The organism is Enterobacter sp. MGH 33, assembly GCF_000534535.1.
GTDB lineage: Bacteria > Pseudomonadota > Gammaproteobacteria > Enterobacterales > Enterobacteriaceae > Enterobacter > Enterobacter hormaechei_C.
Genome location: NZ_KI973212.1, coordinates 2,863,871 through 2,911,457, shown reverse-complemented (window position 1 = coordinate 2,911,457; position 47,587 = coordinate 2,863,871). Strand labels below are relative to the sequence as shown.

The 47,587-nt window shown below is 55.3% G+C and carries 41 protein-coding genes and 3 pseudogenes (1 of these 44 only partly in view); 31 read left to right on the top strand and 13 right to left on the bottom strand.

The window, feature by feature from the left end; all coding sequences use genetic code 11:
- The 9 genes and pseudogenes from L379_RS26320 to L379_RS25085 form a co-directional block, all read left to right on the top strand.
- On the top strand, positions 1-919 hold a 919-nt coding region (locus L379_RS26320), incomplete at its 5' end, for an RHS repeat-associated core domain-containing protein (protein ID WP_255360353.1).
- Positions 916-1,347 (top strand): immunity 26/phosphotriesterase HocA family protein, encoded by a 432-nt coding sequence (locus L379_RS10410; RefSeq protein WP_032653891.1) that lies wholly within the window; start codon positions 916-918, stop codon positions 1,345-1,347. The genes L379_RS26320 and L379_RS10410, both read left to right, overlap by 4 nt.
- Positions 1,348-1,632: 285 nt before the next feature.
- Positions 1,633-1,746 (top strand): annotated as a pseudogene (locus tag L379_RS26450) (RHS repeat-associated core domain-containing protein); the annotation flags it as partial.
- A 143-nt stretch (positions 1,747-1,889) separates the two neighbouring features.
- Positions 1,890-2,129: an HNH/ENDO VII family nuclease gene (locus L379_RS26445; protein WP_308192773.1), complete on the top strand. Its 240-nt coding sequence runs from the start codon at positions 1,890-1,892 to the stop codon at positions 2,127-2,129.
- A 12-nt stretch (positions 2,130-2,141) separates the two neighbouring features.
- Positions 2,142-2,591: an SMI1/KNR4 family protein gene (locus L379_RS0124110; RefSeq protein WP_032653888.1), complete on the top strand. Its 450-nt coding sequence runs from the start codon at positions 2,142-2,144 to the stop codon at positions 2,589-2,591.
- A gap of 144 nt (positions 2,592-2,735) precedes the next feature.
- Complete coding sequence (locus L379_RS0124105) at positions 2,736-3,179, top strand: DUF6386 family protein (RefSeq protein WP_026080683.1); 444 nt, start codon at positions 2,736-2,738, stop codon at positions 3,177-3,179.
- A 203-nt stretch (positions 3,180-3,382) separates the two neighbouring features.
- Positions 3,383-4,843 (top strand): annotated as a pseudogene (locus L379_RS10415) (glycohydrolase toxin TNT-related protein); the annotation flags it as partial.
- The gene (locus L379_RS10420) at positions 4,840-5,211 is read left to right on the top strand and encodes a hypothetical protein (RefSeq protein ID WP_006810924.1); all 372 of its coding nucleotides are present in this window, start codon (positions 4,840-4,842) and stop codon (positions 5,209-5,211) included. The pseudogene L379_RS10415 and the gene L379_RS10420, both read left to right, overlap by 4 nt.
- Positions 5,212-5,423: 212 nt before the next feature.
- Entirely contained in the window at positions 5,424-5,789 is a 366-nt protein-coding gene (locus tag L379_RS25085) for a hypothetical protein (RefSeq protein WP_071992880.1), read from the top strand.
- A 302-nt stretch (positions 5,790-6,091) separates the two neighbouring features.
- On the opposite strand, the pseudogene L379_RS0124095 reads toward L379_RS25085, so the two are convergent.
- Positions 6,092-6,483, bottom strand: a pseudogene (locus L379_RS0124095) (DUF933 domain-containing protein); the annotation flags it as partial.
- Positions 6,484-6,587: 104 nt separating this feature from the next.
- On the opposite strand from L379_RS0124095, the gene L379_RS10425 reads away from it, so the two are divergent.
- From L379_RS10425 to L379_RS26315, 3 genes are all read left to right on the top strand, one after another.
- Positions 6,588-6,791, top strand: coding sequence for a hypothetical protein (locus L379_RS10425; protein ID WP_032653883.1), 204 nt, complete (start codon positions 6,588-6,590; stop codon positions 6,789-6,791).
- 94 nt (positions 6,792-6,885) lie between these two features.
- A complete protein-coding gene (locus L379_RS10430) occupies positions 6,886-7,113 on the top strand; it encodes a hypothetical protein (protein WP_006812592.1) in 228 nt (75 codons plus the stop codon).
- A 696-nt stretch (positions 7,114-7,809) separates the two neighbouring features.
- Complete coding sequence (locus L379_RS26315) at positions 7,810-7,959, top strand: hypothetical protein (RefSeq protein ID WP_226877271.1); 150 nt, start codon at positions 7,810-7,812, stop codon at positions 7,957-7,959.
- Between the two features lie 335 nt (positions 7,960-8,294).
- Here L379_RS26315 and ychF read toward each other — a convergent pair whose 3' ends face one another.
- Together ychF and pth are read right to left on the bottom strand one after the other, a co-directional pair.
- The gene (ychF, locus tag L379_RS10435; RefSeq protein ID WP_003856650.1) at positions 8,295-9,389 is read right to left on the bottom strand and encodes a redox-regulated ATPase YchF; all 1,095 of its coding nucleotides are present in this window, start codon (positions 9,387-9,389) and stop codon (positions 8,295-8,297) included.
- 126 nt (positions 9,390-9,515) lie between these two features.
- Entirely contained in the window at positions 9,516-10,100 is a 585-nt protein-coding gene (pth, locus tag L379_RS10440) for an aminoacyl-tRNA hydrolase (RefSeq protein ID WP_006810922.1), read from the bottom strand.
- A 274-nt stretch (positions 10,101-10,374) separates the two neighbouring features.
- Between pth and ychH the strand changes: the two genes are divergently transcribed.
- Entirely contained in the window at positions 10,375-10,650 is a 276-nt protein-coding gene (gene ychH / locus L379_RS10445) for a stress-induced protein YchH (RefSeq protein ID WP_003856655.1), read from the top strand.
- 119 nt (positions 10,651-10,769) lie between these two features.
- A complete protein-coding gene (locus tag L379_RS10450; RefSeq protein ID WP_032653877.1) occupies positions 10,770-11,828 on the top strand; it encodes a MerR family transcriptional regulator in 1,059 nt (352 codons plus the stop codon).
- Here the strand turns inward: L379_RS10450 and dauA are convergent.
- The 4 genes from dauA to lolB all read right to left on the bottom strand — a co-directional run bounded on the left by dauA (position 11,814) and on the right by lolB (position 16,168).
- Positions 11,814-13,493 carry a C4-dicarboxylic acid transporter DauA gene (gene dauA, locus L379_RS10455; RefSeq protein ID WP_032653874.1) on the bottom strand — a complete coding sequence of 560 codons (1,680 nt, stop codon included), beginning with the start codon at positions 13,491-13,493 and terminating at the stop codon, positions 11,814-11,816. The genes L379_RS10450 and dauA overlap by 15 nt on opposite strands.
- A gap of 124 nt (positions 13,494-13,617) precedes the next feature.
- Positions 13,618-14,565 (bottom strand): ribose-phosphate diphosphokinase, encoded by a 948-nt coding sequence (gene prs / locus L379_RS10460; protein WP_003856663.1) that lies wholly within the window; start codon positions 14,563-14,565, stop codon positions 13,618-13,620.
- Between the two features lie 125 nt (positions 14,566-14,690).
- The gene (ispE, locus tag L379_RS10465; protein ID WP_032653871.1) at positions 14,691-15,560 is read right to left on the bottom strand and encodes a 4-(cytidine 5'-diphospho)-2-C-methyl-D-erythritol kinase; all 870 of its coding nucleotides are present in this window, start codon (positions 15,558-15,560) and stop codon (positions 14,691-14,693) included.
- Positions 15,557-16,168: a lipoprotein insertase outer membrane protein LolB gene (lolB, locus tag L379_RS10470; protein WP_003856665.1), complete on the bottom strand. Its 612-nt coding sequence runs from the start codon at positions 16,166-16,168 to the stop codon at positions 15,557-15,559. The genes ispE and lolB overlap by 4 nt, the downstream gene beginning before the upstream one ends.
- 201 nt (positions 16,169-16,369) lie before the next feature.
- On the opposite strand from lolB, the gene hemA reads away from it, so the two are divergent.
- The 6 genes from hemA to kdsA are packed head-to-tail and all read left to right on the top strand — an operon-like array spanning position 16,370 to position 21,673.
- Entirely contained in the window at positions 16,370-17,626 is a 1,257-nt protein-coding gene (gene hemA / locus L379_RS10475) for a glutamyl-tRNA reductase (RefSeq protein ID WP_003856666.1), read from the top strand.
- A 41-nt stretch (positions 17,627-17,667) separates the two neighbouring features.
- Entirely contained in the window at positions 17,668-18,750 is a 1,083-nt protein-coding gene (gene prfA / locus L379_RS10480; protein ID WP_003856667.1) for a peptide chain release factor 1, read from the top strand.
- Positions 18,750-19,580, top strand: a complete 831-nt coding sequence (prmC, locus tag L379_RS10485) for a peptide chain release factor N(5)-glutamine methyltransferase (RefSeq protein WP_032653868.1) — start codon at positions 18,750-18,752, stop codon at positions 19,578-19,580. Before prfA ends, prmC begins: the two co-directional genes overlap by 1 nt.
- Positions 19,577-19,969 (top strand): invasion regulator SirB2, encoded by a 393-nt coding sequence (sirB2, locus tag L379_RS10490; protein WP_017384257.1) that lies wholly within the window; start codon positions 19,577-19,579, stop codon positions 19,967-19,969. Before prmC ends, sirB2 begins: the two co-directional genes overlap by 4 nt.
- Positions 19,970-19,972: 3 nt before the next feature.
- Positions 19,973-20,782 (top strand): invasion regulator SirB1, encoded by an 810-nt coding sequence (sirB1, locus tag L379_RS10495; RefSeq protein WP_006810913.1) that lies wholly within the window; start codon positions 19,973-19,975, stop codon positions 20,780-20,782.
- A 36-nt stretch (positions 20,783-20,818) separates the two neighbouring features.
- Positions 20,819-21,673, top strand: coding sequence for a 3-deoxy-8-phosphooctulonate synthase (kdsA, locus tag L379_RS10500; RefSeq protein ID WP_032653866.1), 855 nt, complete (start codon positions 20,819-20,821; stop codon positions 21,671-21,673).
- A 115-nt stretch (positions 21,674-21,788) separates the two neighbouring features.
- Here the strand turns inward: kdsA and chaA are convergent, their stop codons facing one another.
- Positions 21,789-22,889, bottom strand: a complete 1,101-nt coding sequence (chaA, locus tag L379_RS10505; protein WP_003856672.1) for a sodium-potassium/proton antiporter ChaA — start codon at positions 22,887-22,889, stop codon at positions 21,789-21,791.
- A gap of 268 nt (positions 22,890-23,157) precedes the next feature.
- Here chaA and chaB point away from each other — a divergent pair, with 268 nt between their 5' ends.
- A complete protein-coding gene (gene chaB / locus L379_RS10510; RefSeq protein ID WP_003856674.1) occupies positions 23,158-23,388 on the top strand; it encodes a putative cation transport regulator ChaB in 231 nt (76 codons plus the stop codon).
- 177 nt (positions 23,389-23,565) lie between these two features.
- A complete protein-coding gene (locus tag L379_RS10515) occupies positions 23,566-24,261 on the top strand; it encodes a gamma-glutamylcyclotransferase (protein ID WP_017384255.1) in 696 nt (231 codons plus the stop codon).
- A gap of 30 nt (positions 24,262-24,291) precedes the next feature.
- On the opposite strand, the gene L379_RS10520 is transcribed toward L379_RS10515, so the two are convergent.
- The 3 genes from L379_RS10520 to L379_RS10530 all read right to left on the bottom strand — a co-directional run bounded on the left by L379_RS10520 (position 24,292) and on the right by L379_RS10530 (position 26,970).
- Positions 24,292-24,531 carry a hypothetical protein gene (locus L379_RS10520; RefSeq protein ID WP_015570352.1) on the bottom strand — a complete coding sequence of 80 codons (240 nt, stop codon included), beginning with the start codon at positions 24,529-24,531 and terminating at the stop codon, positions 24,292-24,294.
- 194 nt (positions 24,532-24,725) lie between these two features.
- Complete coding sequence (locus tag L379_RS10525; protein ID WP_032653863.1) at positions 24,726-26,510, bottom strand: methyl-accepting chemotaxis protein; 1,785 nt, start codon at positions 26,508-26,510, stop codon at positions 24,726-24,728.
- Between the two features lie 106 nt (positions 26,511-26,616).
- Complete coding sequence (locus L379_RS10530; RefSeq protein WP_032653861.1) at positions 26,617-26,970, bottom strand: DsrE/DsrF/TusD sulfur relay family protein; 354 nt, start codon at positions 26,968-26,970, stop codon at positions 26,617-26,619.
- A 73-nt stretch (positions 26,971-27,043) separates the two neighbouring features.
- Here L379_RS10530 and nasR point away from each other — a divergent pair, with 73 nt between their 5' ends.
- The 7 genes from nasR (at position 27,044) to L379_RS10560 (ending at position 39,436) form a co-directional block, all read left to right on the top strand.
- The gene (gene nasR, locus L379_RS10535; protein ID WP_032653858.1) at positions 27,044-28,216 is read left to right on the top strand and encodes a nitrate regulatory protein NasR; all 1,173 of its coding nucleotides are present in this window, start codon (positions 27,044-27,046) and stop codon (positions 28,214-28,216) included.
- A 227-nt stretch (positions 28,217-28,443) separates the two neighbouring features.
- Complete coding sequence (locus tag L379_RS10540; RefSeq protein WP_023296759.1) at positions 28,444-29,691, top strand: CmpA/NrtA family ABC transporter substrate-binding protein; 1,248 nt, start codon at positions 28,444-28,446, stop codon at positions 29,689-29,691.
- A gap of 2 nt (positions 29,692-29,693) precedes the next feature.
- Complete coding sequence (gene ntrB, locus L379_RS10545; RefSeq protein ID WP_032653855.1) at positions 29,694-30,572, top strand: nitrate ABC transporter permease; 879 nt, start codon at positions 29,694-29,696, stop codon at positions 30,570-30,572.
- A 9-nt stretch (positions 30,573-30,581) separates the two neighbouring features.
- Positions 30,582-31,370, top strand: coding sequence for an ABC transporter ATP-binding protein (locus L379_RS10550; RefSeq protein WP_032653852.1), 789 nt, complete (start codon positions 30,582-30,584; stop codon positions 31,368-31,370).
- 12 nt (positions 31,371-31,382) lie between these two features.
- Complete coding sequence (nirB, locus tag L379_RS0124085) at positions 31,383-35,369, top strand: nitrite reductase large subunit NirB (RefSeq protein ID WP_074174269.1); 3,987 nt, start codon at positions 31,383-31,385, stop codon at positions 35,367-35,369.
- Positions 35,366-37,843, top strand: a complete 2,478-nt coding sequence (locus L379_RS10555; RefSeq protein ID WP_032653850.1) for a nitrate reductase — start codon at positions 35,366-35,368, stop codon at positions 37,841-37,843. Before nirB ends, L379_RS10555 begins: the two co-directional genes overlap by 4 nt.
- Positions 37,844-38,017: 174 nt before the next feature.
- Entirely contained in the window at positions 38,018-39,436 is a 1,419-nt protein-coding gene (locus L379_RS10560) for a YchO/YchP family invasin (RefSeq protein WP_032653847.1), read from the top strand.
- A 1-nt stretch (position 39,437) separates the two neighbouring features.
- Here the strand turns inward: L379_RS10560 and narL are convergent, their stop codons facing one another.
- On the bottom strand, positions 39,438-40,088 hold the full coding sequence (narL, locus tag L379_RS10565; protein ID WP_003856701.1) for a two-component system response regulator NarL: 651 nt from the start codon (positions 40,086-40,088) through the stop codon (positions 39,438-39,440).
- A complete protein-coding gene (narX, locus tag L379_RS10570; RefSeq protein ID WP_032653844.1) occupies positions 40,081-41,877 on the bottom strand; it encodes a nitrate/nitrite two-component system sensor histidine kinase NarX in 1,797 nt (598 codons plus the stop codon). The genes narL and narX overlap by 8 nt, the downstream gene beginning before the upstream one ends.
- 308 nt (positions 41,878-42,185) lie before the next feature.
- Here narX and L379_RS10575 point away from each other — a divergent pair, with 308 nt between their 5' ends.
- Both L379_RS10575 and L379_RS10580 read left to right on the top strand, forming a co-directional pair.
- A complete protein-coding gene (locus L379_RS10575) occupies positions 42,186-43,583 on the top strand; it encodes a NarK family nitrate/nitrite MFS transporter (protein WP_032653841.1) in 1,398 nt (465 codons plus the stop codon).
- 381 nt (positions 43,584-43,964) lie between these two features.
- Positions 43,965-47,587: the 5' portion of a nitrate reductase subunit alpha gene (locus L379_RS10580; RefSeq protein WP_032653838.1), read on the top strand. The gene runs 121 nt beyond the window's last position; only the first 3,623 of its 3,744 coding nucleotides appear in the window; it begins with the start codon at positions 43,965-43,967; its stop codon lies beyond the right edge, outside the window.

Here is a 47,587-nt window from a genome sequence, read left to right as displayed (position 1 = left end):
CCGCCAGATGCTGTTTGGGCAGCCAACCGGTAAGCCAGTCACCACCCGGTTTGTCTGGGAAGGGTTCCGGCTGTTGCAGGAGGTGCACGGGGATGTGCCGCTGACCTACGTCTACAGCGATCAGGACAGCTACGATCCGCTGGCGCGTATTGACGGCGTTGATGCCCCGGAAATCTTCTGGTTCCACTGTCAGCCCAACGGCACGCCGGAGCGGATGACGGATAGCGAAGGTCAGGTACGCTGGGAAGGGGTGAGCAGCGCCTGGGGCAAGCTGCTACGGGAAAGCGAGACGCAGGTATCAGGATATTCCCAGAACCTGCGTATGCAGGGGCAATACCTGGATCGTGAGACAGGGCTGCACTACAATCTGTTCCGGTATTACGACCCGGACTGCGGACGGTTTACGCAGCAGGACCCGATAGGGTTAAATGGCGGGTTAAATCTTTACAGCTATGCTCCTAATCCTATAGTTTGGACAGATCCTTTAGGTCTTACACCTTGTAAGGGGTTACCATCCACTCGAAGGGCTGGAGGTACAGGCAAACATTATGATCCCGTAAATGGTCAAGGGTTGTATGTGCTACACGATGGAAAGAATATTATCTATGTAGGACGTGGTGATGCTCCAGCACGTTTGAATAGCCATGCGAATACACCGGGTAAATCACATTTGGAACAGTTGACGATATTTGATAATAATTTGACCAAAGCGGAAGCTAAATTCCTGGAACAAAGGATTATGGATCTTAATGGTGGAGCTAAGTCAACAAATTCTTTAACCAATCTCCTCAATAAAATCAGGTCATATAGCCCTAATAACCCAAACGCTAGCAAATATGATATTGCAGGTCATAGTAGTGATTGGGGTGGGGAAGTATTGAAAGATGCGTTATCAATTCTGAAAGGGAATGGCTTATGAAAGTAAAATATAAAGAGGGTGACATCTTTGTCATTCCGATGAGTAATGGGAAGTATGCGCTTTGCCAGGTTGTTTTTGCTCCAAAGCAAAAGTTTAAGCAAGCAATAGGTTTCTGCATTTTATCAATACAGGATACGGAGGAGTTTGAAGAGAACAGTTCACTGACACCTCTATCTTTTGAAAAATTTGGCAAGAAGATGAAGATTATTTTCACTGGCAACCAAAATATTAGCAAAGGTATTTGGAAAATTATTGGTTATGCTAATCTCACAGAAGAAAAAAAACAGTTAAAAATATTTAATTATGCTGGTGGCTTATATGATGGGGAGGAGGAAATCAGGCGTTTGTCTGTTGCTGAATATCCTAATTACACAACTATGGGGGTTTCAGGCTTTGAGCTTGTCGACAATGTTCTGATAAATATTTGATCATCAGGGGAAGGGCGCTTCCCCAGCTAGTTTTCATACAGCAGCAGCTCATTAACACCTTTAATAAATTCACAAGTTTTTATGATCGTCTGGCCAAATAGTATTGCACCAATGCATGCAGGAGAAGAATAGCCACAAGTTTGTCGCCGTTGATCTAGATATCAATACTAATACCTTCGCCCGGAACGAGAGAGGACAGTCGGTCGTCTGCACTACGGTAGAAGGGCTGACCCGCTACCACTAAATCCAGTCAGGTCTGCACTACAATTTGTTCTAGTAGTATGACCCTACAGCGGGCGGTTTACGCAGCAGGACCCGATAGGGCTGGTGGGGGGGATTAACCTTTACTTGTATGCGCCGAATGCGCTGGGGTGGGTGGATCCTTGGGGATTGAGTAGGTATTCATCCTCAGGTAAATATAAGCCTGGAACAATTCTGGGACGTACAATTTATAAAATACTGTTGACATACATCCTGGAGTTCCTAAGTCAGTTCATCCTTCAATCAAATCGAAAGTTAAGGATGGTTGAACAAATGTTGATTTGATGAAAAATGGCTATGCTCCGATTGGCACGGATGGGAAACAAGTCAATCTTCATCACGTTCTTGGACAAGAACCTGGACCAATGGTGGAAATTATTTCATCTACGCATAAGCTGTATCATAAGCAATTGCATGGATTAATCGAGAACTGTGGTAGTTTCAGAAATACTCCTGAACTTGATAGACAGTACAACAAATTCAGAAGTGCGTATTGGAAGTTGAGAGCATTAGATTTTTAATAGGGTGTAAAAATGATGACTATCAAAACTGCAATTGAATATTTGAACAATAATGCGACAGACGAAGTTTTTTGGTTAGGTCAAGTTGATATAGAACAGATTGACTTACTTGAAAATAACCTTGGCATTAAACTCCCTCATGATTTTCGAGAGTTCTTACTTTTGGTTGGGGGCGGAGGGGTGATTGGAGAGGAGATTTCAGGAATAGTGGATAATAATACACTTGAAGAGTCAGGAGGTGCTGTTTTTTACGATACAATATATTGCCGCAATGAGTTTTCACTTCCTGAAAATTATGCTGTTATATATCTAAAAGATGATGAGGTTTGCTGGTGTATAGATTCTGGTGGTGAGGGTTTTGGAAAAGTTGTTAATTATGATCTGTTTTCCAAGAATACGACAAACATCATAAGCCCTTCGTTTTCTGAATTTTTTGATAATTATGTTAAGTTGCGGACGTGATTAGTGGCATGAATGCCAATTGAATTGATAAGCATTTCCCAAGCTGATAAGGTCCAGGAGATAAGTTGGACCTTATGGTACGTATTCTATTGTATCTAAATAGTGGTTGTTAATTATAAGATAAATGATAAAATATTGAAAATTATGCATGAAATAATACATTTCCAAACAAATACAGCAACAGTAGTCATTTATGATTTAGTTTCACTAAAACATAGAGTTAACGATGATGCAGATTGGTGGAGTTTTCCAGAAGATGAAGTGGTAGAAATAAACAAAGGGAATGTATTATTTCTCAATGTTGGGGATGATGGCTCCTACAAAGTTCATATTAAAAATGATGTTGAAGAATATATTGGTGCGCTGTTTTTAAACGTACCTAGTGGAAAAGTTTTCATTGGGGCGGGAGAAGATGTCACGGGCGGGGATCTTGAGCCTGATGATTCAGATGCTATTTCAGGTGAGTTTATTACTTTAGAACCTGGTAGTTACGAAGTTAAATATAAAAAGCAAGGTTCAGATGTTCTGATTTCCTTTACAAAAACAACGATTACAGAAAACTCGTTAGAAGAGGGAGTTTATCTCTGAATAAAACTCACTGCATGGCGTGGATTTTTTCATCCCAAAAAATGTTAATCAGTTTGTTCACTACGTAGCCATTTTTAACAATATTCTTTCTTCCTTCTGCGCGTCTCTTGCTTATTTTATTTTTCGTGCCTTATTTACCCTTGCCCTTAATAAACTGTCAATATACACGCAACGAACAACACCACCCTGAGAATAGCTCCCCGTGGCTGCTGACCACCCGCAGCGAATACGACCGTCTTGGCCGACTGCATCGCCGGGACGTTTTTACCGGCAATGCCCAGCGCCCGTCGCCGCGCCGCTGGTCCCGCCGCTGGGATTACGACTATCGCAATAATCTGGTGCGCGAAGAGCGGGACGATAACCCGTTCAGCTGGTACCGCTGGCAGTACGACAGCGCCGGACGTCTGCTGGTTCAGGACGGCACGCTGCCCGGCCAGGAGCAGTGGCGCTGGGATGCTGCCGGTAACCCGCTCGAAGGATCTGCTGAGAAGGTCACGCACAACCGTCTGACGCACCTCAACGGCATTCGCTGGCGCTATGACATCCACGGCCGCAACGTGGAGAAGGATAACGGCCAGACCCGCTGGCACTACCGCTACGACGGTGAGCACCGCCTGACGGAGGTCATCAGCCAGCCGCGGGACCGCAACAGGCCGCAGACGCAGTATGACCCGCTCGGGCGACGCATCAGCAAAACGCGACGCCAGATGCTGTTTGGGCAGCCAACCGGTAAGCCAGTCACCACCCGGTTTGTCTGGGAAGGGTTACGGCTGTTGCAGGAGGTGCACGGGGATGTGCCGCTGACCTACGTCTACAGCGATCAGGACAGCTACGACCCGCTGGCGCGTATCGACGGCGTTGATGCCCCGGAAATCTTCTGGTTCCACTGCCAGCCCAACGGCACGCCGGAGCGGATGACGGATAGCGAAGGGCAGGTGCGCTGGGAAGGGGTGAACAGCGCCTGGGGCAAACTGCTGCGGGAAAGCGAGACGCAGGTATCAGGATATTCCCAGAACCTGCGTATGCAGGGGCAATACCTGGACCGTGAGACAGGGCTGCACTACAATCTGTTCCGGTATTATGACCCGGACTGCGGACGATTTACGCAGCAGGACCCGATAGGGCTGGCGGGAGGGATAAACCTTTACCAGTATGCGCCGAATGCGCTGGGGTGGGTGGATCCGTGGGGGTTGAGTCGTTGTAAAAATGACTGGAATGAGTTTCAGAAAAAATCTAATAAGCGTCAGTTCTCTTCGAGAACACAAGCATCTAAGGCCTACGCGTTATGGAAGAAACAAGACTGGGCGGCATTAGAGAAATTTATGGGCGATGGTGCCTGGCCTCCTAATCGTGGATTTATTACTGCAACGAAAACGACTCTAAAACCTGGTACAAAAGTTGACCGCTACGGTGGTTGGACCGATGCAGATGGTTTCCACGATAGTGGTACGTTTATATCCCCTGCGGGATCATCTTTCGAGGGGAGAGCCCTCCAACAAAATACTTTAAACAAACCATATTCGGTTTATGAAGTTCTAAAACCGTTGCCGGTAGGTAGTGGTCCTGCTATACCATGGTTTGGGCAACCGGGCAGAGGAACCCAATACGAAACATCCGAAGCGATCGAAGCACTAATTGAAAATGGTTTTTTGAGGAAAATATGACTTTAATTAATTTTCAGAAAAGAAAAGAACTTATCCATGATGGGCTTGAAGATGACTTCTTAAGGAACGAAAAAGAAATATCCTGTCCATGTTGTGATGCTGTCGTTCGTTTCGGTTTATATAACTCTAAAAGTTTTGATAAGCTTGAGGACTGCAAAAAAACAAAAATGGTAAGTAAGATGCGAGGCGTAAAGTTATCAGATGGTTTAATCCCGGGCTATAGATACAAAGAAAGCCCACTAAGGATATCAGAAAAAAAATGTTCAAAAGGAATCCATGATATTTTTGTCATCTTTACTTATAAAGAGATACAACCCGCTCGTTATGAATCTTATTTAATAGGTGTTTTTAATAGTAATGATGTTTAGCATTCTGCTATATTAAATGTGATTTAAAATGCCTTTGGGATGAGGCTCCAGATTTTAAGGTTTTCAGTAACAACCTGAGAGTAATCTTTGGACGGGATAAAAATACTCTCACTCCCGTAATGAATTGTTCGATTATATCAAGCATCATTCAACATGGGTCTTATATAATTTATATTTAGAAGGGTTGATAATTTTATGCAGTTAGGACATGTATGATTGCTTACTTAAGATTCATTAGAGAAAACAACGCGCTCGAATGGATTCACTGTTCAAGAAATATAAGTCTAAACATACCTCGCTTAGATATCGCTATGGTCGATCCTACACGCCAGTTAGTCTTTGCATTAAGCGAACCAAAATCATTACCAACCGTTTTGACCATCTTCAATGCTCATGGCGAAAAACTATTTTGGTCTGCACCTCCTGAAGGCGCGACTTTTTATTACTTAACATTCAACCTGTCAAATGAAGTGGTCGTTGTCTGTAGTTATCCAGTAAAACAAAATGGCTGGCATGATTGGTTTTATTCCTATGATATGAAGCGTAACGCATTGTCTCGATCAGGCCCTGCGTATTAATATCAAATGAGCCCAAAAAATGATAACAATAGCCGGTGGCAAAAGAGATACTATATAAATAATTCCAACAAGTGGTTTAAAAAGGTGTGCGTAAAGGGGAATTATCCTAGCCTCCGGAAGACGGATCCCAAGAAACGGCAGTGTCATTCTCGCTAAATATGAGACTCTTGACTCTCTTGAAGAGCGCTTAGGCGAGGATCTTTTTCAGGCGTTAAAGCTTGTGACTGCCGATATCATTCCTTTTGAACCCAGCATGAAAACAGAACTCTTAAACAATGTGTTTTAGCCACGCAATAAAAAAATCAAACGTTAAACAAGAAGTTCATCACGTCGCCATCTTTAACGATGTAATCTTTCCCTTCCGCACGCATCTTGCCTGCTTCTTTCGCACCTTGCTCACCCTTGTAGGTGATAAAGTCTTCAAACGCGATAGTCTGCGCACGAATGAAGCCTTTCTCGAAGTCGGAGTGGATCTTACCAGCCGCCTGAGGCACAGTCGCACCGACAGGGTTGGTTCACGCGCGCACTTCTTTCCGCCCGCGGTGAAGTAGGTTTGCAGGCTGAACATCTCATGGCCCGCGCGGATCACGCGGTTCAGACCCGGTTCGGCCATGAAATCTTCACGATCGGCGTCGTTCATTTCAGTGATATCAGATTCAACCGCGGCGCAAACCGCCACCACTACAGAATATTCACCGCTCGAAGATTTTGCTGAGAAGATCCCGCACAACCCCCTGACGCAGTCTTTGCTAAATTATTTAAAAATCACACTATTGAAAAATAAAAGATGGAAGTAATATGGATAAAATAATATTTAATAATTATGGAGTGATCCTTATCGAGAGAGAAGGGCGTTTATTTATTAGGTTTTATTCAGGGGGGATGGTTATGAAAGAGGAGGAGGAAGAAGTGAGTATTGATGCGGCTAAAAAAGTTCAAGTGAGTGAAAAAGATGCTTGTGAGGTTTTAATTTCTATCGAAAATAGAAAAAATAAAGTATAGACTTCATTTTTAATGAGCAACTATAGGTCAGCGACAAAGAAGGCGCATCTAATTATATTGGTGATTTTTACATAAAAACAGTAGAGTAATCTAAATGTATTTTTTAGAAAGAAAAGATGCAGAGAAAATGCTCTTTGAATTCTTAAAGAGAACTTTAATAAAAGAATCTGATATCGATGAGTTAATGAGCATGGCAATTAAACATGAGTCCGGCCCTCCTATGAAAGGCATAATGTTTAAATATGATAAAATGGAGAGAAATGAACTCACCGCACAAGATAGAGATGACCTTAGTACATTGATGCATTTTTATGGTCCGTGATGAGATATATCAATTCTTTTCTTTTAAAATACTATAATTACAGAGGCAGGAAAGTTATCAATAATCAAACAGATGATATTTTTATTATTTCTCAGATAAAATATTCAATCCAAAACTAAATTCAAGGTTGTTTTCTTAATAAAAAATTCCTCAAACATCAATGGAGTCTCGAGGCCGTTTTAAAAAGTGAAGCAAGCATCAATATCAAAAAATTCAACATCATCCATGTATAAAAAACATTTTTATTGAGAGCGAACATGATCGCTGACTTCAGGTTTTCCAGAGAAAAAACATGCTCGAATGGATCTTCTCTTCAAGAACTATAAGTCTAAACATACCTCGCTTATATGCCGCCATGGTCGATCCTGCACGCCAATTAGTCTTTGCGATAAGCGAACCAGAACTATTACCAACCGTTTTAAAATCTTCAATGCAGAGGGCGGAGAGCTATTATTGTCTGCACCGCCTGAAAAGGCTTATTTCTATTACTTAACATTAAATTTGTCGAAGGAAGTCGTTGTTATCTGTAGTTTCGCAGTTCAACAAAATGGCTGGTATGATTGGTTTTATTCCTTTGATATGGTTCATAACACGTTGTCTCGATCAGGACCTGCGTACTAAATTCGCTATTAATAATAAAAGTTATATTGGCCCACAGGAAAAATCACAATATTTCCAATGAAGGAGCATTGTTCCATGAAAGACCTTGAAAACCCAAAAATTGAATCTGAAATTAACTCCTTTGTTGAACAAGGAAACGAGTTTCACGATGATAAAAAATACGTCGAGGCTTTAGAGCAATACCAAAAAGTCTGGCAAGCTCTTCCTGAGCCAAAGTTCGAATAGGAACTCGCCAACTGGATCGCTGCCTGCATGTACAGCGCATGTTTTGATCTCGCGGATTACGCTGAGGCAAAGAAATGGGGAGAGACGACATTACGGACACGTGGATCGGATATAGACACTGCACCCTTAATCGATCTCGGCATGGTCTGTTATGAGTTGAATCAATTCGAGGAAGCGTATAAATATTTTAACGATGCTTATAACTACGGCAAAGAGCGTGCGTTTCAGGATAGACCTAAAAAATATCTAGAGTTCTATCTGCGCAAAAGGGGATAAGTTCGTTACTCTATAAAAAAATCCACGCCAAAGCGTGGATTTTTTTCATTCAAAACAAATCAAACGTTAAACAAGAAGTTCATCACGTCGCCATCTTTAACGATGTAATCTTTCCCTTCCGCACGCATCTTGCCTGCTTCTTTCGCGCCTTGCTCACCCTTGTAGGTGATGAAGTCTTCAAACGCGATAGTCTGCGCACGAATGAAGCCTTTCTCGAAGTCGGTGTGGATCTTACCGGCCGCCTGAGGCGCGGTCGCACCGACAGGGATGGTCCACGCACGCACTTCTTTCACGCCAGCGGTGAAGTAGGTTTGCAGATTCAGCAGCTCATAGCCCGCGCGGATCACGCGGTTCAGGCCCGGCTCTTCCAGACCCAGCTCGGCCATAAACTCTTCACGATCGGCGTCGTCCAGCTCTGCAATATCAGATTCAACGGCAGCGCAAACCGCTACCACTACAGAACCTTCAGCCGCGGCAATTTCACGTACTTTGTCCAGATACGGGTTGTTCTCGAAACCGTCTTCGTTAACGTTGGCGATGTACATGGTTGGCTTCAGGGTCAGGAAGCTCAGGTATTTGATCGCCGCTTTGTCTTCGTCAGTCAGGTTTTTCAGCGCGCGCAGCATGCCGGCATTTTCCAGCTGTGGCAGACATTTTTCCAGCGCAGCCAGTTCCGCTTTCGCGTCTTTGTCGCCGCCTTTGGCTTTCTTCTGCACGCGGTGAATGGCGCGCTCGCAGGTGTCGAGGTCAGAGAGGGCCAGCTCGGTGTTGATGACGTCGATGTCGTCAGCCGGATCCACTTTGTTGTTAACGTGGATAATGTTGTCGTTCTCGAAGCAGCGCACAACGTGGCCGATCGCTTCGGTTTCACGGATGTTGGTCAGGAACTGGTTGCCCAGGCCTTCACCTTTGGATGCGCCTTTTACCAGGCCCGCGATGTCCACGAACTCCATGGTGGTTGGCAGAATGCGCTGCGGCTTCACGATTTCCGCGAGCTGGTCCAGACGCGGATCGGGCATAGGAACAACACCGGTGTTCGGCTCGATGGTACAGAACGGGAAGTTCGCCGCTTCAATACCTGCTTTGGTGAGCGCGTTGAACAGGGTGGATTTGCCCACGTTTGGCAGACCGACGATACCGCATTTGAATCCCATTTCTAAATCACCTTAATATCTTGATAATCAATACGTTAACGATAACCGATTGAAGAAAAGTAAATAACTACGCCTATTATACACGTAACCCGCGCGACGCGCGGTAAAAAAGCCCCAGGGCGCCGATTATTGCGCTTTGAAAGCGTGCAGTCGATTGGTGGCTTTCGTCAGGCCATCCTGAAGCCAAATCTCGGTGCAGCGGGCCGCTTCGTCCACCGCTTCGTCAATCAACTTCTGCTCAGAAACCGGGGGTTTACCCAGTACGAAACCAACAACTTTGTTTTTATCGCCCGGATGGCCGATTCCCACGCGCAAACGGTGGAAATTAGGGTTATTACCCAGTTTGCTGATGATGTCTTTAAGACCGTTGTGGCCGCCATGACCGCCGCCCAGTTTGAATTTCGCCACGCCTGGCGGCAGGTCCAGTTCGTCGTGGGCCACCAGGATCTCATCCGGATTGATGCGATAAAACGTTGCCATGGCCGCCACGGCTTTGCCGCTCAGGTTCATAAAGGTGGTTGGCACCAGCAACCGCACGTCAGCACCCGCAAGATTGATGCGTGAGGTATACCCGTAAAACTTGGGTTCTTCACGCAGGGGAGCGCGCAAACGCTCCGCCAGCAGATCAACATACCAGGCACCGGCGTTATGGCGGGTAGCGGCATACTCTGCGCCCGGATTGGCGAGGCCGACAATCAGTTTAATCGTCACGATTTACTTCCTAATGGGTTCCAGATCTGGCGCGTAGTTTACTGTCTGGCGCGCCGCTTGACAAAGTTCTGCCTGCGGTACACCGAAATGCGAATAATTTCCTCTTTGAACAATTAGAATTTCAAGCTGTTCAATGTCTTATTTGTAAATTTTTGTCCGGGGGTGATCTGTAAATGTGATCATTCACGCAACTCATATAAGAGGCGTTGTCTATACTTTACACACAAGGAGAAGGGGCTTTTCCCCTGACAACCCAAAGTTCCGGAGGTGACATATGAAACGCAAAAACGCTTCAATGCTCGGTAACGTGCTAATGGGGTTGGGACTGTTCGTGATGGTCGCCGGTGTCGGTTATTCAATCTTAAATCAATTACCGCAGCTTGACCTTCCACAATACTTTGCGCATGGCGCGGTGCTGAGTATCTTCCTAGGTGCGGTATTGTGGCTCGCCGGGGCGCGCGTGAGCGGACATGAGGAAGTCTGCGATAAATACTGGTGGGTGCGCCATTACGATAAACGATGCCGCCGCGACCAGCGCAAGCATAGCTAGTGCCCCATAAAGAACACCGAAACGACTTCATCTGAAGTCGTTTTTTTTGCATGACGCATTGACCCTCACGTAACGTAAGGCTCCAGAGTAACGACACTGGCAGAACAAAAGGAGCCGTTATGTTGATACAGGTGGGTGAACTGGCGAAACGTGCCGGGATCACCGTGCGGACTTTGCATCACTACGAGCAAACAGGGCTGTTGTTACCTTCTGCCAGAAGCGCGGCAGGCTACCGGCTTTATAACCTGGCGGATGTGCAGCGTCTGCATATGATCCAGACGCTGGCAAAAGCCGGGCTGGAGCTTGCCGAAATCAGGGATTTTCTGGAACAGCGTTCGCTGTCATTAGCCGAATTACTCGACGGGCAAATCACTCTGCTGGACAAGCAACTGCGTAGTATCCATACGCTGCGCAACCGGCTGGTGGAGTTGCGTACCGGGCTGACCGACGATGCGACGCCGGATCTGGAATCCTGGCTACAGACTCTGGAGTTAATGAATATGTACGATCGCTGGTTTAGCAAAGAAGAGTTGCAGCAACTGCCGTTTGCGGTAGAGAAAGAGGCGCTGGCGGATATCTGGTCGGGGCTGGTGACGGAGGTTAAACACTTGCTGGAACAGAACGTCAGCGTCACGGACGCGCGGGCGACCGATTTGGCTTCACGGTGGATGGAACGCCTGGAGCAGGATACCGCAGGCAAACCGGAATTTTTGACCCGTCTGAACGAGATGCACAGCGTGGAGCCGCAGATGCAGGAGCAAACCGGCATTACGCCGGAGATAACTGATTACATCACGCGGGCGTTTGCCGAATCAAAGCTCAGCATCTGGGAGAAATATCTCACTGCCGAAGAGATGGCCTTTACCCGGGCGCACTACTTTGACCGGATGATGGAATGGCCGCCGCTGGTGGCGAAGCTGCATCAGGCGCAGCGGGATAATCTCAGTCCCGCTTCTGACGATGCGCAAAAGCTGGCAGAAAACTGGCTGGTTTTATTCCAGTCCTATGCGGGAACAAACCCGCAGACCCAGCAAAAATTTCGCCTCGCCATGCAGCAGGAGCCGCATCTGATGAAAGGCACGTGGATGACGCCTGCCGTGCTTGAATGGCTCCAGCAGGCGATCGGGGTGATGATGCAAAGACGCGTCTCTGCATCAGATGACTCACAGATCCGCTAACGCAGCTTCACGGTTAGGGTAGAAGGACAATCGGCCAGGGATCGGCTGCACGCCCGCGCGCGCCATGGTGCGCAGGGGCTGGAATTCGAGGTTACTTATCCGCAGCTCGCAGCCTTCCGGCAGGCGGGCAACAAAGCGCTGGAAGGCATCCAGACCGCCGGCATCCAGCACCGGGACGGCATCCCATTTCAGCACCACAATCCGTTTGCCCGCGATGCGGGATTCCAGATCGCTGAACAGACCTTCCGCCGCGGCGAAGAACAGCGGGCCAATCACGCGCAGCACCAGCACATCGTCAGGCACCTCAACGTTAACCGGGGAGAGACGTGTCATCTGCGCGATGCGGCGCATAAACAGCAGCGAGGCCAGCACAATGCCGACGCTGATGGCGATAACCATATCGAACAGTACGGTCAGCGACATGCAGATCAGCATCACGATAATGTCGTCTTTCGGCGCGCGGCGCAGCAGGTTAACCACCTTATGCGCCTCACTCATGTTCCAGGCCACCATCAGGAGCAGCGCAGCCATGGCCGAGAGCGGAAGCCATGAAAGCAGCGGGGCAAGGATCAGCAGCGCCATGATCACCAGCAGGGAGTGAATGACCGCCGAAACCGGTGATGTCGCGCCCGCACGCACGTTCGCGGCGGAACGGGCAATCGCAGCCGTAGCGGTAATACCGCCGAAGAACGGTGCAACGATGTTCCCCAAGCCCTGGCCGACCAGCTCGCTGTTGGCTTTGTGCTTAGTGCCGGTCATGCCGTCGAGCACGACGGCGCAGAGCAGGGATTCAATCGCGCCCAGCATTGCCATGGAGAATGCGGCAGGCAGCAGAGCGCGAAGGGAATCCCAGCTTAGGGTGAAGCTTGAGCCCGGCATGTCCCACGGCAGAACCAGCTGCGGCAGCAGCTGCGGAATGCCGCTGCCCTGTGAGCCGTCCGCCAGAATATAGTGGAACTGGGAGCCAATGGTGGCGACCTGTCCACCGAGCAGGTTGACAACGCCCATCACCGCGCAGCCCAGCAGCAGAGCGGGCAGATGCCCCGGGAGACGAATGCCTAAGCGAGGCCAGACGATAAGTGTGCCGAGGGTAACGATGCCAATGGCTGCATCGCCCAGGTTGGCCGTCGGCAACGCCATAAACAGCGCGCCCACTTTCTGTAAATAGTGCTCCGGAACATGGGCCATTTGCAGGCCGAGGAAATCCTTAATCTGCATGGTCCCGATGGTAATCCCAATCCCCGAGGTGAACCCCAGCGTTACGGAAAGGGGAATATATTCAATCAGGCGACCAAAGCGGGACAGACCAAACAGAATTAAAAAGATGCCGGACATTAGGGTGGCAACCAGCAGGCCTGCCAGACCAAACTGTTGGGAAACCGGGTAGAGGATCACCACAAAGGCGGCAGTCGGGCCGGAGACGCTGAAGCGGGACCCGCCCGTCAGCGCAATCACAATCCCCGCAACGGCCGAGGTGTACAGCCCGTACTGCGGCGCGACGCCGCTACCAATCGCCAGCGCCATCGCCAGCGGGATGGCAATAATCCCGACGGTGATCCCGGCTATCAGGTCACGAACAAAGCGTGACGATGTGTATTTCTCTTTCCAGCAGGCGTCGATGAGGGCGCGAAAGGGCAGAACATGTGAGGAGGTTACGTTTTTCACAATTATCTATCATCCGTGTGCGCATCATCTGTCATGTGAATGGCAGGTGAAGGAGGCATAAGTCATACAAATAAATACTATAAACAAAAAAACCCGCCGTAGCGGGTTTTTTGGCCGTGTTCGATCAGTGTTCGAACATTGCAGAGATCGATTCTTCGTTGCTGATACGACGAATCGCTTCGGCCAGCATCCCGGACAGAGTCAACGTACGCACGTTTGGCAGCGCTTTGATCTCGTCGCTCAGTGGAATGGTATCGCACACCACAACTTCGTCAATGACGGAGTTACGGAGGTTGTTTACCGCATTGCCGGAGAAGATCGGGTGAGTGGCGTAAGCGAATACGCGTTTCGCACCACGCTCTTTCAGCGCTTCAGCGGCTTTACACAGCGTACCGCCGGTATCGATCATGTCGTCCACCAACACGCAGTCGCGGCCAGCCACGTCACCGATGATGTGCATCACCTGAGAAACGTTAGCGCGCGGACGGCGTTTGTCGATGATCGCCATGTCGGTATCGTTCAGCAGCTTCGCGATAGCACGCGCACGTACCACGCCGCCGATGTCCGGAGAAACCACAATCGGGTTGTCCAGATTCAGTTGCAGCATGTCTTCCAGCAGGATTGGGCTGCCGAATACGTTATCAACCGGCACGTCGAAGAAGCCCTGGATCTGCTCTGCGTGGAGGTCAACCGTCAGTACGCGGTCAACGCCGACGCTGGACAGGAAGTCAGCGACAACTTTAGCGGTGATTGGCACACGCGCGGAACGGACGCGACGGTCCTGACGTGCATAGCCAAAGTAAGGAATAACAGCAGTGATACGGCCAGCAGAAGCACGACGCAGCGCGTCGACCATAACAACCAATTCCATCAGGTTGTCATTCGTTGGAGCACAGGTGGACTGGATGATGAAAATATCACCACCGCGTACATTTTCGTTAATTTGTACGCTGACTTCGCCGTCGCTAAAGCGACCTACAGCGGCGTCGCCGAGGGAAGTGTACAGGCGGTTGGCAATACGTTGTGCTAGTTCCGGGGTGGCGTTACCAGCAAAAAGCTTCATATCAGGCACGAGAAGAACCTCAGGCATGCGTCCAGTGGTGGATAGCGTTCGCCGCAAACTGCGGGGCCTAAGCAAACGCTATCCAGGCGGTGTATTAAAGAGCGCGATGCAACGTCTGGAACAGGGTGACGTTGTCACCGAAACTCAGTCTGCGCCAGAATGGCCTGCTGTAGGGGGGAGGTGTTCATCCCGCGTGCTACAAAACCATGCAGCCAAACCGGCGCTTGCTCAAGCACCTGACGGGCGGCGGTTTCGGTGTCAAATTCAGCAAAGACACAGGCCCCTGTACCGGTCAGGCGCGACGGCGCGTATTCTAACAGCCAGGAAAGCACCGCATCAACCTCGCGAAAACGTTTTCTTGCGATATCCTCGCAATCGTTGCTGAATTCACAATTTAATAACGTTTTTATTGACCGTGCCGGGGTATTTCTTTTCAGGTCAGGATCTTTAAAGATGACCGGGGTAGGAATGCTCACGCCGGGGTGAACGATCAGATACCATTTTTCCGGCGGATCGACCGGCGTGAGGATTTCACCGACACCTTCAGCGAACGCCGCGTGGCCGCGCACAAACACCGGTACATCGGCGCCCAGCGTCAACCCTAACGCTGCCAGTTCGTCCGTCGTCAGACCGCTGCCCCAGAGGTGGTTAAGCGCCACCAGTACAGTCGCGGCGTTTGATGAGCCGCCGCCAAGACCGCCGCCCATCGGCAGGCGTTTGTCGATACGGATATCCGCACCGCTTCCCGCCGGCAGACGACCCGACGACGACGCCGTGTTCATCAGCAGGCGGGCAGCGCGCACGATCAGGTTATCGTCATGCGCCACGCCGTCGACCGGCGTCAGCAGGCAAATCTGCCCGTCCTGACGCGGTTCGATGGAGATGGTGTCGCCGTAATCGACAAACTGAAACAGCGTTTGCAGGGTGTGATAGCCGTCAGCGCGCTGCCCGGTAATGTAGAGAAACAGGTTCAGTTTTGCGGGAGAGGGCCAGTGGGTCATCATTTAACGATCCAGTTGTCCATTTTCAGCTTGATACGCTGGCTACCCTGCGTCAGCTCCATATTGGACGGCAGCGACGGTTGCGTCTTGCTGTCATACGCGCTGTACACCACTTTCCAGGTTTTACCGCCCTGGGTGTAGTTCACCTGGCTCAGACGGTATTGATCGTCGAGCGTATAGTCGGTCGCATCACCCGGCAGGCCAAGGATCCACTGGCGCAGACTATTGAGCGGAATCGGCATCCCGGTCAGCTTGCCAATCATCTCTTCGGCGTCGGTTGCCGTGTAGTGCTGGCCTTTGTTATCGGTGATCTGCGCTTCGCCAGGCTTCGCGTTCAGCTCCAGTTCGGTGCTGCCCAGAGGGTTCAGCAGCAGCAGGCGATAGTTGTCCTGACCCGTTTGCTGCCAGAAGAAGCGAGCGTAAACTTTTTGTTCGTCAGAGAGATATGCAAATGCACCGCGGGTCTGATACTGGCTTAATTTCAACACGTCCTGCTGGTGCTGACGCCACTGCGGTGAGTCAGGGCTTTTGCCCGGGCCTTTCGGCTGATGAACGGAACAGGCGGTCAGAACCAGGGCCGCCAGAGGCAGCAGGCGAATCATTCGGGTCATAATGATGACAAATCCTTGAGATACGTTGCAGTTATAACTGTTAATGCTAGCGTTGAAGGGTGCCACCGTCTACGTTCAAATTATCTCAAAGCGTGGCGTAAGCTATTACTCCGAAAGGGGGCAGTCTCTTTTATTGATCTCGCGCATCCTGTATGATGCGTCCTGCTAACCTTATTAACGCTGGTACTACTCCCGCTCAACATGACCCTATTAGCACTCGGTATTAACCACAAAACGGCCCCGGTTTCACTGCGAGAACGCGTTACGTTTTCGCCGGATACGCTCGACCTGGCGCTGGACAGCCTGCTTGCACAGCCGATGGTGCAGGGGGGCGTGGTGCTGTCGACGTGCAACCGTACCGAGCTGTATTTGAGCGTAGAAGAGCAGGACAACCTGCACGAGGCGCTGATCCGCTGGCTGTGTGACTACCACAACCTCAACGAAGAAGAGCTGCGCAACAGCCTGTACTGGCATCAGGATAACGATGCGGTCAGCCATCTGATGCGTGTGGCCAGCGGTCTGGATTCGCTGGTGCTGGGCGAGCCGCAGATCCTCGGCCAGGTGAAAAAAGCCTTCGCGGATTCCCAGAAAGGGCATCTGAAAGCCAGCGAACTGGAGCGAATGTTCCAGAAGTCATTCTCCGTGGCGAAGCGTGTGCGAACCGAAACCGACATTGGCGCCAGTGCGGTTTCGGTTGCTTTCGCGGCCTGTACCCTTGCCCGTCAAATTTTTGAATCCCTGTCGACCGTCACCGTACTGCTGGTGGGAGCGGGCGAAACCATCGAGCTGGTGGCGCGCCATCTTCGCGAACACAAGGTGAAGAAGATGATCATCGCCAACCGCACCCGCGAACGTGCGCAGGTGCTGGCAGATGAAGTGGGCGCTGAGGTGATTGCGCTGAGCGACATCGATGAACGTCTGAAAGAGGCGGACATTATTATCAGTTCTACCGCCAGCCCGCTGCCGATTATCGGGAAAGGGATGGTCGAGCGTGCGCTGAAATCCCGCCGCAATCAGCCGATGCTGCTGGTGGATATCGCCGTTCCGCGTGATGTCGAACCGGAAGTGGGCAAACTGGCGAACGCCTACCTGTACAGCGTGGATGATCTGCAAAGCATCATTTCGCACAACCTTGCCCAGCGTAAGGCGGCGGCTGTGCAGGCGGAAACCATCGTTGAACAGGAAACCAGCGAATTTATGGCCTGGCTGCGCGCGCAAAGCGTCAGCGAGACCATCCGCGAATACCGCGGTCAGGCGGAGCAGGTGCGTGATGACCTGACGGCCAAAGCGTTAGCGGCCCTTGAACAGGGCGGCGACGCGCAGGCGATTATGCAGGATTTAGCCTGGAAACTGACCAACCGCCTGATCCATGCCCCAACCAAATCTCTTCAGCAGGCTGCCCGTGACGGGGACGATGAACGCCTGACTATTCTGCGCAACAGCCTCGGGCTGGAATAGCGCCCTATACCCATTTTCTAAGACAAGGTGCATTTACGCCTATGAAGCCTTCTATCGTCGCTAAACTGGAAGCTCTGCACGAGCGCCATGAAGAAGTCCAGGCGCTGCTCGGTGATGCCGGGACCATTGCCGACCAGGAACGTTTTCGCGCGCTGTCGCGTGAATACGCGCAGTTAAGTGATGTTTCTAAATGCTTTACCGACTGGCGACAGGTCCAGGAAGATATCGAAACCGCGCAGATGATGCTCGACGATCCTGAGATGCGCGAGATGGCGCAGGAAGAGTTACAGGATGCGAAAGCGCGTTCAGAAGAGATGGAGCAGCAGCTTCAGGTGCTTCTGCTGCCGAAAGATCCGGACGATGAGCGTAACGCCTTTGTGGAAGTCCGCGCCGGTACCGGCGGCGACGAAGCGGCGCTGTTCGCCGGGGATCTGTTCCGTATGTACAGTCGTTATGCCGAATCCCGTCGCTGGCGCGTGGAGATCATGAGCGCCAACGAAGGCGAGCATGGCGGCTACAAAGAGGTTATCGCCAAGATCAGCGGCGACGGCGTGTACGGTCGACTGAAATTTGAATCCGGCGGTCACCGCGTGCAGCGCGTGCCTGCGACAGAATCTCAGGGACGCATTCATACGTCAGCCTGTACGGTGGCGGTGATGCCGGAGCTGCCGGAAGCGGAACTGCCGGATATCAACCCGGCGGATCTGCGCATCGACACCTTCCGCTCTTCAGGGGCAGGTGGTCAGCACGTTAACACCACCGACTCCGCTATCCGTATTACTCACCTGCCCACCGGGATTGTGGTTGAGTGTCAGGATGAACGTTCCCAGCACAAGAACAAGGCTAAAGCGTTATCCGTGCTGGGCGCCCGTATCCACGCGGCTGAAATGGCGAAACGCCAGCAGGCGGAAGCCTCTACCCGCCGTAACCTGCTGGGCAGCGGCGATCGTAGCGACCGTAACCGTACCTATAACTTCCCGCAGGGTCGCGTAACCGACCATCGCATCAACCTGACGCTCTACCGTCTGGATGAGGCGATGGAAGGCAAGCTCGATATGCTGATTGAGCCTATCGTGCAGGAATACCAGGCCGACCAGCTGGCGGCACTGTCCGAGCAGGATTAATGGATTTTCAGCGCTGGTTACGCCATGCCGCCAGTGAGCTTTCTGCAAGTGAAAGCCCGAAGCGCGACGCCGAAATTCTGCTTGAGCATGTGACGGGTAAAGCCCGCACATATCTGCTGGCCTTCGGCGAAACCGCGCTGACCGCTGAACAGCAATCGCAGCTGGAGGCGCTGCTTGCCCGCCGTAAAACCGGCGAGCCGGTGGCGCATCTGGTTGGCGAACGCGAGTTCTGGTCGCTTCCGCTGTACGTTTCAGCGGCCACGCTGATCCCGCGCCCGGACACCGAGTGTCTGGTGGAGCAGGCGCTGGCGCGGTTACCGGCGCAGCCGTGTCAGATCCTCGATCTCGGTACTGGCACCGGCGCGATTGCGCTGGCGCTTGCCAGCGAGCGACCGGACTGCACCGTGACGGCGGTAGACGTGATGCCGGATGCGGTCGCCCTCGCGCAGCGCAACGTTGAACGGCTGGGGCTGAACAATGTTTCCGTTCTGCAAAGCAGCTGGTTTGCCGCGCTTGAAAGCCGCATGTTCGAAATGATTGTCAGCAATCCGCCCTACATCGACGAAGACGATCCGCATCTCGCGCAGGGCGACGTGCGTTTTGAACCGTTGACCGCGCTGGTCGCTGCGAATCAGGGACTTGCGGATCTCGATCACATTGTGACAACGTCACGGCAACATTTGCTTCCCGGTGGCTGGCTGCTGGTGGAACATGGCTGGACGCAGGGAGAGGCGGTGCGAGCGCTGTTTACGCGTGCCGGATACGCTGCGGTGGAAACCTGCCGGGATTACGGCGGCAATGAACGTCTGACGCTGGGGCTGTGGTCATGAGCCTGTTTACGCTGCTGATCTCCGTTCACCTGGTTTCCGTTGCCCTGACCATCGGCTTTTTCATTGCCCGCTACTGGTGGCGCTACAGCAACAATCCGCTGATTAACGCCCGCTGGGTACGCATCGCCCCACACTGTATCGACACGGTGCTGTTCCTTTCCGGAGCCGGGTTAATGTGGAAGACCGGCTATCTGCCATTTACTGATAAAGGCGCATGGCTGACTGAAAAGCTGTTTGGCGTTATCATCTACATCGTTTTGGGTTTTATCGCGCTTGGGCGTCATCGTCCGCGCAGCCAGCAGACAGGGTTTATCGCCTTTTTGCTGGGTCTGGTGGTGCTGTACATCATCATTAAACTCGCCACCACAAGAATACCGTTACTGGGGTAAGTCATGAGGTCCTTAGCCGATTTCGAATTTAACAAAGTGCCGCTCTGCGATGGTATGATCCTGATTTCAGAGATGATCCGCGACGATTTTACGTCACAGTACGTTTACGCTGAACTGGAGAATCTGGTCAGCCTGGCGCGCGAAGAGATCAATCAGGCACGTCCGCAGGACTGGCAATTAGAGAAGCTAATTGAGCTTTTCTACGGCGAATGGGGTTTCTGCGACACGCGAGGCGTGTACCGCCTGTCTGACGCACTGTGGCTGGACCAGGTGTTGAAAAATCGTCAGGGCAGCGCCGTCGCGTTGGGCGCCATTTTACTGTGGGTTGCGCACGAGCTGGATATTCCACTGGTGCCGGTCATTTTCCCGACGCAGATGATTTTGCGGGCGGAGTGGTTGGACGGTGAGATGTGGTTAATCAATCCGTTTAACGGCGACACGCTGGATGAGCATACGCTGGACGTCTGGCTGAAAGGCAACATCAGCCCGATAGCTGAGCTGTTCAATGAAGATCTCGATGAAGCCGATAACGCCGAAGTGATCCGTAAGCTCCTGGATACGCTGAAGTCTGCGCTGATGGAAGAGCGTCAGATGGAGCTGGCCCTGCGCGCAAGCGAAGTGCTGTTGCAGTTCAATCCGGAAGATCCGTACGAAATCCGCGACCGCGGCCTGATTTATGCGCAGCTCGACTGCGAGCACGTGGCGCTGAATGATTTGAATTATTTCGTCGAGCAATGTCCGGAAGACCCGATCAGCGAGATGATCCGCGCGCAGATCAACGCGATCGCGCATAAACACATTACACTGCATTAATCTTAATTCCGATTCACACCTGAATAAGGCGATCCTATGAAACAAAAAGTGGTTAGCATTGGTGATATCAACGTGGCAAACGACCTGCCGTTCGTGCTGTTTGGCGGTATGAACGTTCTGGAATCCCGCGATCTCGCTATGCGCATCTGCGAACACTACGTGACCGTGACCCAAAAGCTGGGCATCCCGTACGTGTTTAAAGCCTCTTTTGACAAAGCCAACCGCTCCTCCATTCACTCCTACCGTGGCCCGGGCCTGGAAGAGGGGATGAAGATTTTCCAGGAGCTGAAACAGACGTTTGGCGTGAAAGTGATCACCGACGTGCACGAAGCGTCTCAGGCACAGCCCGTGGCTGATGTGGTAGACGTGATTCAGCTTCCGGCGTTCCTCGCTCGCCAGACTGACCTGGTAGAAGCGATGGCGAAAACCGGTGCCGTGATTAACGTGAAAAAACCGCAGTTCGTGAGCCCAGGCCAGATGGGTAACATCGTTGACAAGTTTATCGAAGGCGGTAACGACCAGGTGATCCTGTGCGACCGTGGTTCAAACTTCGGTTATGACAACCTGGTTGTGGATATGCTGGGCTTCACCGTGATGAAGAACGTCTCTAACCAGTCTCCGGTGATTTTCGACGTGACCCACTCCCTGCAATGCCGCGACCCGTTTGGCGCCGCATCTGGCGGGCGTCGTGCGCAGGTGACCGAACTGGCCCGCGCCGGTATGGCAACCGGCCTGGCGGGTCTGTTCATTGAAGCGCACCCGGATCCGGCTAACGCGAAATGCGACGGTCCATCCGCGCTGCCGCTGGATAAGCTGGAGCCGTTCCTGAAACAGATCAAAGCGATTGACGATCTGGTGAAGAGCTTCGACGAGCTGGATACCAGCAACTAATAAAAAAACCCGCTTCGGCGGGTTTTTTTATGGGGCATATTGCCGGGTGGCGCTGCGCTTACCCGGCCTACAAAACCCGTAGGCCCTGCAAGCGAAGCGCCGCTGGGCAAAAAGGCTACGCAAATATCGTCATCAGATACGCAATAAACAGCGCCATATGCGCCGCGCCGTTCAGCACATTGGTGCGGCCGGTGGAGAAGGAAATCTGGCACAGCAGCAAGGATGCCACCATCACAATCATCTCTGGCGCACCCAGCGCAAACTGCAATTCATTCCCCGTCATAAAGGCAATCAGCGTCACCACCGGAACGGTAAGAGAGATGGTCGCCAGAACGGAGCCGAAGAACAGATTCATCGCCCGCTGCACCTGATTATTGAGCACCGCTTTCAGCGCTCCCAGACCTTCTGGCGACAGGATCAACAGGGCCACCAGGAAACCGGTAAAGGCGACCGGCGCGTTCAGTTCAGTTAACAGCGCCTCCAGCGGGTTCGCGTTCATCTTGGTGACCGCAATAACGGCAATCAGATGCACGATCAGCCAAACCGTATGCCACGCGCTGCTGTGCGCCGACGGCTTACCGTGATGCGGGTCATCGTCGTCGCCGTCGTCTTCATGCTCGTAAACAAACAGGCTCTGGTGCGTTTTGGTCTGGATCAGCAGGAACACGCCGTACATCGCCGCGGAAATCAGCGCCACCAGCAGCGCCTGGCCGGTGGTGAAATTTGCACCCGGCAGCGCCATCGGGAACACCAGCACAATAATCGCCAGCGGGAACAGGGCGATCAGGTACTGTTTAATGCCAAAGAGGTTCATGTACTGGGTGGCAAATTTGCGACCACCTAATAAAAGCGAAAAACCGACCAGGCCGCCGGTAACAATCATAATGATGGAGTAGAGCGTATCGCGCATTAGCGTTGGCGCGGCGTCGCCGGTGGCCATTAATGCGGAAATGAGACTGACCTCAAGAATCACCACCGAAAGGCTTAAAATTAATGAACCATACGGCTCTCCAAGACGGTGGGCTAAAACATCCGCATGGCGTACCACGCTAAATGCACTGGTTAAAATACCCACCAGAGCCAGAATATTGATCCCCACAACCACTGGCAATGACTGACTGCTTCCCCAGAAGAGCAGCACAGCCAGTGCCAGAACCGGGAAAATGAGAGAGGTCTCCTTGTGGCGGGTTTTTACCGCCTCGTGTGTTGCTGTCATGTGTTTCTCCAACAGTGCAGGTGCTTGTAATTATAGATAGATTTTGAGGGTATTAATTTAACAGAAATTTGTTAAATACCCTGTATTTTTTACTTAATTTTACCCTTTGTGATAATTTTTATGCCTGAGGCTTATAATGACTTATCTCCATAAAATAATTGTTTAATAACAATGCGTTGTATTTTTAAATTGTTTACTTATACCTGTCGAGTGGCACACTGGCGTATCGTCGTCCACACTTATCTTTTAGCCAAAAGAGAGGTTAACGATGCCATACAAATCGAAAAGCGAATTACCGGATAACGTGCAAAACGTATTGCCTGCCCACGCCCAGGATATCTACAAAGAAGCCTTTAACAGCGCCTGGGATCAGTACAAAGATAAAGAAGATCGCCGGGACGATGCCAGCCGTGAAGAGACGGCGCATAAGGTGGCCTGGGCCGCCGTGAAAAATGACTATGAGAAAGGGGACGATGATAAATGGCACAAAAAGAAATAGCCGCCAAATAACACGCTGCCTCCATTTTGACATTTCAGGCGGTTGACCTGCCGCTGTATTGCATCTGGCCCGCGAATTGCTTATCGTTGCTCAACTGCTGTTAAAATGAACAGCACAGAATGCCGGGAAGGCGCATTAAAGATGTCGCAAGGAAGCATGCAGTGGCGGAGGTGGAATGTGTTAACGCGTGATTTCTTGATGAAGGCAGATTGTAAGACGGCATTTGGTGCTATTGAGGAATCGCTTCTGTGGTCGGCTGAACAACGTGCGGCGTCGCTTGCGGCAACGCTGGCCTGCCGCCCGGATGATGGCCCGGTCTGGATTTTTGGTTACGGCTCGCTGATGTGGAACCCGGCGCTCGAATTTGTTGAATCAGCAACCGGAACGCTGCCAGGCTGGCACCGCGCCTTTTGTTTGCGCCTGACCGCCGGACGCGGCAGCGCGTGCCAGCCAGGACGCATGCTTGCACTAAAAGAGGGCGGGCGCACCACGGGCGTGGCATACCGGCTGCCGGATACCACGCTGGAAGATGAGCTGACGCTGCTGTGGAAGCGCGAGATGATCACCGGCTGCTATATGCCCAGCTGGTGCAAGCTGGAACTGGATGACGGGCGCACCGTCAACGCGCTGGTGTTCATTATGGATCCGCGCCATCCGCTGTATGAAGCCGACACCCGAACCCAGGTGATTGCCCCGCTGATTGCCGCCGCCAGTGGACCGCTGGGCACTAACGCCCAGTACCTTTTCTCGCTCGATCAGGAGCTGACGCGTCTCGGTATGCAGGACGACTGTCTGAGTGAGCTGGTGGTGAAGGTGAAAGCGCTGCTGGAAGGGAACCCGCTCAGCAATACGCTGCGGCCGGGTTTTGCCTGATAATACGCCCGGCTGGCCGGGCGTTTACGGTTAAGCCGCCACGTAACTTACGGAATGTTCGAGCGACTGGCTGTGGCTGTCGATCAGCACATCCCAGGTGCCGGTGTAAGGCACTGTCAGCCAGGCCTTATCGTCCTGGACGGTAAGGATATCTGCCTGCGATTGCTTCTGTCCTTTTGTACTCATCAGATGGATGCGACAACGCTCTGAGCAACGCACCACTACCGTATCCCCGCCAAACAGTTTCAGACTCGTTTTAACTCGTGCCATTTTATACCCCGTCGTTTTTGCCCATCCCGAGCGTGATGTTGTTCACAATTTACTCATTGCATAACACCAAAGGGGCAGGGGTGGGATGCTGATTTCGATCAAAAAATGGCGCAACGATTAAACAAAAATGACAAAATCCCTGAAACCTTTCAGCGGACGCGCGTTTACCCTGCTTAACGCGCGCCCGGGAAAAATTATATGCGGAAATGGCCAGCGGTCTCAGCAAGGTCGCCCGCCTGGCTTTGCAGCGCGCAGGCCGCCGCAGCAGACTGTACAACAAGCTCGGCGTTCTGCTGCACCATGCGATCCAGGTGAGTCACCGCGTGGTTAATCTCATGGATCCCTTTCATCTGCTCCCGGGTGGCAATGGATATTTCACGCATAATGCCAGACACGCTCCCGACGCTGGCGCGGATCTCATCCATGCTGTCGCCCGCAAGGTGCACAAACCGGGAGCCGGTAGCAACGCTTTCGGTAGTGGAGTCAATAAGGGATTTGATCTCTTTCGCTGCCTGAGCGCTGCGGCTGGCCAGGTTACGTACTTCCCCCGCAACGACCGCGAACCCACGGCCTTGTTCCCCGGCACGCGCCGCTTCCACCGAGGCGTTAAGCGCCAGGATATTGGTCTGGAAGGCGATGCCGTCAATGACGCTGGTGATATCGCCGATTTTCGCGGAAGCCAGTTCGATGGACTGCATGGTGCTGATGGCCTGAGCGACGACGTCGCCTCCACGGGATGCGGCGGCAGAGGCCTTGCTCGCCTGTTCATTCGCTTCTGCTGCCGACTCGTTTGACTGCGTGACGGAGGCCGTGATCTCTTCCACGGCGCTGGCGGTTTCGCGAAGGCTTGATGCCGCCTGCTCGGTACGCCCGGAAAGATCCTGATTACCCGCCGCGATCTCATGCGCGGCGTTTTTTACTGAGGCGCTGGCATCACGCAGCTGGACCATCACCACAGAAAGCTTATCGCTGAAGGCGTTAAACGCCTGCGCGATTTGCGCCACTTCATCGCCCCCCTTATCCGGCAGACGCTGCGACAGATCGTTAGTACCGTTGGCAATGCTGTTCATCGCGTCACGGATACCGGACAGCCGCTTAAGCAGGCGGGCAATCAGGAGATGCATGAGGGCACCGCTCAGCAGGGCGAGGATCGCCAGAGACAGTGCAGATGCTTTAAGCAATGACCGCATCCCGGCGGTGGCATCGCCGTTATCGAGCGCCACAACCAGCAGCCAGTGCGTCCCCGGTACGGCGGTGGCCAGGAACGTTTTTTCGCGTCCGTTAAACGTTCCGTCAACCAGGTTGCCGCTTTTCAGGGTGGCAAAATCGGTCCCTTTGATCGTCTCCGTAAAAGGCTTAAGCGTCAGCGCAGGATCGCTGCCGGCAATAACGGTGCCGTTGCTGTCCAGAAGCAGTCCGCTGCTGGCCGGAGTCGGGTGAATACCGCGCACGTTAGCCACCACGCTGTCCATCGCCACATCGCCCGCCACCACCGCTTTCAGGGCGCCTTGCTCTTTAACGGGTACCGCGAACGTCACCACCAGTTTCCCGGTGCCCGCGTCCACATAGGGTGCAGTCACTACCGGACCATCAGCGCTGACGGCCTGCTGATACCACGGGCGAAGGGTGGGATCGTAATCAGCGGGTACCCCGGTTGGGTCAGAAAATTTAGCCGTTTTGCTGGCATAACCCACGTAGACGTTGGTGAATCCACCCGCCAGCGCAAGCTGTTTAAACACCGGAACCGGATCGTCGCTGAGCGCGACTGGCTGCGCCGAGGTGATGACGGTCATTTTGCTGTTTACCCAGTCGGCAATCGCCATGTTGTGGCTGGCGCTGGTGCTGGTCAGAATATCGCGCTGCGACTGCTGGTTATCCTGGCGCGTGACCTGAAAGTTAATAATGGTATTAAGAAGAAGGGCGACGACCAGACAGCCTGTCGTCGCGGCAATGATGCGGGCGCGAATGGATCTGAACATAAGTGTAATACCTGCTGTGTTGTTTCCATGCCTATCGGCAACGGCGCAGGTAAACTTGATGCTGAAACCGCGTCCATAAGAAAATAATATTTTTGGCGGGTTATTATTAAAAAGTTAATACTTTATCGGCGGAAAGCGTCCATTCAGCCAGCTCCAGCAGCGTGCCAATTTCCACGCCATCAATCAGCGGCAGCCCGGTAATGCCGCGCCCGTCGGTACAGGTTTTGCACAGTTTGACCGGAACGTTTTGCGCGGTCAGGATCTCCAGCATTTGTTGAATATTGTAGCCTTCTGCCGGTTTCTGCCCCTTCAGCCCGGCCGTGACGGCGTCGGACATCAAAAAGAGGCGCAGCTCCAGCTCACTCTCCTTATCGCGCAGCGCGATTGCCAGGCGCAGGCTGTTAAAAAGGGATTCACTGCCGTAGGCCGCACCGTTGGCGACGATCACAATCTTCTGCATGTTGACTCCTGTTCTTTGAAAAGGCACGAATATTGCTTCTCGTACCGAAGAATACGTATCGGGGAGAGAAACGATGACGATAGTGGCTGGCAGTTCCCCTGGCGCAACCGAATGGTTCCAGCGTGCGAGAATGTTGCGCGAGGAACAGCTCGGCAGACTGGCGCAGCTGGGCGCACTGGTGAACGGCATCAGTCGTCTGGTGCATATGCTACAGTGCGAGCGCGGTGCGTCAAATGTCTGGCTCTGCTCTCAGGGCAAATTGTACGCGCCTGAATGCAAGGCCAGCAGGGCCCTGGTGGATGAAAACCTTGCCGCATTGCACCTTCAGTTTAACGAACCGCTGCCGGGCAGCGCCCTCTGCGAACGCATTGCCAGCGCACTGCACTGCCTTGAGACGCTAACGGTGCTGCGTGATGGCGTTACAGGTCAACGCGTCACCGCGCCGCAAGCGATGGAACACTACAGCCGCATACTGCGTCATTTGCTCAGTATCGTACCTCAACTCAGCGACAGCATTGACGATCCGCACATCGCGGGCCGATTTGTGGCCCTTTACAGCCTGATGCAGGGCAAAGAACTTGTGGGACAAGAGCGGGCGCTGGGGGCTATTGGTTTCACCCAGGGATTCTTTGACGATGAAACCCGCCAGCGGCTGGTGGATCGCATTGATGGCCAGCAGGCCTGCTTTGAGGTTTTTATCTCCCATTGCACTCCAGACGTGCAGGAGACGTTTATCCTCAACTGCCAGCCGGGTCTGGAGACTGAAAAACTCAGGCGTGAAGCGTGCACCCGCCAGCCTCCGGCAGATAACGGCGATACCGCCCTCAAATGGTTTGCCCTGCAAACCGCGCGCCTTGAGCACCTGCGCACGCTGGAGGAGGTGGCAATTGCCGATCTGATGACGGCAGTTGAGGAGCGTCGCTATAGCGAAAACCTGCACGCAGGCGATGAGCACGACGATATCCTGGCGCGATTTCCTGACAGACCGCTGCTGTCGCTGGTGCGCCAGCAGGCGCGTGAAATTGAGCAACTCTCCCGTCAACTTGCTTCCCTGCGCGACACGCTGGAGGAGCGTAAGACCATCGACAAAGCCAAAAGCGTGCTGATGACGCACCAGAACATGAGCGAGGAGCAGGCGTGGACCGCCCTGCGCAAAATGGCGATGGATAAAAACCAACGCATGGTAGATATCGCCCGTGCGCTGCTTACGGTGAAAAATCTGTGGAAGGTACCCCCTGGGGAGTAGTTGCACAGTCAGTGGGCATTTTATGCCTGATTGGGGTGCGTAAAACAGCGCTCCTCTTGCAGAAACCCCGTAACGCCGGGGATGAAAAGCTGGCATTACCTTTGCATTAACAGATTAACCATTTTCGACGATGCGCCAACGGCGGTGCATGCGTCTTCGGGATAAAGGCGTCCAGCGGTGCTTCAGCACCGTCGGGCGCTTTTTTTTGCCTTTTTTCAGGAGCAATTATGGCGGATTTGTCGAGACGGCGGTTATTGCAGGCCAGCATGCTGGCGAGTGGTGCGATGCTGTTGCCGGGTGTCATGCAGGCCGCATGGGCGGCGGGGTCAGATAAGCCGGAGCAGGATACCGTGCGTATCGGGTTTATCCCCCTGACCGACTGCGCGCCCGTGGTTATCGCGGCCCTGAAAGGGTTCGATAAAAAACACGGCATTACCATTGTACCGACCAAAGAGGCGAGCTGGGCGGCGGTGCGCGACAAGCTGGTGGCGGGCGAGCTGGACGCTGCGCACATTCTTTACGGCCTGCTGTACGGTCTGGAGCTGGGTATCGCGGGCAAGCCGCAGCAGATGGCGAACCTGATGACCCTCAACCAGAACGGACAAGCCATTACGCTCTCCAGCGATCTGGCGGAGAAGGGCGTTCGTGACCTCGACGGACTGAAAAAGCTGATTGCGCAGCAGGCGCCGGGAACCTACACCTTCGCGCATACCTTCCCGACGGGAACGCACGCCATGTGGCTCTACTACTGGCTGGCCAGCGCGGGGATTAACCCGTTTGACGACGTGCGCACCGTGGTGGTGCCGCCGCCGCAGATGGTGATGAACATGCGCATTGGCAACATGGTCGGGTTTTGCGTTGGCGAGCCGTGGAACGCGCGGGCGATTAACGACCGCATCGGGTTTACCGCCGCCACGTCGCAGTCCATCTGGGCTGATCACCCGGAAAAGATCCTCGGCACCCGACGCGACTGGGTGGCGAAAAATCCGCACACCGCACGGGCGCTGGTGAGCGCGGTGATGGAAGCCGCGCGCTGGATCGAGGCGTCAGCGGAAAACAAACGCGAAACCGCGCAGATCCTCTCGCGCCGCGCCTGGCTCAACTGCAAGGAACAGTATCTCACCGGACGCATGCTCGGCGAGTACGACAACGGCGTCGGTCAGCGCTGGCAGGATGCACACCCGATCCGTTTCTTCAACGAGGGTGCCGTGAGCTACCCGTATCTCTCCGACGGGATGTGGTTCTTAACCCAGTTCCGCCGCTGGGGCTTGCTCAACGCCGCGCCGGATTACGCGGGCATTGCACAGCGCATTAACCAGACCGCGGTCTGGCAGGATGCCGCGACCGCCGTGGGCGGCATGTCCACACCGTCATCACCGTATCGCAGCAGCACCCTGATGGACGGCACCGTCTGGAACGGCACCGATCCGGAAGGGTACGCCAACCGCTTCGCCATTCACCGTAAAGGGGCCTGAGTATGCAGCATCTGCAAAATACAAAACCACAAGAGACGTCAGAGAGCGGGGAAGTGATTGTCCTGCCTCCGCTACAGGTTCGCCGCCGCACGCCCGCCTTTGCGCGCCGGATGAATGACTTTTTACAGCGCGTCATCCCGGCGCTGCTCGGTCTCGGCCTGCTGGTGCTGCTCTGGCAGCTGGCGGCGATAAACAGTAAAGGCTTTCCGACGCCGCTCAGCACGCTTGATTCGGCCATGACCCTGTTTGCCGATCCGTTTTATCGCGACGGGCCAAACGATATGGGCATTGGCTGGAACGTGCTGGCGTCGTTGCAGCGCGTCGCCATCGGCTTTGGTCTGGCGGCACTGGCGGGCATTCCGCTGGGCTTTTTGATTGGCCGCTTCACCTTTTTCTCCCGCATGTTCAACCCGCTGATCGCGCTCCTGCGTCCGGTCAGCCCGCTGGCCTGGCTGCCTATCGGCCTGCTGCTGTTCCAGAAAGCGGAGCCTGCATCGAGCTGGACCATTTTTATCTGCTCCATCTGGCCGATGGTGATCAACACCGCTGAAGGGGTACGCCGTATTCCGCAGGACTACCTCAACGTGGCCCGGGTGCTGCAACTCTCAGAGTGGACCATCATGCGCCGCATTCTTTTCCCCGCCGTGCTGCCTGCGGTGCTCACCGGGGTTCGTCTCTCCATTGGCATTGCCTGGCTGGTGATTGTCGCCGCCGAGATGCTCACCGGAGGTTTAGGCATTGGCTTCTGGATCTGGAATGAGTGGAACAACCTCAACGTCGAAAACATTCTCATCGCCATCGTCATCATTGGCGTGGTCGGGTTGCTGCTGGAGCAGGGGCTGATGCTGATCGCCCGTCGCTTTAGCTGGCAGGAAAAATAAGGAGTGAAGATGAAACCGTTAATTCAGGTCCAGGCCGTGAGCCAGCGTTTTTCCACCGCCAGCGGCGAGTTTCTGGCGCTGCAAAACGTCTCTTTTGATATCCACGAGGGCGAAACCGTCAGCCTGATTGGTCACTCCGGCTGCGGCAAATCGACGCTGTTAAACCTGATCGCCGGGATCGCTCTGCCGACGGAAGGCGGGCTGATTTGCGACAACCGCGAAATCGCCGGGCCGGGGCCCGAGCGCGCGGTGGTGTTCCAGAACCATTCGCTGCTGCCGTGGCTGACCTGCTTCGACAACGTGGCGCTGGCGGTGGATCAGGTCTTCCGTCACACCATGAGTAAGGCCGAGCGCAAAGCGTGGATTGAACACAACCTCGACCGGGTGCAGATGGGCCACGCGCTGCATAAGCGCCCCGGGGAGATCTCCGGCGGTATGAAGCAGCGCGTCGGGCTTGCCCGGGCGCTGGCAATGAAGCCGAAAGTGCTGCTGATGGATGAGCCGTTTGGCGCGCTCGATGCGCTGACGCGCGCCCATCTTCAGGACTCGGTGATGCAGATCCAGCAGGCGCTGAACACCACCATCGTGCTCATTACCCACGACGTGGACGAGGCGGTACTGCTCTCTGACCGCGTACTGATGATGACCAACGGCCCGGCGGCCACCGTGGGTGAGATCCTGCGCGTCGATCTGCCGCGCCCGCGCAACAGGGTGCAGCTGGCGGACGACAGCCGCTATCACCACATGCGCCAGCAGATCCTCCATTTCCTCTACGAAAAACAGCCGAAAGCGGCGTAATGAGGGGGCACGATGCGACTGGTCATTATCGGTAATGGTATGGCGGCAGCCCGGCTGATTGCGTCGCTCACCGGGCGTGTTCCCGGTCGTTTCGCTGTCACCGTCATCGGTGACGAGCCTGAGCAGGCGTACAACCGCATCCAGCTTTCACCGGTGCTGGGTGGTGAAAAGCAGGAAGAGCACATCTGTCTGCACGATGAAGACTGGTACACGGCACGAGGCGTAACGGTGCTGCGAGGAGAAACGGCGCTCGCAGTAGACGTTAACGCGCGTGAAGTGCATACCTTTGCTCGCTCGCTGGGCTGGGATGCGCTGGTGTTTGCCACCGGGTCTACCCCTGTCGTGCCGCCGATCCCCGGCGGCGATGCGCCGCATGTGTTTACCTTTCGCACCCTGGCAGAGACCCGCGCCATCCAGAATATCTCCGGTCCGGCGGTAGTGCTGGGCGGCGGCGTACTCGGCGTGGAGGCCGCGGCAGCGCTGGCGCGACACGGTGACAACGTCACGCTCGTGCATCGCGGTCCGTGGCTAATGGAACAGCAGCTGGATCAGCAGGCGGGGCTGTTGCTGGAAGAGGCGCTGGCGGCGCGGGGCGTACGCTGTGAACTCGCCTCCGGCATCACCGCCATCGCTGACGATGCCGTGACGTTGCCCGACGGACGCCGCATCGCCGCCACGCGCGTGGTGCTGACCACGGGCGTGCAGCCCAACGTTGTGCTGGCAAAAGCCAGCGGCATTCGCTGCGCGCGCGGCATCGTGGTGGATCAGCAGATGCAAACCTCCGTGCCGGATATCTACGCCATCGGCGAGTGCTGCGAAATTGACGGCCAGACGTTTGGTCTGGTCGCCCCCTGTCTGGCGCAGGCGGATATTCTTGCCGCGCGGCTGGCCGGGGAGGTCACCGCGCCGTTTACCCTTGTCGACAACGGTGTGCGCCTTAAGGTGACCGGGCTGGAGCTGTTCAGCCTCGGACGCGCGACGGCGCAGGCGGAGGATGTGGTCTGGAGTTCATGGGATCCGCTGACCCGTCACTATCGACGTTTACTGATCCATCAGGGGGCGCTGGCTGGCGTGCTGCTGATGGGCGACTGCCGCAGCGCGGCAACCTTTACCGATTTACTGGCAACGGCTGCGCCCGCCCACGCGGACTGGCTGTTCGATCGTTTCACAACGCAACCGCAGGTTGCAGGACAGAATGCTATGACAAAACCTACTCTGGTGGTGGTTGGGCACGGTATGGTCGGCCATCATTTCCTCGAAGACTGCGTTAACCGCAATTTGCATCAGCAATATCAGATTATTGTTTTTGGCGAAGAGCGCTATGCGGCCTATGACCGCGTGCATCTGTCGGAATATTTTGGCGGACGCAGCGCGGCGTCGCTCTCGCTGGTGGCGGGGGAGTTCTTTGCCGATAACGGCATTGAGCTGCGCCTCTCGCAGCAGATCGTCGCTATCGATCGTGATGCACACGTAGTGCGTACCGCCAGTGGCCATGAGACTCACTGGGACAAGCTGGTGCTGGCGACCGGCTCGTACCCGTTCGTACCACCCGTTCCGGGCAACGATCTGCCGGGTTGTTTTGTCTACCGCACCCTCGACGATCTGGACAACATTGCGGCCCATGCGGCAGGCTCTCGCCGCGGCGTGGTGATCGGCGGCGGCCTGCTGGGGCTGGAGGCGGCAAATGCGCTTAAGCAGCTCGGGCTGGAAACTCACGTGGTGGAGTTTGCGCCAAATCTGATGGCGGTGCAGCTCGACAGCGACGGCGCGGCAATGCTGCGCAAGAAAATTGAGGCGCTGGGCGTAGGGGTGCACACCAGTAAATCGACGACGGAGATTGCCACCGCAGACGACGGGCTGGTGCTGCGCTTTGCCGATGGTGAACAGCTGGAAACGGACATGGTGGTCTTCTCTGCTGGTATTCGGCCGCAGGATGCGCTGGCGCGCAGCAGCGGGCTGGCTGTCGGCGAGCGCGGCGGGATCTGTATTGACGACGGCTGCCGGACCTCCGATCAGGACGTGCTTGCCATCGGGGAATGCGCGCTGTGGGAGGGGAAAATCTTTGGCCTGGTGGCACCGGGCTACCAGATGGCGCGCGTGGCCGCCGCTGTGCTGGCGGGTGAGGAGAAGCGCTTCACCGGCGCAGATATGAGTACCAAACTCAAGTTGCTGGGGGTGGATGTGGCGTCGTTTGGCGATGCCCACGGGCGCACGCCGGGCGCGCTGAGCTACCAGTGGACGCACGGGCCGCAGCAAATCTACAAAAAAATTGTGGTCAGCCACGACAGCAAAACCCTGCTCGGTGGCGTGCTGGTGGGTGACGCCAGCGAATACGCCACGCTGGTGCAGATGATGCTCAACGGCATCAGCCTGCCAAAAGAGCCGGAAACACTGATCTTACCCGCGTTGTCAGGCAGCGCGCCGAAAGCGCTCGGCGTGGCGGCCCTGCCGGAAAGCGCGCAGATCTGTTCGTGTCATAACGTCAGCAAAGGGGAAATCTGCCAGGCGGTAAGCGCGGGTGCAACGGATATCGGCGCCATTAAGCAGTGCACCAAAGCCGCGACCGGCTGCGGAGGCTGTAGCGCGCTGGTGAAGCAGGTGATGGAGTTCCAGCTTGCAGAGCAGGGCGTGGAGGTGAAAAAGGATATCTGCGAACACTTCCCGTACTCGCGTCAGGAGATTTACCACCTGGTGCGCGTCAACCATATCCGCACCTTCGACCAGCTTATCAGCCGCTACGGTCAGGGACACGGGTGCGAGATCTGTAAGCCGCTGGTGGGATCGGTATTGGCTTCCTGCTGGAACGAGTATCTGCTGAAACCGGCGCATCTGCCGTTGCAGGACACCAACGACCGCTATTTCGCCAATATTCAGAAGGACGGAACCTACTCCATCGTCCCGCGGATGCCTGCGGGTGAAGTGACCGCCGACGGGCTGATCGCCATCGGCCAGATCGCGAAACGCTATAGCCTTTACAGCAAAATTACCGGCGGGCAGCGTATTGACCTGTTTGGCGCCACGCTAGAACAGTTGCCGGAAATCTGGCAGGCGCTGGTGGAGGCCGGGTTTGAGACCGGACATGCTTACGGGAAATCCCTGCGCACGGTGAAATCATGCGTCGGGTCGACCTGGTGCCGCTACGGCGTGCAGGATTCCACCGGCCTCGCGGTCAGGCTGGAGCACCGCTACAAGGGGCTGCGCGCGCCGCACAAAATCAAAATGGCGGTCTCCGGCTGTACCCGTGAGTGCGCAGAGGCGCAGAGTAAAGACGTAGGGGTGATTGCCACGGACAAAGGCTGGAACCTCTATCTGTGCGGCAACGGCGGGATGAAGCCGCGCCACGCGGATCTCTTCGCCAGCGATCTGGACGATGAAACGCTGATCCGCACCGTTGACCGTTTCCTGATGTTCTACATTCGCACGGCAGATCGTCTGCAACGCACCAGTACCTGGATGGATAACCTGGAAGGCGGCCTCGACTATCTGCGCGAGGTGATCCTTAACGACAGCCTGGGGATCGCCCACGAGCTGGAGCAGGAGATGGCCCGGGTGGTGGAGACCTACCAGTGCGAATGGCAAACCACCCTTAACGATCCTGACCGCCTGGCGCTGTTCCGCACCGCGGTGAACGTCGCGCCGTCGGATGAAAGCAAGCGCTGGCAGGAAATTTGTAATATCGACGAGATCCCCGAGCAGGCGGGCATTGGCGCGCATCTTGGGCGCAAACCGATTGCACTGTTCCGCTTTGGCAAAACCGTTTATGCCCTCGACGATCGGGAGCCGGGCAGCCGAGCGAACGTGCTGTCACGCGGCATCCTCGGCGATGCGGCGGGGGAACCGGTGGTGATCTCGCCGCTCTACAAGCAACGTATTCGTCTGCGCGACGGGTGTCAGGCTGAGAGCGGGGCGCCTGCGGTGCGTGCCTGGCCGGTAAAAATTGAAAACGGCAAGGTGTGGGTTGGAAATGAAGAGCTGGTGATGCGTGCGGAGGCCTCATGACGGAAACCCGGACAACGTGCCCTTACTGCGGGGTGGGCTGCGGCGTGGTCGCCAGCGCAGATGGTGAAAAGGTGAGCATACGGGGGGATGAAACTCATCCGGCGAATTTCGGTCGTCTGTGCGTAAAAGGATCTGCCCTCGGGGAAACCACGGGGCTACAGGGACGCCTGCTGCGCCCGGTTGTCGATGGCCGGGAGGTGGCATGGCCGCAGGCGCTGGGCGAAGCGGGCGAGCGGCTGCGGAACATCATCAACGAATGGGGGCCGCAGGCGGTGGCGTTTTATGCCTCCGGCCAGCTGTTGACCGAGGATTACTATGCCGCCAACAAGCTGATGAAAGGCTTTATCGGGGCGGCGAACATTGATACCAACTCGCGGCTGTGCATGTCGTCGGCGGTGGTGGGCTACAAACGCGCCTTCGGTGAAGACGTGGTGCCGTGCAGCTACGAGGACGTGGAAAACAGCGATCTGGTGGTACTCGTTGGCTCGAACGCGGCCTGGACGCATCCGGTGCTGTATCAGCGGCTGGTGCAGGCAAAACACAACAATCCGCAGATGAAAGTGGCCGTGATCGATCCGCGTAAAACCGCCACCTGCGATATCGCCGATCTCCACCTCGCGCTCAGACCCGGCAGCGACGCCGGGCTGTTTGTGGGGTTGCTCAATCTGATCCAGGGGCGCGGCGAGTGGCCGATCCCTCGCGTGGCGGCGTTTTGCGATCTGCCTTCAGACGAGATTGGCACCTTCTACGACTGGTTTGTCACCGCGCCACGCGCGATCACGCTCTACACCATGGGGATCAACCAGTCCTCCAGCGGCAGCGACAAGTGTAACGCCATCATTAACGTGCATCTTGCCAGCGGGAAGTTCAACCGTCCGGGCTGCGGCCCGTTTTCGCTGACCGGACAGCCAAATGCCATGGGCGGGCGGGAAGTGGGGGGACTGGCGAACCAGCTGGCGGCGCACATGAACTTCGAGCCGGACGATCTCTCGCGCGTGGCGCGTTTCTGGGGAACGGAACGGCTGGCGCAGACCCCGGGCCTGATGGCGGTGGAACTGTTTGACGCTATTGCCCGCGGCGAGGTGAAGGCGGTGTGGATCATGGGTACCAACCCTGCCGTGTCACTTCCCGACAGCCACGCGGTGTGCCAGGCGCTGGCGGCCTGCCCGCTGGTCATGGTATCTGAGGTGATGCAGGAGACGGACACCAGCCGGTTTGCCCATATCCGTTTTCCCGCCCTGGGCTGGGGCGAGAAAAACGGCACGGTGACCAATTCTGAACGCCGTATCTCCCGCCAGCGCGCCTTTCTGCCTGCGCCGGGCGAGGCCAGACCGGACTGGTGGATCATCGCCCGGATCGCAGAGCAGCTCGGTTATGGCGATGCCTTCGCCTGGGAACACCCTCAGGAGATATTTTGTGAACATGCGGCGCTGACGGCGTTTGAAAATAACGGCGAACGGGCGCTAAACCTGCGCGAACTGGCGTCGCTGACGCGAGAGGCGTGGGACGCGCTGGCGCCGTATCAGTGGCATGCCGGTGAGTTCCCGCAACGAACGCTTGTTCCGGTTGACCCCTCCCCGCATGGGGCCAGCGTCGACGAATTGTACCCCTTGATACTGAACACCGGGCGGATCCGCGATCAGTGGCACACCATGACGCGCACGGGGTATGTTCCGCGCCTGATGCAGCATATCGATGAGCCTTTTGTTGAGATGAACGCAACCGATGCGGCGCGCGCCGGGCTGACTGACGGCCAGCTGGCGCGGGTAAGTTCCCCGCGCGGAGTGATGGTTGCCAAAGTACGTATCTCCACCGCGCAGCGTGCAGGCGAGCTGTTTGCGCCGATGCACTGGAACGCGCAATTTGCCCGGCAGGGTAAGGTCAACGCGCTGGTGGAAGGGCGGATTGATGCCGGTTCCGGCCAGCCGGAGAGTAAACAAACCGCGGTGAGGATCATGCCCTGGCTACCCGCCTGGCAGGGTGAACTGTATGCCCGCGAGCTGCCAGCGCTGCCGCCGTCGGTCTGCTGGTGGCGTAAAGCCTCACGTCTGACGGTGGCGGGGGAGCAGCCGTTGCTGTCGTGGATCATGGCGTACGCCAGCGGTCGGGGCTGGCAGTTACAGGTGGCACAGACGGGAGAACGCAGCAGCGTGCTCGCCTGGCATCACGGTGAGCTGATGCTGGGCTACTGGGAGGGCCATACGCTGCCGGCGCTGGCGCATGCGTTTATTGAAGAAGCCTTTGCTGCTGCGCCCGTCCAACTTGCTGAACGCCATGCGCTGCTGCACGGGCAACGGCCGGACGAAGATGCCGATCCCGGGCGAATTATCTGTAGCTGCTTCAGCGTGGGTGAAAATACGATACGTAAGGCAATAGCCGGAGGCTGTGATTCTGCCCCAGCGCTGGGCGTGAAGCTGCGCTGCGGCACGAACTGTGGTTCCTGCGTGCCGGAGCTGAAAGCGCTGTTGGGATAATAGTGAAAGGGCGTCGGGTGGCGGCTTCGCACCGGTACGAATTTGTAGGTCGGGTAAGGGGAAGCCGCCACCCGACAAATCTTTTCAGGATATTCCTGAAATTTCTCTTAAGACTGGTTTTCAGGGCTTATGGCGTTAACATAATAAGTGTTTGTTCATAAACACAGGTTCTGATTGACGACGTTGAAGGCTGTATCGTCCCGCATCCGTTTTTTGCTGTTACTCCCCCTTTTTACGGCTGGAGCCGTTCATGGTGCGCCGAAATCCTTCGTGCAGCAGGCGCAAAATCCGTTTGATAACAACGGCGATAGTCTGCCGGATCTCGGCATGGCGCAACCGACCAGCGAAGGCGAAAAGCATCTGGCTGAAATGGCTAAGGCCTTCGGTGAAGCCAGTATGACCGATAACGGCCTGACGGCCGGGCAGCAGGCGCGACAGTTCGCGTTTGGCAAGGTGCGGGATGCCGTGAGCGGGGAAGTCAACGAGCAGATTGAATCCTGGCTTTCACCCTGGGGAAACGCCAACGTCAATGTGCTGGTGGATGACGACGGCAACTTTAACGGCAGCAGCGGAAGCTGGTTTATCCCCTGGAACGACAACACCCGCTATCTGAGCTGGAGCCAGCTTGGGCTGACGCAGCAGACAGACGGGCTGGTGAGTAACGTCGGGGCAGGTCAGCGCTGGGTTGCCGGAAACTGGCTGCTGGGCTACAACACTTTTTACGACAACCTGCTGGAAGACAACCTGCAACGTGCCGGGCTGGGCGCAGAGGCGTGGGGTGAAAACCTGCGCCTGTCGGCCAATTACTACCAGCCGTTCGCTGGCTGGCAGCCGCGTTCCGACATCCGCGAGCAGCGCATGGCGCGCGGATACGACGTAACGGCCAAAGCCTGGCTTCCCTGGTTTCACCACCTGAACACCAGCGTCAGCTTTGAACAGTATTTTGGCGATAACGTCGATCTATTTAACAGCGGTACGGGGTATCACAACCCGGTTGCGGTCAACCTGGGGCTGAACTATACCCCCGTACCGCTGGTCACCCTGACGGCTGCCCATAAGCAGGGGGAGAGCGGCGTTAGCCAGAATAACCTCGGGCTGAAGCTCAACTATCGTTTTGGCGTGCCGCTGGCGAAACAGCTTTCCGCCGGGGAAGTGGCGGCGACGCGATCGCTGCGGGGGAGCCGCTATGATTCACCCGATCGCGATAATCTGCCCGTGATGGAATTCCGTCAGCGCAAAACCCTCTCGGTATATCTGGCCACGCCGCCGTGGGATCTTAAGCCAGGCGAAACGGTGATGCTGAAGCTGCAAATTCGCAGCACGCACGGTATCCGGCAGATCCACTGGCTGGGTGATACCCAGGCGCTCAGCCTGACCTCACCGGTAAACGGCAACAGCAGCGATGGCTGGAGTGTGATCATGCCTGCATGGGATGATTCGGAAGGGGCGAAAAATACATGGCGGCTTACGGCCGTGGTGGAAGATAAGGATGGGCAGCGTGTCTCCTCCAATGAGATCACGCTTTCCGTGGTGCAACCGCTCGTCGCAATGCCTGCCGACGAACCACGGTGGAAGTTGCTGCCGGATGAGTAAGTTAAAAAATGCGCTCCTGATGCACCCAGACGGCGGCTTCGACGCGGGATTTTAACTTCATTTTTTTCAGCATGTGTTTGACATGCACTTTGACCGTGCTCTCGGTGATGTCCAGACGGCGGGCGATCATTTTGTTCGGCAGCCCCTGGGCAATCAGCTTCAGAATGTCACGCTCGCGCGGGGTCAACTGGCTGACGTCACGATCAGACGTGGCGCGGTTCGCACGCAGGCTGGCGGCCAGTACCGGCGTTAACGCTTCACTCAGCACCATCTCACCTGCGGCAGCCTGTTGCAGCGCCTTGAGCAGATCTTCCGGCTCCATATCTTTCAGCAGATAGCCGTCTGCCCCTCGCTTGAGGGCGGTGACCACGTCTTCTTCATGGTTTGAGACGCTGAAGACCACCACCCGGCCAGAGAGGGATTTCTCCCGCAGCTTGTCGAGGGTTTCCAGGCCATTCATGCCCGGCATGTTGAGATCGAGCAAGATCAAATCAGGATCGAGCGATTCGGCAAGTTCAATACCCTGTTCGCCGTTACTGGCTTCCCCGACGACGGTGATATCTGGCGCCATGCTGACAAGCTGTTTAACGCCAGTGCGCAGCATCGGATGATCGTCAATCAACAGGATAGATGCCGGTTCCTGATTAGTCATGGTTTTCTCCTTGAGCAGTTATGAGGGGCTTTTCGGGTATAAAGGTGACCACAACTTCGGTGCCACCTGACTCTCCCCGGCGAACCTGGCAATCACCGCGCAGGCTTTGCGCGCGGTCTCGCATAATAATTAAACCATAGTGGTTCGTTCGTTCGGCATTTTCCGGCACGCCGCGGCCGTTATCCTGAACCCTGAGCTTCACCTGATTATCCTGGCAGCTGACGGTGACCGTGACGGCCGTCGCCTCGGCATGCTTGAGCACGTTGCTCAGGGCTTCGCGGGCAATTTGCAGCAAGTGGATCGCCTGGTGAGAGGGGACAAAACGCGGTGGCAGCTGGTAATCCAGCTTCACCGGGAAGCCCAGCCGGGCGCTAAACTCCTGACAGCTGGATTCCAGCGCAGGGCGCAGCCCCGGCTCGGTGAGCTGCAAACGGAAGGTGGTCAGCAGCTCGCGAAGCTGAATCCACGAGGTGTTAAGCTCGTTGCGGATCTGGCTGAGCAGCTGTTTGCTGCTCTCGGGCATGCCTTCATCCTGCATTTGCAGGCAGCTCACCTGCATCTTCATGCAGGAGAGGGACTGGGCGATGGAGTCGTGCAGCTCGCGGGCGATGGTGGCACGCTCCTCCATCACGATCAGCTGCTGCTGTTTCTCCTGGTGGCGGTCGAGCGCCAGCGTGGCCGTGAGCTGCTCAACAAGCGTATCGACCAGCTGCTGCTGGTCGTGGCTCAGGTGACGTCCGGCGGGCAGGGTGGCCAGCAAAATACCGTACTGGGTATGGCTGTCCATCAGCCGCCACTTGAGGGTCGTGCCGCTGGTGGTAAGCGGCGGCAAGCCGCGCGGGCACAGATGACACCCTTTATCGTCGCAGGAGATATCCGACTGACAGGTAAATTCCTGATGGTTTTCCTCATCTTCAACGTCGTAAACCCGAAGCTCAAGATCGCGGAGCAGAGTCAGATTTTGCAGGCCGTTCAGTACCGGCGAGAGACGTTCGCAAAGCGGGACCTGCATATGCAGGCGACGGTTCGCCTGCCAGAGGAAAGAGAGGATCTCGTTTTTCTGCTCAAGCCCGGCGGTTTTCTCCTGGACGCGTTGTTCCAGTACCGCGTAGCTTTCTGATAACTCTGCCGACATGGTGTTGAGCGCCTCGCCGAGCATCGCCATTTCGTTGCGCCCGCTGATGTGCGTGCGCTGGGTAAAATCGCGCTGTGTGACGGCGCGGGCCATCGCCAGGAGCTGTTTCCAGGGGTTTAGCAACCGCGCGCGCAGCCAGATAACCGTGAAAATCAACAGCAAACCCATAAACAGGGCCATTGCGCGGTGAACCATCACCACACGGTCAATGCGTAACTCCGTGGTGCGATCGAATGAGGAGACAAGATGATCGATGCGTGATACAAACCCGGCGATATCCCGGGCGACCGTTTCCCGGTCTTCCGCCCGCTTTAATCCTGGCTCCAGCTGGGTATGCCAGTAGCCCTGAAGCGCCTTAAGCTGAGATTGCTGACCGTCACGGATGGCGGCTCTTTCCAGTTCAGGGCTGAATGCGGTACGCTCCATTTCGTCGATAAGCGGCTGGTCAGCCTGCGTCAGCGGCACCGACGCCAGTAGCCGGTAACTCTGCATACGTAGCGAGCCTGCCTCGTTGATGGCATGCGCGTTACCTTGTACACCCTGTACCAGCCAGCCAGAAATAGCCATGCCGGTCACGCCGATAGCGGTGGACAGCAGAACAATAAGCGCCAGCTGGTTAACCAGCGTCAGCGGAGATAAACATCTTTTTAACATAGAGTTGCCGGGCTCCTGACGTGACCTGTTGCAGGAATGGCGCTATTCTGGTGCATACCCTGGAGTATACCCATACCAATAAAGGATTACCTCTAAATTGCCAGAGGGGTAACGGTTAGTGGGTGGACGAAGCAGGGATGCGTCAGCACCGTGAAAAACCACACCTTTTTTACGTTTTGCATCTACTCATTAAGAGTGATGGCTTTTTTTTCGCCGCAAAACCTCCCACTTTTCCTTTGATTTATATCAACTTACCGCCGCCCTAAAGCCCTAATGTTTGCAGCATCATTCGAGAATCAGAGGTGTCTATGAGTCACTCTTCCGCTCCCGAAAGGGAAACTGGTGCCGTTATTACAGACTGGCGTCCAGAGGATCCGGCGTTCTGGCAACAGCGCGGCCACCGTGTAGCAAGTCGTAATCTGTGGATTTCCGTTCCATGTCTGTTACTGGCGTTTTGCGTCTGGATGTTGTTCAGTGCGGTTGCGGTTAACCTGCCAAAAGTGGGCTTTACCTTTACCACCGATCAGCTGTTTATGTTGACCGCGTTGCCGTCGCTTTCAGGCGCACTGCTGCGCGTTCCTTATGCGTTTATGGTGCCGGTCTTTGGTGGTCGTCGCTGGACGGCTTTCAGTACCGGGATCATGATCGTACCGTGCGTGTGGCTCGGTTTTGCGGTGCAGGATACCTCCACACCGTTTAGCGTGTTCGTGATTATCTCTCTGCTGTGCGGTTTTGCGGGGGCAAACTTTGCATCCAGTATGGCAAACATCAGCTTCTTCTTCCCGAAAGCGAAGCAGGGCGGTGCGCTGGGCATTAACGGCGGCCTGGGTAACATGGGCGTGAGCGTGATGCAGCTGATTGCCCCGCTGGCGATCTCTGTCTCCATCTTTGCGGCCTTTGGCGGCGGCGGTGTGACGCAGCCCGACGGTTCCGTGCTGTTCCTGCAAAACGCCTCCTGGATTTGGGTACCGTTCCTGGTGGTCTTTACCCTGGCGGCGTGGTTCTTCATGAACGATCTGTCCGCGTCCAAAGCGTCACTGAGCGAGCAGCTGCCGGTGCTGAAGCGTGGCCACCTGTGGGTGATGGCGCTGCTGTATCTGGCGACCTTCGGCTCGTTCATCGGTTTCTCCGCAGGCTTTGCCATGCTGTCTAAAACCCAGTTCCCGGACGTGCAGATCCTTCAGTTTGCCTTCTTCGGTCCGTTTATCGGCGCGCTGGCACGTTCGCTGGGCGGGATGATCTCCGACCGTCTGGGGGGAACGCGCGTTACGCTGGTGAACTTTGTTGTGATGGCCATCTTCTGTGCGCTGCTGTTCCTGACGCTGCCTGCGGGTGGTGAGGGGGGTAACTTCTTTGCCTTCTTCGGCGTATTCATGGTGCTGTTCCTGACCGCCGGGCTGGGCAGTGCGTCTACTTTCCAGATGATCTCTGTCATCTTCCGCAAGCTGACCATGGACCGCGTCAAAGCGCAGGGTGCGAGCGACGAGCAGGCAATGCGTGAAGCCGCCACTGATACCGCTGCGGCGCTTGGGTTTATCTCTGCGATTGGCGCGATTGGCGGCTTCTTTATTCCAAAAGCGTTCGGTATCTCACTGGATCTGACCGGCTCTCCGGCGGGTGCGATGAAAATATTCCTCGTCTTCTATATCGCCTGCGTGGTCATCACCTGGCTGGTATATGGCCGTAATACCAAGAAAAACAAGTAAGCTTGATTATCCGTTTGCGCGGCCTGAGTGCCGCGCTTTTTTTAATCGCCAAATAGTTACAACATACTAATAGCTTTTCCTGTGGTCATACGCAGGTAACGCTGTGATCGCCATCGCTTTACAGGTGTTTCTACCCCTTAATACCTAAGATGTTAAATTTTGCCTCGCTTATTGTACGATAAATAAAATATATCTATATAAATCATAAAGTTAAAAAATATTAACGGCTACCGCTTTGGTGGTATTTGATCTAATACCCCCCTTCAGAGACCCCCTTCGTCTTGATCGTTATCAATTCTCACCATCTTTCATAGCGTTACCTTCGCTGCAAATCAGCAATGTCGATTTAGAGAGCCACAGGCTCCACACAGGAGATACCCGATGAGCAAATTTTTGGACCGGTTTCGCTACTTCAAACAGAAGGGTGAAACTTTTGCCGATGGGCACGGCCAGGTTCTGGATACCAACCGGGACTGGGAAGACGGTTACCGTCAACGCTGGCAGCATGACAAAGTTGTCCGTTCTACCCACGGCGTAAACTGCACTGGCTCATGTAGCTGGAAGATTTTCGTTAAAAACGGTCTGGTGACCTGGGAAATGCAGCAGACCGATTATCCGCGTACCCGTCCGGATATGCCGAACCACGAGCCGCGCGGCTGCCCGCGTGGGGCCAGCTACTCCTGGTATCTCTACAGCGCCAACCGTCTGAAATACCCGCTGATGCGTAAACGCCTGATGAAAATGTGGCGTGAAGCGAAAGCGCAGCACAGCGATCCGGTTGATGCCTGGGCCTCCATCATTGAAGATGCCGACAAAGCGAAAAGCTTCAAGCAGGCGCGTGGTCGCGGTGGTTTCGTTCGTTCTTCCTGGAAAGAGGTGAACGAGCTGATTGCGGCTTCCAACGTCTACACCGTGAAAACCTACGGTCCTGACCGTGTGGCAGGCTTCTCGCCAATCCCGGCGATGTCGATGGTCTCTTACGCCTCCGGCGCGCGCTACCTGTCACTCATCGGTGGTACCTGCCTGAGCTTCTACGACTGGTACTGCGACCTGCCGCCAGCGTCGCCTCAGACCTGGGGTGAGCAGACCGACGTGCCGGAGTCCGCCGACTGGTATAACTCCAGCTACATCATCGCCTGGGGCTCTAACGTTCCGCAGACCCGTACCCCGGATGCGCACTTCTTTACCGAAGTACGTTACAAAGGGACCAAAACCGTCGCCGTGACCCCGGACTACGCCGAAATCGCCAAACTGTGCGACCTGTGGCTGGCGCCGAAACAGGGTACCGATGCCGCAATGGCGCTGGCGATGGGCCACGTCATGCTGCGTGAATTCCACCTCGACAAGCCAAGCCAGTATTTCACCGATTACGTGCGTCGCTACACCGACATGCCAATGCTGGTGATGCTCGAAGAGCGTGACGGCTATTACGCCGCAGGCCGTATGCTGCGTGCCGCGGATCTGGTGGACGCGCTGGGTCAGGAAAACAACCCGGAGTGGAAAACGGTCGCCTGCAACAGCAACGGCGAGCTGGTGGCGCCAAACGGTTCTATCGGCTTCCGCTGGGGCGAAAAAGGCAAATGGAACCTGGAGCAGCGTAACGGCACCACGGGTGAGGAGACGGAGCTGCGTCTCAGCATGCTGGGCAGCCAGGACGAGATCGCCGATGTCGGCTTCCCGTACTTTGGTGGTGAAGGTTCCGAGCACTTCAACAAGGTTGAGTTGCAAAACGTTCTGATGCACAAGCTGCCGGTGAAGCGCCTGCAACTGGCGGACGGTTCTACTGCTCTGGTCACTACCGTCTACGATCTGACCATGGCTAACTACGGCCTGGAGCGCGGCCTGAACGACGAAAACTGCGCGACCAGCTATGATGACGTGAAGGCTTATACCCCAGCCTGGGCGGAACAGATCACCGGTGTGCCACGCGCCCAGATCACCCGTATCGCCCGCGAATTTGCGGAAAACGCCGACAAAACCCACGGTCGCTCCATGATCATCGTCGGTGCCGGTCTGAACCACTGGTATCACCTCGATATGAACTATCGCGGCCTGATCAACATGCTGATCTTCTGCGGCTGCGTCGGGCAGAGCGGCGGCGGCTGGGCGCACTACGTGGGCCAGGAAAAACTGCGTCCGCAGACCGGCTGGCAACCGCTGGCGTTTGCCCTTGACTGGCAGCGTCCGGCTCGTCACATGAACAGCACCTCCTACTTCTATAACCACTCCAGCCAGTGGCGCTACGAGACGGTTACCGCCCAGGAACTGCTGTCGCCGATGGCGGATAAATCCCGCTACAGCGGCCACCTGATTGACTTCAACGTGCGCGCTGAACGTATGGGCTGGCTGCCGTCTGCGCCGCAGCTGGGTACGAACCCGCTGCGTATTGCGGAAGCGGCGAAGCAGGCGGGCATGTCACCGGTGGACTACACCGTTAAATCCCTCAAAGACGGCTCAATCCGCTTCGCGGCAGAACAGCCGGAGAACGGTAAAAACCATCCGCGTAACCTGTTCATCTGGCGCTCTAACCTGCTGGGTTCGTCCGGTAAAGGCCACGAGTACATGCTGAAATACCTGCTCGGTACCGAAAACGGTATTCAGGGGAAAGATCTCGGCAAGCAGGGCGGCGTGAAGCCGGAAGAAGTGGAGTGGAAAGACAACGGTCTCGACGGCAAGCTGGATCTGGTGGTGACGCTGGACTTCCGTCTGTCCAGTACCTGCCTGTACTCCGACATCGTGCTGCCTACTGCCACCTGGTACGAAAAAGACGACATGAATACGTCGGATATGCATCCGTTTATTCATCCGCTGTCGGCGGCCGTTGACCCGGCGTGGGAATCAAAAAGCGACTGGGAAATTTACAAAGACATCGCGAAGAAATTCTCTGAAGTCTGTGTAGGGCACCTGGGCAAAGAGACCGACGTGGTGACGCTGCCAATCCAGCACGACTCCGCTGCCGAATTGGCTCAGCCGCTGGACGTGAAGGACTGGAAAAAAGGCGAGTGCGACCTGATCCCGGGCGTAACCGCGCCGCACATTATTCCGGTTGAACGTGATTACCCGGCAACTTACGAACGCTTTACCTCTATCGGCCCGCTGATGGAGAAGATCGGTAACGGCGGTAAAGGCATCGCCTGGAACACCCAGAGCGAAATGGATCTGCTGCGCAAGCTCAATTACACCAAAGCAGACGGCCCGGCGAAAGGCCAGCCGATGCTGAACACGGCAATTGATGCGGCAGAGATGATCCTGACCCTGGCCCCGGAAACCAACGGCCACGTGGCGGTGAAAGCCTGGGCGGCCCTGAGCGAGTTTACCGGTCGTGACCACACGCACCTGGCGAAGAATAAAGAGGAAGAGAAAATCCGCTTCCGCGATATTCAGGCCCAGCCGCGCAAGATTATCTCCAGCCCGACCTGGTCTGGCCTCGAAGATGAACATGTGTCCTATAACGCCGGCTACACCAACGTTCACGAGCTGATCCCATGGCGCACGCTTTCTGGCCGTCAGTCTCTGTATCAGGATCACCAGTGGATGCGTGACTTCGGTGAAAGCCTGCTGGTTTACCGTCCGCCAATCGACACCCGCTCCGTGAAAGCGGTGATGGGCGCGAAATCGAACGGTAACCCTGAGAAGGCGCTGAACTTCCTGACGCCGCACCAGAAGTGGGGTATCCACTCCACCTACAGCGACAACCTGCTGATGCTGACGCTGTCGCGCGGGGGGCCAATCGTCTGGATGAGCGAAGCGGACGCCAAAGATCTGGGTATCGAAGATAACGACTGGATCGAAGTGTTCAACAGCAACGGCGCCCTGACGGCACGTGCGGTGGTGAGCCAGCGTGTACCGGCCGGGATGACCATGATGTACCACGCGCAGGAACGTATCGTTAACCTGCCGGGGTCTGAGATCACCGAGCAGCGCGGCGGTATTCACAACTCCGTGACCCGTATTACGCCGAAGCCGACCCACATGATCGGTGGTTATGCCCAGCTGGCCTACGG

What these genes read in the sequence shown, in the direction of transcription:
- L379_RS10410 (WP_032653891.1), top strand. Translation starts at nt 916, where the DNA reads ATGAAAGTAAAATATAAAGAGGGTGACATCTTTGTCATTCCGATGAGT.
- L379_RS0124110 (WP_032653888.1), top strand. Translation starts at nt 2,142, where the DNA reads ATGATGACTATCAAAACTGCAATTGAATATTTGAACAATAATGCGACA.
- L379_RS0124105 (WP_026080683.1), top strand. Translation starts at nt 2,736, where the DNA reads ATGCATGAAATAATACATTTCCAAACAAATACAGCAACAGTAGTCATT.
- L379_RS10420 (WP_006810924.1), top strand. Translation starts at nt 4,840, where the DNA reads ATGACTTTAATTAATTTTCAGAAAAGAAAAGAACTTATCCATGATGGG.
- L379_RS25085 (WP_071992880.1), top strand. Translation starts at nt 5,424, where the DNA reads ATGATTGCTTACTTAAGATTCATTAGAGAAAACAACGCGCTCGAATGG.
- L379_RS10425 (WP_032653883.1), top strand. Translation starts at nt 6,588, where the DNA reads ATGGATAAAATAATATTTAATAATTATGGAGTGATCCTTATCGAGAGA.
- L379_RS10430 (WP_006812592.1), top strand. Translation starts at nt 6,886, where the DNA reads ATGTATTTTTTAGAAAGAAAAGATGCAGAGAAAATGCTCTTTGAATTC.
- L379_RS26315 (WP_226877271.1), top strand. Translation starts at nt 7,810, where the DNA reads ATGAAAGACCTTGAAAACCCAAAAATTGAATCTGAAATTAACTCCTTT.
- ychF (WP_003856650.1), bottom strand. Translation starts at nt 9,389, where the DNA reads ATGGGATTCAAATGCGGTATCGTCGGTCTGCCAAACGTGGGCAAATCC.
- ychH (WP_003856655.1), top strand. Translation starts at nt 10,375, where the DNA reads ATGAAACGCAAAAACGCTTCAATGCTCGGTAACGTGCTAATGGGGTTG.
- L379_RS10450 (WP_032653877.1), top strand. Translation starts at nt 10,770, where the DNA reads ATGTTGATACAGGTGGGTGAACTGGCGAAACGTGCCGGGATCACCGTG.
- ispE (WP_032653871.1), bottom strand. Translation starts at nt 15,560, where the DNA reads ATGATGACCCACTGGCCCTCTCCCGCAAAACTGAACCTGTTTCTCTAC.
- lolB (WP_003856665.1), bottom strand. Translation starts at nt 16,168, where the DNA reads ATGACCCGAATGATTCGCCTGCTGCCTCTGGCGGCCCTGGTTCTGACC.
- hemA (WP_003856666.1), top strand. Translation starts at nt 16,370, where the DNA reads ATGACCCTATTAGCACTCGGTATTAACCACAAAACGGCCCCGGTTTCA.
- prfA (WP_003856667.1), top strand. Translation starts at nt 17,668, where the DNA reads ATGAAGCCTTCTATCGTCGCTAAACTGGAAGCTCTGCACGAGCGCCAT.
- prmC (WP_032653868.1), top strand. Translation starts at nt 18,750, where the DNA reads ATGGATTTTCAGCGCTGGTTACGCCATGCCGCCAGTGAGCTTTCTGCA.
- sirB2 (WP_017384257.1), top strand. Translation starts at nt 19,577, where the DNA reads ATGAGCCTGTTTACGCTGCTGATCTCCGTTCACCTGGTTTCCGTTGCC.
- sirB1 (WP_006810913.1), top strand. Translation starts at nt 19,973, where the DNA reads ATGAGGTCCTTAGCCGATTTCGAATTTAACAAAGTGCCGCTCTGCGAT.
- kdsA (WP_032653866.1), top strand. Translation starts at nt 20,819, where the DNA reads ATGAAACAAAAAGTGGTTAGCATTGGTGATATCAACGTGGCAAACGAC.
- chaA (WP_003856672.1), bottom strand. Translation starts at nt 22,889, where the DNA reads ATGACAGCAACACACGAGGCGGTAAAAACCCGCCACAAGGAGACCTCT.
- chaB (WP_003856674.1), top strand. Translation starts at nt 23,158, where the DNA reads ATGCCATACAAATCGAAAAGCGAATTACCGGATAACGTGCAAAACGTA.
- L379_RS10520 (WP_015570352.1), bottom strand. Translation starts at nt 24,531, where the DNA reads ATGGCACGAGTTAAAACGAGTCTGAAACTGTTTGGCGGGGATACGGTA.
- L379_RS10525 (WP_032653863.1), bottom strand. Translation starts at nt 26,510, where the DNA reads ATGTTCAGATCCATTCGCGCCCGCATCATTGCCGCGACGACAGGCTGT.
- L379_RS10530 (WP_032653861.1), bottom strand. Translation starts at nt 26,970, where the DNA reads ATGCAGAAGATTGTGATCGTCGCCAACGGTGCGGCCTACGGCAGTGAA.
- nasR (WP_032653858.1), top strand. Translation starts at nt 27,044, where the DNA reads ATGACGATAGTGGCTGGCAGTTCCCCTGGCGCAACCGAATGGTTCCAG.
- L379_RS10540 (WP_023296759.1), top strand. Translation starts at nt 28,444, where the DNA reads ATGGCGGATTTGTCGAGACGGCGGTTATTGCAGGCCAGCATGCTGGCG.
- ntrB (WP_032653855.1), top strand. Translation starts at nt 29,694, where the DNA reads ATGCAGCATCTGCAAAATACAAAACCACAAGAGACGTCAGAGAGCGGG.
- L379_RS10550 (WP_032653852.1), top strand. Translation starts at nt 30,582, where the DNA reads ATGAAACCGTTAATTCAGGTCCAGGCCGTGAGCCAGCGTTTTTCCACC.
- nirB (WP_074174269.1), top strand. Translation starts at nt 31,383, where the DNA reads ATGCGACTGGTCATTATCGGTAATGGTATGGCGGCAGCCCGGCTGATT.
- L379_RS10555 (WP_032653850.1), top strand. Translation starts at nt 35,366, where the DNA reads ATGACGGAAACCCGGACAACGTGCCCTTACTGCGGGGTGGGCTGCGGC.
- narL (WP_003856701.1), bottom strand. Translation starts at nt 40,088, where the DNA reads ATGACTAATCAGGAACCGGCATCTATCCTGTTGATTGACGATCATCCG.
- narX (WP_032653844.1), bottom strand. Translation starts at nt 41,877, where the DNA reads ATGTTAAAAAGATGTTTATCTCCGCTGACGCTGGTTAACCAGCTGGCG.
- L379_RS10575 (WP_032653841.1), top strand. Translation starts at nt 42,186, where the DNA reads ATGAGTCACTCTTCCGCTCCCGAAAGGGAAACTGGTGCCGTTATTACA.